General features: G+C 72.4%; 53 protein-coding genes (2 of these 53 only partly in view). 27 read left to right on the top strand and 26 right to left on the bottom strand.

Annotated elements, in window-relative coordinates; translation table 11 throughout:
• The 6 genes in view from JOF41_RS13415 to JOF41_RS13390 are tightly spaced (at most 8 nt apart) and all read right to left on the bottom strand, a layout consistent with a single transcriptional unit that may run on beyond the window.
• On the bottom strand, positions 1 to 518 hold the beginning of the coding sequence (locus JOF41_RS13415) for an ATP-binding protein (protein ID WP_209619144.1). 1327 nt of this gene lie to the left of the window's left edge; 518 of the gene's 1845 nt are visible here — the first part of the coding sequence; the start codon lies at positions 516 to 518; its stop codon lies off the left edge, out of view.
• A complete protein-coding gene (locus tag JOF41_RS13410) occupies positions 515 to 1726 on the bottom strand; it encodes a Pvc16 family protein (protein WP_209619141.1) in 1212 nt (403 codons plus the stop codon). The genes JOF41_RS13415 and JOF41_RS13410 overlap by 4 nt, the downstream gene beginning before the upstream one ends.
• The gene (locus JOF41_RS13405) at positions 1723 to 2379 is read right to left on the bottom strand and encodes a hypothetical protein (protein ID WP_209619138.1); all 657 of its coding nucleotides are present in this window, start codon (positions 2377 to 2379) and stop codon (positions 1723 to 1725) included. Before JOF41_RS13405 ends, JOF41_RS13410 begins: the two co-directional genes overlap by 4 nt.
• Positions 2372 to 3076, bottom strand: a complete 705-nt coding sequence (locus tag JOF41_RS13400; protein ID WP_209619135.1) for a T4 family baseplate hub assembly chaperone — start codon at positions 3074 to 3076, stop codon at positions 2372 to 2374. The genes JOF41_RS13405 and JOF41_RS13400 overlap by 8 nt, the downstream gene beginning before the upstream one ends.
• Positions 3077 to 3078: 2 nt before the next feature.
• Positions 3079 to 3603: a phage tail protein gene (locus JOF41_RS13395; RefSeq protein ID WP_189223456.1), complete on the bottom strand. Its 525-nt coding sequence runs from the start codon at positions 3601 to 3603 to the stop codon at positions 3079 to 3081.
• An 8-nt stretch (positions 3604 to 3611) separates the two neighbouring features.
• Positions 3612 to 5462, bottom strand: a complete 1851-nt coding sequence (locus JOF41_RS13390) for a phage tail sheath C-terminal domain-containing protein (RefSeq protein ID WP_189223457.1) — start codon at positions 5460 to 5462, stop codon at positions 3612 to 3614.
• 453 nt (positions 5463 to 5915) lie between these two features.
• On the opposite strand from JOF41_RS13390, the gene JOF41_RS13385 reads away from it, so the two are divergent.
• The 3 genes from JOF41_RS13385 to JOF41_RS13375 all read left to right on the top strand — a co-directional run bounded on the left by JOF41_RS13385 (position 5916) and on the right by JOF41_RS13375 (position 9108).
• Positions 5916 to 6536, top strand: coding sequence for a TetR/AcrR family transcriptional regulator (locus JOF41_RS13385; protein WP_189223458.1), 621 nt, complete (start codon positions 5916 to 5918; stop codon positions 6534 to 6536).
• A gap of 90 nt (positions 6537 to 6626) precedes the next feature.
• Positions 6627 to 7481: an SDR family NAD(P)-dependent oxidoreductase gene (locus JOF41_RS13380; protein ID WP_209619133.1), complete on the top strand. Its 855-nt coding sequence runs from the start codon at positions 6627 to 6629 to the stop codon at positions 7479 to 7481.
• Positions 7435 to 9108 (top strand): TlrC/CarA/OleB/SrmB family ABC-F type ribosomal protection protein, encoded by a 1674-nt coding sequence (locus tag JOF41_RS13375; protein ID WP_307867405.1) that lies wholly within the window; start codon positions 7435 to 7437, stop codon positions 9106 to 9108. The genes JOF41_RS13380 and JOF41_RS13375 overlap by 47 nt, the downstream gene beginning before the upstream one ends.
• Positions 9109 to 9219: 111 nt before the next feature.
• On the opposite strand, the gene JOF41_RS37765 is transcribed toward JOF41_RS13375, so the two are convergent.
• Entirely contained in the window at positions 9220 to 9345 is a 126-nt protein-coding gene (locus JOF41_RS37765; protein WP_268248701.1) for a hypothetical protein, read from the bottom strand.
• 325 nt (positions 9346 to 9670) lie between these two features.
• Between JOF41_RS37765 and JOF41_RS13370 the strand changes: the two genes are divergently transcribed.
• The gene (locus tag JOF41_RS13370) at positions 9671 to 10966 is read left to right on the top strand and encodes a sensor histidine kinase (RefSeq protein WP_209619131.1); all 1296 of its coding nucleotides are present in this window, start codon (positions 9671 to 9673) and stop codon (positions 10964 to 10966) included.
• Positions 10954 to 11613, top strand: coding sequence for a response regulator (locus tag JOF41_RS13365; RefSeq protein WP_307867404.1), 660 nt, complete (start codon positions 10954 to 10956; stop codon positions 11611 to 11613). The genes JOF41_RS13370 and JOF41_RS13365 overlap by 13 nt, the downstream gene beginning before the upstream one ends.
• Before the next feature lie 9 nt (positions 11614 to 11622).
• On the opposite strand, the gene JOF41_RS13360 is transcribed toward JOF41_RS13365, so the two are convergent.
• The 4 genes from JOF41_RS13360 to JOF41_RS13345 are packed head-to-tail and all read right to left on the bottom strand — an operon-like array spanning position 11623 to position 13730.
• Positions 11623 to 12249, bottom strand: a complete 627-nt coding sequence (locus JOF41_RS13360) for an SMI1/KNR4 family protein (protein ID WP_209619129.1) — start codon at positions 12247 to 12249, stop codon at positions 11623 to 11625.
• Between the two features lie 52 nt (positions 12250 to 12301).
• Complete coding sequence (locus tag JOF41_RS13355; RefSeq protein WP_189223462.1) at positions 12302 to 12808, bottom strand: NucA/NucB deoxyribonuclease domain-containing protein; 507 nt, start codon at positions 12806 to 12808, stop codon at positions 12302 to 12304.
• The gene (locus JOF41_RS13350; RefSeq protein ID WP_209619126.1) at positions 12808 to 13422 is read right to left on the bottom strand and encodes a WXG100 family type VII secretion target; all 615 of its coding nucleotides are present in this window, start codon (positions 13420 to 13422) and stop codon (positions 12808 to 12810) included. Before JOF41_RS13350 ends, JOF41_RS13355 begins: the two co-directional genes overlap by 1 nt.
• A gap of 8 nt (positions 13423 to 13430) precedes the next feature.
• Positions 13431 to 13730: a type VII secretion target gene (locus JOF41_RS13345; RefSeq protein WP_189223464.1), complete on the bottom strand. Its 300-nt coding sequence runs from the start codon at positions 13728 to 13730 to the stop codon at positions 13431 to 13433.
• A gap of 134 nt (positions 13731 to 13864) precedes the next feature.
• Between JOF41_RS13345 and JOF41_RS13340 the strand changes: the two genes are divergently transcribed.
• On the top strand, positions 13865 to 14302 hold the full coding sequence (locus JOF41_RS13340) for a YbaB/EbfC family nucleoid-associated protein (RefSeq protein WP_189223465.1): 438 nt from the start codon (positions 13865 to 13867) through the stop codon (positions 14300 to 14302).
• Positions 14303 to 14334: 32 nt separating this feature from the next.
• Here JOF41_RS13340 and JOF41_RS13335 read toward each other — a convergent pair whose 3' ends face one another.
• Positions 14335 to 15813: a hypothetical protein gene (locus tag JOF41_RS13335; RefSeq protein WP_244989583.1), complete on the bottom strand. Its 1479-nt coding sequence runs from the start codon at positions 15811 to 15813 to the stop codon at positions 14335 to 14337.
• A 139-nt stretch (positions 15814 to 15952) separates the two neighbouring features.
• Here JOF41_RS13335 and JOF41_RS13330 point away from each other — a divergent pair, with 139 nt between their 5' ends.
• On the top strand, positions 15953 to 19108 hold the full coding sequence (locus JOF41_RS13330; protein WP_209619121.1) for a family 78 glycoside hydrolase catalytic domain: 3156 nt from the start codon (positions 15953 to 15955) through the stop codon (positions 19106 to 19108).
• A gap of 132 nt (positions 19109 to 19240) precedes the next feature.
• Here the strand turns inward: JOF41_RS13330 and JOF41_RS13325 are convergent, their stop codons facing one another.
• Entirely contained in the window at positions 19241 to 20170 is a 930-nt protein-coding gene (locus JOF41_RS13325) for a class I SAM-dependent methyltransferase (RefSeq protein WP_209619118.1), read from the bottom strand.
• Between the two features lie 340 nt (positions 20171 to 20510).
• On the opposite strand from JOF41_RS13325, the gene JOF41_RS13320 reads away from it, so the two are divergent.
• Genes JOF41_RS13320 through JOF41_RS13300 form a run of 5 tightly spaced genes read left to right on the top strand, consistent with a single transcriptional unit; the run spans position 20511 to position 24190 of the window.
• Positions 20511 to 21596 (top strand): S-(hydroxymethyl)mycothiol dehydrogenase, encoded by a 1086-nt coding sequence (locus JOF41_RS13320; protein ID WP_209624179.1) that lies wholly within the window; start codon positions 20511 to 20513, stop codon positions 21594 to 21596.
• On the top strand, positions 21596 to 22225 hold the full coding sequence (locus JOF41_RS13315) for an MBL fold metallo-hydrolase (RefSeq protein WP_209619115.1): 630 nt from the start codon (positions 21596 to 21598) through the stop codon (positions 22223 to 22225). Before JOF41_RS13320 ends, JOF41_RS13315 begins: the two co-directional genes overlap by 1 nt.
• A 9-nt stretch (positions 22226 to 22234) precedes the next feature.
• Positions 22235 to 23317, top strand: coding sequence for a hypothetical protein (locus JOF41_RS13310; RefSeq protein ID WP_209619112.1), 1083 nt, complete (start codon positions 22235 to 22237; stop codon positions 23315 to 23317).
• A gap of 37 nt (positions 23318 to 23354) precedes the next feature.
• Positions 23355 to 23705: a metalloregulator ArsR/SmtB family transcription factor gene (locus JOF41_RS13305; protein WP_306344671.1), complete on the top strand. Its 351-nt coding sequence runs from the start codon at positions 23355 to 23357 to the stop codon at positions 23703 to 23705.
• Positions 23702 to 24190: an SRPBCC family protein gene (locus tag JOF41_RS13300; protein WP_209619110.1), complete on the top strand. Its 489-nt coding sequence runs from the start codon at positions 23702 to 23704 to the stop codon at positions 24188 to 24190. The genes JOF41_RS13305 and JOF41_RS13300 overlap by 4 nt, the downstream gene beginning before the upstream one ends.
• A 16-nt stretch (positions 24191 to 24206) precedes the next feature.
• Here JOF41_RS13300 and JOF41_RS13295 read toward each other — a convergent pair whose 3' ends face one another.
• The 3 genes from JOF41_RS13295 to JOF41_RS13285 all read right to left on the bottom strand — a co-directional run bounded on the left by JOF41_RS13295 (position 24207) and on the right by JOF41_RS13285 (position 29935).
• Positions 24207 to 24806, bottom strand: a complete 600-nt coding sequence (locus JOF41_RS13295; RefSeq protein ID WP_244989582.1) for an SGNH/GDSL hydrolase family protein — start codon at positions 24804 to 24806, stop codon at positions 24207 to 24209.
• A gap of 87 nt (positions 24807 to 24893) precedes the next feature.
• Positions 24894 to 28103: a LamG-like jellyroll fold domain-containing protein gene (locus tag JOF41_RS13290; protein WP_209619102.1), complete on the bottom strand. Its 3210-nt coding sequence runs from the start codon at positions 28101 to 28103 to the stop codon at positions 24894 to 24896.
• Positions 28104 to 28279: 176 nt separating this feature from the next.
• Positions 28280 to 29935, bottom strand: coding sequence for a catalase (locus JOF41_RS13285; RefSeq protein ID WP_189223475.1), 1656 nt, complete (start codon positions 29933 to 29935; stop codon positions 28280 to 28282).
• Positions 29936 to 30121: 186 nt separating this feature from the next.
• On the opposite strand from JOF41_RS13285, the gene JOF41_RS13280 reads away from it, so the two are divergent.
• From JOF41_RS13280 to JOF41_RS13270, 3 genes are all read left to right on the top strand, one after another.
• Positions 30122 to 31021, top strand: coding sequence for an oxidoreductase (locus JOF41_RS13280; protein WP_307867403.1), 900 nt, complete (start codon positions 30122 to 30124; stop codon positions 31019 to 31021).
• Between the two features lie 328 nt (positions 31022 to 31349).
• Positions 31350 to 32180, top strand: coding sequence for a spermidine synthase (locus JOF41_RS13275; protein ID WP_209619100.1), 831 nt, complete (start codon positions 31350 to 31352; stop codon positions 32178 to 32180).
• Positions 32181 to 32221: 41 nt separating this feature from the next.
• Positions 32222 to 34534: a catalase gene (locus tag JOF41_RS13270; protein ID WP_276515690.1), complete on the top strand. Its 2313-nt coding sequence runs from the start codon at positions 32222 to 32224 to the stop codon at positions 34532 to 34534.
• A 136-nt stretch (positions 34535 to 34670) separates the two neighbouring features.
• Here JOF41_RS13270 and JOF41_RS13265 read toward each other — a convergent pair whose 3' ends face one another.
• Entirely contained in the window at positions 34671 to 34976 is a 306-nt protein-coding gene (locus JOF41_RS13265) for a hypothetical protein (RefSeq protein ID WP_209619098.1), read from the bottom strand.
• A 237-nt stretch (positions 34977 to 35213) separates the two neighbouring features.
• Here JOF41_RS13265 and JOF41_RS13260 point away from each other — a divergent pair, with 237 nt between their 5' ends.
• The 4 genes from JOF41_RS13260 to JOF41_RS13245 all read left to right on the top strand — a co-directional run bounded on the left by JOF41_RS13260 (position 35214) and on the right by JOF41_RS13245 (position 39953).
• Positions 35214 to 36086, top strand: a complete 873-nt coding sequence (locus tag JOF41_RS13260) for a helix-turn-helix domain-containing protein (RefSeq protein ID WP_189223478.1) — start codon at positions 35214 to 35216, stop codon at positions 36084 to 36086.
• Entirely contained in the window at positions 36083 to 36283 is a 201-nt protein-coding gene (locus JOF41_RS13255; protein ID WP_189223479.1) for a DUF397 domain-containing protein, read from the top strand. The genes JOF41_RS13260 and JOF41_RS13255 overlap by 4 nt, the downstream gene beginning before the upstream one ends.
• Before the next feature lie 218 nt (positions 36284 to 36501).
• On the top strand, positions 36502 to 39120 hold the full coding sequence (locus JOF41_RS13250) for a hypothetical protein (RefSeq protein ID WP_209619095.1): 2619 nt from the start codon (positions 36502 to 36504) through the stop codon (positions 39118 to 39120).
• A 62-nt stretch (positions 39121 to 39182) separates the two neighbouring features.
• On the top strand, positions 39183 to 39953 hold the full coding sequence (locus JOF41_RS13245) for a TetR/AcrR family transcriptional regulator (RefSeq protein WP_189223481.1): 771 nt from the start codon (positions 39183 to 39185) through the stop codon (positions 39951 to 39953).
• 22 nt (positions 39954 to 39975) lie between these two features.
• On the opposite strand, the gene JOF41_RS13240 is transcribed toward JOF41_RS13245, so the two are convergent.
• Entirely contained in the window at positions 39976 to 40818 is an 843-nt protein-coding gene (locus JOF41_RS13240) for a carbohydrate kinase family protein (RefSeq protein WP_209619092.1), read from the bottom strand.
• A 25-nt stretch (positions 40819 to 40843) separates the two neighbouring features.
• Positions 40844 to 41995: an MFS transporter gene (locus tag JOF41_RS13235; protein ID WP_209619089.1), complete on the bottom strand. Its 1152-nt coding sequence runs from the start codon at positions 41993 to 41995 to the stop codon at positions 40844 to 40846.
• A gap of 147 nt (positions 41996 to 42142) precedes the next feature.
• Between JOF41_RS13235 and JOF41_RS13230 the strand changes: the two genes are divergently transcribed.
• The 3 genes from JOF41_RS13230 to JOF41_RS13220 all read left to right on the top strand — a co-directional run bounded on the left by JOF41_RS13230 (position 42143) and on the right by JOF41_RS13220 (position 46001).
• The gene (locus tag JOF41_RS13230; protein ID WP_209619086.1) at positions 42143 to 43237 is read left to right on the top strand and encodes a M20 family metallopeptidase; all 1095 of its coding nucleotides are present in this window, start codon (positions 42143 to 42145) and stop codon (positions 43235 to 43237) included.
• Between the two features lie 306 nt (positions 43238 to 43543).
• Positions 43544 to 44986, top strand: coding sequence for a family 43 glycosylhydrolase (locus tag JOF41_RS13225; RefSeq protein ID WP_209619085.1), 1443 nt, complete (start codon positions 43544 to 43546; stop codon positions 44984 to 44986).
• Between the two features lie 37 nt (positions 44987 to 45023).
• A complete protein-coding gene (locus JOF41_RS13220) occupies positions 45024 to 46001 on the top strand; it encodes an arabinan endo-1,5-alpha-L-arabinosidase (RefSeq protein ID WP_307867402.1) in 978 nt (325 codons plus the stop codon).
• A gap of 6 nt (positions 46002 to 46007) precedes the next feature.
• On the opposite strand, the gene JOF41_RS13215 is transcribed toward JOF41_RS13220, so the two are convergent.
• Positions 46008 to 46646 (bottom strand): hypothetical protein, encoded by a 639-nt coding sequence (locus JOF41_RS13215; RefSeq protein ID WP_209619082.1) that lies wholly within the window; start codon positions 46644 to 46646, stop codon positions 46008 to 46010.
• Positions 46647 to 46734: 88 nt separating this feature from the next.
• Here JOF41_RS13215 and JOF41_RS13210 point away from each other — a divergent pair, with 88 nt between their 5' ends.
• The 3 genes from JOF41_RS13210 (at position 46735) to JOF41_RS13200 (ending at position 48454) form a co-directional block, all read left to right on the top strand.
• On the top strand, positions 46735 to 47622 hold the full coding sequence (locus JOF41_RS13210; RefSeq protein ID WP_209619079.1) for a fumarylacetoacetate hydrolase family protein: 888 nt from the start codon (positions 46735 to 46737) through the stop codon (positions 47620 to 47622).
• A gap of 31 nt (positions 47623 to 47653) precedes the next feature.
• Positions 47654 to 47872, top strand: coding sequence for a hypothetical protein (locus tag JOF41_RS13205; RefSeq protein ID WP_209624663.1), 219 nt, complete (start codon positions 47654 to 47656; stop codon positions 47870 to 47872).
• A 69-nt stretch (positions 47873 to 47941) separates the two neighbouring features.
• Positions 47942 to 48454 (top strand): DUF1877 family protein, encoded by a 513-nt coding sequence (locus JOF41_RS13200; RefSeq protein WP_189223489.1) that lies wholly within the window; start codon positions 47942 to 47944, stop codon positions 48452 to 48454.
• A gap of 145 nt (positions 48455 to 48599) precedes the next feature.
• On the opposite strand, the gene JOF41_RS13195 is transcribed toward JOF41_RS13200, so the two are convergent.
• Together JOF41_RS13195 and JOF41_RS13190 are read right to left on the bottom strand one after the other, a co-directional pair.
• A complete protein-coding gene (locus tag JOF41_RS13195; RefSeq protein WP_189223490.1) occupies positions 48600 to 49004 on the bottom strand; it encodes a PRC-barrel domain containing protein in 405 nt (134 codons plus the stop codon).
• Positions 49005 to 49073: 69 nt separating this feature from the next.
• Positions 49074 to 50060: an SDR family oxidoreductase gene (locus JOF41_RS13190; protein WP_189223491.1), complete on the bottom strand. Its 987-nt coding sequence runs from the start codon at positions 50058 to 50060 to the stop codon at positions 49074 to 49076.
• An 89-nt stretch (positions 50061 to 50149) separates the two neighbouring features.
• Between JOF41_RS13190 and JOF41_RS13185 the strand changes: the two genes are divergently transcribed.
• Together JOF41_RS13185 and JOF41_RS13180 are read left to right on the top strand one after the other, a co-directional pair.
• Positions 50150 to 50311, top strand: coding sequence for a hypothetical protein (locus JOF41_RS13185; RefSeq protein ID WP_189223492.1), 162 nt, complete (start codon positions 50150 to 50152; stop codon positions 50309 to 50311).
• 998 nt (positions 50312 to 51309) lie between these two features.
• Positions 51310 to 52905, top strand: a complete 1596-nt coding sequence (locus JOF41_RS13180; RefSeq protein ID WP_189223493.1) for an MFS transporter — start codon at positions 51310 to 51312, stop codon at positions 52903 to 52905.
• Positions 52906 to 52931: 26 nt separating this feature from the next.
• Here JOF41_RS13180 and JOF41_RS13175 read toward each other — a convergent pair whose 3' ends face one another.
• The 4 genes from JOF41_RS13175 to JOF41_RS13160 form a co-directional block, all read right to left on the bottom strand.
• Positions 52932 to 54188, bottom strand: coding sequence for an RNA polymerase sigma factor (locus JOF41_RS13175; RefSeq protein WP_209619077.1), 1257 nt, complete (start codon positions 54186 to 54188; stop codon positions 52932 to 52934).
• Position 54189: 1 nt separating this feature from the next.
• Positions 54190 to 54549, bottom strand: coding sequence for a YciI family protein (locus JOF41_RS13170; RefSeq protein WP_209619074.1), 360 nt, complete (start codon positions 54547 to 54549; stop codon positions 54190 to 54192).
• A gap of 14 nt (positions 54550 to 54563) precedes the next feature.
• Positions 54564 to 54944, bottom strand: coding sequence for a YciI family protein (locus JOF41_RS13165; protein WP_209619071.1), 381 nt, complete (start codon positions 54942 to 54944; stop codon positions 54564 to 54566).
• Positions 54945 to 55217: 273 nt separating this feature from the next.
• A protein-coding gene (locus JOF41_RS13160; protein WP_209619068.1) for a site-specific integrase crosses the window boundary here: on the bottom strand, positions 55218 to 55991 show its 3' portion. 198 nt of this gene lie beyond the right edge of the window; the window shows 774 of its 972 coding nt (coding positions 199–972); its start codon lies beyond the right edge, outside the window; it ends in the stop codon at positions 55218 to 55220.

Genomic DNA, 55991 nt, shown 5'->3' with positions numbered 1-55991 from the left:
ACCAGGTGCACCAGGGGGCCGTCGGCCCACCGCGATGCCATCGACTCGGCCACGTCGCGGTGCGACTCCGGCAGGTCGCGCGGCACGTCGACCCGCGACAGCGTGCCGTGCAGGCGGCTGTCCACGTAGGGCACGCCGACCAGGAAGTGCAGCACCCGCTCGTCCACGCGCAGCCGGGCGGCGGTCAGCACCGGGTCGGGATCGACCTCGACCAGCCGCCACCGGCGCAGCGGCGCGACCGGTGCCGCCGCGCTCCAGTGCGCGTCGTCGAACGAGGAGAAGGCGTGCGCGAAGGTCGGCACGGGCGCTTGCAGGCGCAGCTCGGCCGCGACGGCCAGCAGCAGCACCTTGCGCTCGAACGGGCTCAGCCCGAAGCACGAGCACACGGTGTCCAGGGCGCTCAGCCCGTCGCCGGGGGGCTCCTCGCGGCCCGCGAGGACGGCGTCGACGGCGGCGAGGAGCACCCGCCGGTGCCGGTCGCCGTCCTCCGCGAACCCCGCGCCCCCCACCGCGCTCATCCCGAGATGTCGACGGTCGGCCCGGCGAAGGTGCCGTCGGCGTGGGTCAGCGGGCTCTCCGCGCCGTCGACCTGCACCCGCACCAGGTAGGTGCCCGCGCCGACGTCGCGGATCGGCACCACCTGGGTGGCGCCCGGCGGCAGCGGGAAGGGGGCGGTGAACTGGTGGCCGCGCGCCTTGCCCTGGGGCGCCCGCTCGTCCAGCAGCAGGGTGACCCGCTGCTCGGGTCGGACCGGGATGTCCAGCTCCACCCGCAGCGCCCCGTCGCCCTCCGGCGCGGCCTGCAGCACCCTGGGCCGCCGGACGTAGGGCGCGGCGTTGGACTCCAGCCACGGCCGCGTCGCGTCGCCGATCGCCACGTCGTAGCGCAGCTGCACCGGGTGCACGCCAGCGGGCAGGTCGTCGGGCTGGGCCAGCACGACCGCGTTCTCCCGCGCCCGCACCACTTCCGCCCCGACCCCGCCGACCAGCGCGCTCAATCCCGGACGGCCGAGGTTCGCGCCGCGCAGCGCCAGGTGCCGCTCGGCGGTGATCGGCCCGTCGTCGGGCGGGGTGCCCTCGGGCGCGTCGGGGGCCAGCGACAGCACCTCGTCGATGACCGGGCGGGTGAACGAGGTGACCGCGACCTGCCTGCGCAGCACCGGTTTGCCCGAGGTGGGCAGGGACTGCCCGTCCAGCAGCACCGCGGTCGCCTGATAGGGCACCGACAGGGCGTAGGGGGTCTGGAGCATCGTCGACCACAGCTTGGACAGGTCGTCGAGGTCCATCTGGGTCGGGGTGAACCGCACCAGCTGGGGCGAGGCGGCCAGGTCCGAGCCCAGCAGCGGCGGCCTGCTCACCGCGTCCTGGATGTCGGAGCGGGTCAGCACCGGCTGCTCGTGCAGCGCGGCCACCACCGCGCCCAGCAGCCGCTGCGGCACGAAGTCGGACTCGTCGCCGTAGAAGCTGATCAGGTAGTGCAGGTCGATCGCGGCCTGGGGCCGTTTGAGCACGGTGCCGTCGCCCGCGCGGGTGACGGTGTCCCGGTTGCGCAGCGCGGCGTTGGGGACCACCTGGTACAGGAAGACCGTCACCAGCGCGTCGGAGGTCGGGTCGGCGGGCGGCTTGGTGGTGGCCACGGTCGCGCCGACCTCCACCGCGGCCACGGCGCGGGCCAGGAAGGTCTGCAGCGCCCTGGTGGCGGTGGCCACGGCGAGGAAGTTGCTCATCGGCGGTCGTCCTCACGGGCGAGGTAGCGCTCCAGGCTCAGCACCGGTTCGGGACGCCGGGCGCGCGGGCGGGGGGCTCTGCCGCGCTCCGGCTCCGCCGCGGTGACCTCGACCCGGCCGATGGACACCTGCACCACCGGCGGCGGTGGCGGCGCGATCACGGGTGGCGGTGCGGGGGCGGGGGTCCGCCTGGGCTCGGTCACCGGCGTCGGGGCGGTGGCGGTGGTGTGCACCGGCCGGGGCACCACGACCGGTGCGGTGGGCAGCACGGTCACCTCCACGGTCGTGGAACGCTGCTCCACCAACGGCTCCCGGACCACTTCGTGCCGCGTTCGCTCGGTGCTGACGACGGTTTCGGTCACCACCGCGGGCACCGGTTCCGGCGCGGGCGGGCTCACCCCGGCGGGCCTCGGGGACGCGGGCGGCGGTGCGGCGGGGGTGTCACCGGCCGGTCCGCGCGGCCCCTGCGGACCTCGCGCACCCGGCGGGGCGGGCGCGACCGGAGCGGGCGGGGTGGACCAGACCTCCGCTTCGGCTTCCACCTCGGTGTCGAGCTGCTCGTAGAGCTGCGGCAGTCGCGGCCGGACCACCGGGTCGGCCGGCGGGAAGCCCGGCACGCTGCGCGCGAGCAGGCGGTCGAAGTGGTCAGCCATGGTCGACCAGCTCCAGGTAGTGCCGCCGCCGGGTCGGGCTCAGCGCCAGCACCTCGGGTTCGGTCCAGCCGTAGGCGCGGGCCAGCGCGTGCACCTCCAGCAGCAGGGTCCGCGCCCACGTGTCCAGCTCGGCCCACAGGTGGGAGACGATGTCGACGGTGGCGGTGTTGCGCTGCCCGCACTCCACGCACGGCATCGCCACCCGCACGTCGGCGGCGGGATCGGCCTCGGCCACGGCGGTGGCGAGCAGGTCGACCACCTCGGCGGGCGGGGTGTCCGGGACCGGCCGCCCGTCGCGCCGCACCGCCAGGGCGCACCGGGCCAGCAGCACCGCCTTCGCGGCGGGCGGGTCGGCCGCCGCCGCGAGCAGGTCGGCGGAGGTGGGCAGGCGCAACCGCACCCGCCACCCGCCCGCCTCGACCTCCAGCTCCTGCCCGGTGGCGGGCGGGGTGCGCAGCACGTTGGCCACGTCGAAGTCGAACTCCTGCTCGGTGCCGCACGCCGGGCAGGCCAGCCGCCCGGTGAGCCGCTCGCCGAACAGCGCGCGGCGCAGCTCGAACAGCAGCCGGTCGCGCGCCCCGACCGCGAGCTCCGCCGAGCGCTCGCCCGCCAGCGCCTGCAGCAGCAGTGCCCGGCGGACCGGTCCGGCCGCCAGCCCCGCCTCCCAGGTCGCGAGGAGCTCCGCTGGTCCGCGCATGGTCAGGCCGGGAACTGGATGGACGGCTCTTCCGGCTCGGCGACCTCGTAGTCCCGGTCCCAGCCCTCGTGCTCCAGCTTCAGGCTCTGGATGGCCACGGCGTTGGCGTTGGCGTCCAGCTCGCCGACGATCTGGTACTCGGCGACCCAGGCCCGGTAGACCTTGTAGGCCACGGCGACCTGGCCCGCCTCGTTGAGCACCTGGATCACGATGTCCTTGCGGAAGTCCCGCAGCGACGACTCCGCGCCGCGGCCCTGCCCGACCATCCAGACCTTGTTGGCCCAGCGGTCGAATTCCACGTCGTGGGTTATTCCGCGTTCCAGCGTGATCGCCTCGAACTCGGTGCGCCCGGCGGATTTTCGCGGTGAGCTGGCATCACCGCCGCTGCGGTGCTTCACCACTTCGGTGGTGCGCTTGAGCGGGCTGATCTTCGACACGCCCGCCACCGGGCGGCCGTCCCACAGCACCAGGAACTTGAAATTCTTGTACGGGTCGAACCGCTGCGGATTGACGATGAACTCGGCCATGCGAAACCTCACACCTCGATCTGCCCGGCCATCTGCTCGATCTGGATGATCACGAACTCGGCGGGCTTCAGCGGAGCGAAGCCGACAAGAATGTTCACGATCCCGTTGTTGATGTCGTTCTGCGTGGTGGTCTCCTTGTCGCACTTGACGAAGTAGGCCTCCCGCGAGGAAACGCCCTGGAACGCGCCGCGCTCGAACAGCGAGTTGAGGAACGCGCCGACGTTGAGCCGGATCTGCGCCCACAGCGGCTCGTCGTTGGGCTCGAACACCACCCACTTGGTGCCGCGGTACAGGCTCTCCTCGATCATCAGCGCCAGCCTGCGCACCGGCACGTACTTCCACTGCGACGCCAGCGCGTCCGCGCCGTCGAGCGTGCGCGCCCCCCAGACCACCGGCCCGATCACCGGGAAGGACCGCAGGCAGTTCACGCCGAGCGGGTTGACCAGGCCGTTCTCCGGGTCGTTGAGCGGCACGGTGAGCGCGCGGGTGCCCGCCAGGCGGGCCTCGGTGCCCGCGGGCGCCTTCCACACCCCGCGCCCGCTGTCGGTGCGCGCCATGATCCCGGCGACCGCGCCGCACGGCGGGAAGGCCCGCAGCCGCCCGGTCAGCGGGTCGACCTGCTCCAGGTGCGGGAAGTACAGCGCCGCGTGGTCGCTGCGCACCGGGTCCAGCCTGGGCAGTTCGGCGCGGGCGCGGTTGAGCGTGTCCCACGAGGACGGGCTGTCGACCAGCAGGAACGCCCGCTTGTCCACGCACAGCCGCTCGGCCGCGGCGAGCACCGGGATCTGCTGGTCGATCGTGGGGTAGCCGCAGACCTCGGGCAGGCACAGCAGGTTGACGTCCTCGACGTCGCGCAGCGCGTGCAGGCCGGTCTTCGCGCTCTCCGCGCCGATGATGTCGGTGGGTCCGGGCAGGCCGCCGTCCTCGCCGGCCTGGCCGCCCTCGCCGCCGACCGCGTAGGCGGTGACGTTGGGGGAGGCGTTGAGGTTGAGCGCGGTGGCGACCGCGCCGCTGAACTCCAGCACCGTGGCCGGGTCGTCGGAGCCGGACACCACCTGCAGCCGGTTGCCCATGGGGGTCACCCGCGCGGCGCCGAAGGTGCGGGTCCCCGGCTGGTCGGGGATCGCGCGCAGCGCCTGCTCCAGCGCCAGGCCCAGCGCCACCAGGTTCCCCGGCTCGCCCTGGACGCGGGTCCGGAAGGTCTCGGTGCCGCCGCGGAGCTTGACCTCCAGGTCCTCGTCGGGGATGGCGGGCAGCTCCGCGCCGAACGCGCCGGACACCGTGCCGACCGGGTCGGGCCGCAGCCGGGGGTCGGTGCCCGCGGGCGGTTCGGCGGTGATCAGGTCCGAGCTCGCGTTGACCACGTCCACGACGTAGCGCGGGTGCTCGGGGTCGGGGGAGACGTCGTTGAAGGTCTCGCCGCCGACGCGCAGGTTGTAGGTCTCGTTCGGGGTGCGCGTGGCGTAGTCGACCGACACCCGCAGGCCGTTGCCCCAGGCGCCGGGTTCCTTGGCGCGGATCACCAGCGCGGTGCCCGCGGGCTGGTCGACGTCGGAGGAGCTGTTGGGCAGTTCCACCGAGGCGGCCCGCGCCCCGGACGCGACGCGCACGACCACCGCGATCGACCCGCCGTTGAGGAAGAACTGCTGCACCGCGTAGCTGACCGGGCTCTTCGCCGCCAGCCCGCCGAACTGCCGCTCGAAATCGGCGAATCCGGTGATGGTGACCGCTTGGTCCACCGGGCCTCTGGAGGTGTATCCGACGAATGCGGTCACCGAAGTGGACACCGCGGTGATCGTGCGAACTCGACTGGGCAATTCTTCGATGTAGACACCGGGATAGGTCGGTGTGACAGGCATGTGCTCTCCACGGTCCTCGACACGCTAGTGGTGAGAGGAAATGGGCGAGCGACACCCAGCTTTAGCTCCCCCGTTCCCCAGCGCTCACGGCGCCATAGGATGGGACCGATACTTGCCCCCTCCGCCGTCCGCGTCAAGGGATTCGGCGATCTTCCGGAGGAAGTAGCCCGGATGGCTGATGATCGAGAACGCCCCCTTTCGGCACCCGATCGGTCCGGAACAATAGGACCGATTGTCCCGGCGAGGCCCCGGAAGTCGTTGAATTCCCTGGTCGACAACTGAACCGACGTGGTGTCGAACCGGCTCCGGTGTCCGCAGAGGACGAACGGGGGTGCGGGCTCTCCCGTCCGTCCGGCCGCCCCTGTGGCCGCCCCTCCGGTCGCACGAGTGGGCAGCGCCTGTCCGCAGAAACGAGACGAGACGTTCCGACTCGTTCGCTGGTACCGTGGGGCGATGACCGCTCCGCGCAAGACCCCGGACCGCAGTCGTCGCAGCGCGCGCTCCCGCCGCGCCATCTTCGACGCCGCCCTCGCGCTGATCGGCGAGGTGGGCTACGCCGCCACCACGATCGAGGGCATCGCCGCCAAGGCGGGGGTCGGCAAGCAGACGATCTACCGCTGGTGGCCGTCCAAGGCGGCGGTGCTGCTCGACGCCTTCCTCGACCTCGGGGACCAGGCGGCGATGGCGGCGGGCGCCGACGACCGCGCGTCCGCCATCCCGGATTCCGGTGACCTGGAGGCCGATCTCAAGCTCGTCCTGCGGGCGACCGTGGACGAGCTCGGCGACCCCAAGTACGACCTGCCCTTCCGCGCGCTGGCCGCCGAGGGGGCGGTGAACGAGGATCTCGGCGTCGAGGTGGTGGAGCGGCTCCTGCGCCCGCAGCGCCAGCTCTACGTCGAGCGGCTGCGCGCGGCGCGGGAAGCCGGGCAGCTGCGCGAGGACTCCGACCTGGAGATCGCGGTGGACCTGCTGGTCTCGCCGTTGGCACAGCGCTGGTTGCAGCGCACCGGCCCGGTCACCCACGAGTACGCCGAAGCGCTCGTGGAGCACGTCTTGCGAGGGCTGACGCGATAACGAGACGTCGCGTCTTGTTTTAGTGGGTGAGGTCGTCTACGGTGTGCTCAACAAGACGAGACGGTTCGTCTTGTTCTGGAGGGAGACACCATGACCACCGCTCGCGTCTGGTTCATCACCGGGGCCAGTCGAGGACTGGGCCGCGCCTTCGCCGAGGCCGCGCTGGCCGCCGGGGACCGCGTGGTCGCGGTGGCCCGCACCGCCCCGGCGCTGGAAGCGCTGGCCGCCGAGCACGGCGACCGCGTGCTCGCCCTGCCCGTGGACATCACCGACCGCGCCGCCGTGCGCGACGCCGTCGACCGGGCGGTGCGGCACTTCGGCAGGCTCGACGTCGTCGTCAACAACGCCGGGTACCTGGCCATGGGCATGGTCGAGGAGTTCGACGAGGACGGTGCCCGCGCCCAGTTCGACACCAACTTCTTCGGCGCGCTGTGGGTCAGTCAGGCCGTGCTGCCCACGCTGCGGGCCCAGGGCCGCGGCCACATCGTGCAGATCTCCAGCATCGGCGCGCTGGCGGGCTTCGCCTCCACCGGGCTCTACAGCGCCAGCAAGTTCGCGCTGGAGGGGATGAGCGAGGCGCTGGCCGCCGAGGTGGCCGACTTCGGCGTGAAGGTGACCATCGTCCAACCCGGCGGCTACTGGACCGACCTCTACACCAAGGGGCTGGCCACCACCGAGCCCATCGACGCCTACGCGCCGTTGCGCGCCCGGTTGGCGGAGCAGTTCGCCGAAGGTTCCGTGGACAGCCTGCCGCACCTGGCCGCCGAAGCCGTGCTCAAGCTCGTCGACAGCGACCGGCCGCCGCTGCGGCTGCTGCTGGGCAGCGCCGCCTACGACATCGCCTTCGACGTCACCCGGCAGCGGATGGCCACGTGGGCGGAATGGGAGGAGACCAGTCGTGCCGCCGAACACCCCGTCCCGGCACCCGAGGGCTACGGCTCCTGAGAGGAGGAATCCCGTTCACACCGCACAACTGGCCCTGCACGGGGTCACCAAGCGCTACGGCGAGCACGTCGTGCTCGACCGCGTCTCCATCGCCGTCAAGCCGGGGGAGAAGGTCGGCGTCATCGGCGACAACGGCTCCGGCAAGTCCACCCTGCTCAGGCTGATGGCCGGGGTGGAGCGGCCGGACAACGGCGAGGTGGCCGTGGCCGCGCCGAACGGCGTGGGCCACTTGGCGCAGGCGTTGGAGCTGCCGCCGGGGGCCGCCGTCCAGGACGTGGTCGACCTGGCGCTGGCGGATCTGCGCGACATCGAGGCGCGGATGCGCCGGGCCGAGGGCGACCTGGCGGCCGGGCACGACGTGCTGGACGCCTACGCCGCGCTGGTCGAGCGCTACGAGGCGCGCGAGGGCTACCGCGCCGACGCCGGGGTCGACGCGGCGCTGCACGGGCTGGGGCTGCCCGGCCTGGACCGCGAGCGGCCGCTGGGCACCCTGTCCGGCGGCGAGCGCTCCCGCCTGGCGCTGGCCGCGACCCTGGCGGCCCAGCCGGAGCTGCTGCTGCTCGACGAACCGACCAACGACCTGGACGACGAGGCCGTCGGCTGGTTGGAGGCGCGCCTGCGGGCGCACCGCGGCACCGTGGTCGCGGTGACCCACGACCGGGTGTTCCTGGAACGCCTCACCACCACCGTGCTGGAGGTCGACTCCGGCGCGGTGTCCCGCTACGGCGACGGCTACGCGGGCTACCTCACCGCCAAGGCCGCCGAACGCGCGCGGCGGCTGCGGGAGCACGAGCAGTGGCGGGCCGAGCTGGACCGCAACCGGAAGTTGGCGCACAGCAACGCGGACAGGCTCGGCGGCATCCCGCGCAAGCTCCCGCTGGCGGTCTTCGGGGCGGGTGGGTTCCGGGCGCGCGGGCGCGCGCACGGCGCGATGAGCCGCATCCGCAACGCCAAGGAACGGGTCGAGCGGCTGACCGCGAACCCGGTGGCGCCGCCCACCGACCCGCTCGTCTTCACCGCCCGGCTCGCCACCGCGGAACTGCCGCCCGCCGTGGCCGAGCTGGAGGACGTGCGCGTCGACGGCCGGGTCAGCGTGCCGTCGCTGCGCGTGCGACCGGGCGAACGGCTGCTCGTGACCGGCCCCAACGGCGCGGGCAAGAGCACGCTCGTCCGGGTGCTCGCCGGGGAGCTGCGCCCGGACGCGGGCGTGGTGCGCGTCCACGGGCGGGTCGGGCACCTGCGCCAGGAGGAGACCCCGGAACCGCCGGACCGGACCGTGCTGGAGACCTTCGCGCGCGGCGGCGACCCGGAGGAGCACGCCGAGACCCTGCTCGCGCTGGGCCTGTTCCGCCCGCGGGACCTGACCCTGCGCGTGGGGGAGCTGTCCTACGGGCAGCGGCGGCGGGTCGAACTGGCCCGCCTGGTGAGCGGACCGGTGGACCTGCTGCTGCTCGACGAACCCACCAACCACCTCGCGCCCGCGCTGGTGGAGGAGTTGGAGCAGGCCCTCGCCGGGTACCGGGGCGCGCTGGTGGTCGTCACCCACGACCGGCGGATGCGGTCCCGCTTCACCGGCTCGCGCCTGGCGCTGCGGGACGGCGCGGTCGAGTCGTCCGAGGCGGCGTGACGACCGGCCGCAACCGTCCCGACAGGAGGATCCACGCGCTGGGGACGACCACCGGCAGGGTCATCAGCAGAGTGGTTGTGGCCGCGTCCACCCCCGGCAGCAGCAGGCCGGTCAACAGCGACAGCACCATGTTGTTCCCGGCGCGGGCAGCAGGCGCTGCCGCAGGTAGCCGGTCCAGCCGAACTCCTCGCCCCAGTACACGGGGGTGAGCACCGGCACGGCCAGCAGGACCGCCACCAGCGCCCAGTCGCCCGCAGCGGCCCGCCCGCCGCCGCCAGCGCGACGGCCGCGACGGCGGGCGCGAACGCGAACGGCAGCTGCACCAACGGGTTGACGATGGACAGGCCGAGCAGAGGGGCGCCGATCATGCCCGCCCAAGCGGGTCCGAACGCCAGCAGGAGGAAGATGAGAAGACCGCGGTCGCGCATGGCAGCACAAGACCACCGGCGCTGTCCTCCGGTCACTACACCTGAACTCCGGACGGGGGTAGGGCTGGACATACCCGAGGGAGTGGGCGGAGAGGGCGGGACGTCGCCGGGTGCCGCCGGTTAGCGTCGGAGCCATGATCAGGGGGAAGCCCAAGACGGCGCTGGAAGCGCTGACCCGACGCCGGTTCCTGCTCGGCTCCTGGCCGTGGCGCGCGCTGGCGCACCTGCTCGGCACGCCGGTGGTCGCGGGTGCGGCGGCGCTCGCGCTGTTCCCGCCCGCTCTGCCGTGGGCCGTCGCGCTGGCCAAGGCGACCGGTCCCGCCCCCGTGCCGTGGGAGACGGTGCTGCTGCTCGTGCTGGTCGGGGGAGTGCTGCTCGGCGCGGCGCTGCCGGTGGTGGCGGCACCTGTCGCGGGGGTGGAGCGGTGGCGGCTGCGGCTGGTGGACACCCGCCCGCTCGGCGGCGGCTCCCGACGGCTCGGCCTGCCGCGGCGGTACACCGACGCCGCGGCGTGGCGGGAAGCCGGGTACACCGTGCTGCTGGCGAGCGCCGGGGCACTGATGTCCACCGCTCTGTGCGGGCTGCTGTTCATCCTCGGCGTGATCACCGTCTCGCCGCTGCTGGTGCTGAGCGGGGAGCCCATCGTGATCGGGGTCGACACGCTGACCGCGCCGGAGCAGGCCGTGGGCTACGCGGTGGGCGCGGCGCTCGTGCTGGTCGCGGCCCCGTACCCGGTGGCGCTGCTGGCCGCCGCGCACGCGGCGGTGGGCCGGGCGCTGCTGGGCGGTGAGCCGCTGCGCGCCGAGCTGGTCGAGGTGTCCCGTTCCCGCGCCCGGCTCGTGGACCTGTTCGAGGCCGAGCGCCGCCGCATCGAGCGCGACCTGCACGACGGCGCGCAGGAGCGGTTGGTGGGGCTCACCCTGCGGCTCGGCCTGGCCAGGGTGGACCTGCCGCCGGACTCGCCCGCCCACGACGACGTGGTGGCCGCGCACGACCAGGCCAAGCAGCTGATGACCGAGTTGCGCGAGCTGGTCCGCGGCATCCACCCCCGCGTGCTCACCGACCGCGGCCTGGCCGCCGCGCTGGGGGAGCTGGCCGACCGCTCGGCCATCCCGGTGGCCGTCGAGGCCGACCTGCCCGAGCGGTTGCCCGCGCCGGTGGAGGCCACCGCGTACTTCGTGGTCTCGGAAGCGCTGGCCAACGCCGCCAAGCACAGCGGAGCCACCGGCGTCTCGGTCACCGCCCGCGTGCGCGGCGGCGCGTTGGTGGTGGAGGTCGCCGACGACGGCGTGGGCGGCGCCGACCCGGCGGCGGGCACCGGGCTGACCGGGCTGGCCGACCGGGTGGCCGTGCTCGACGGCAGGCTGCTGCTGTCCAGTCCGGCCGGCGGTCCGACGGCGGTGCGGGCGGAGTTGCCGTGCGCGCGGTGACGAGGGTGGTGCTCGCCGAGGACGGGGTGCTGCTGCGGGCGGGCCTGGCGGGCCTGCTGGAGCGGTTCGGCTTCGAGGTCGTCGCCGCGGTGGGCGACGCGGGCGCGCTGGTGGAGGCGGTGGCCGCGCACCGCCCGGACTTGGTGCTCACCGACATCCGGATGCCGCCGGGCTTCAGGGACGAGGGGCTGCGCGCGGCTGTGGAGCTGCGCCGCGCCGACCCCGACCTGGCGGTGGTGGCGCTGAGCCAGTACGTGGAGCGCAGCTACGCCGCCGAGCTGCTCGACTCCGGCGACGGGCAGCGGGTCGGTTACCTGCTCAAGGACCGGGTGGTCGACGTCGAGGAGTTCGCGGGCGTGCTGCGGCAGGTCGTCGCGGGTGGCACGGTGGTCGACCCGCAGGTGGTGCGCCAGCTGCTCAGCAGGCGGCGCGATCCGCTGGCCCGCCTCTCGGCCAGGGAGCGCGAGGTGCTCGCGCTGGTCGCCGAGGGGCGCTCCAACGCCGCCATCGCCGCCCACCTGGTGGTCACCGAGACGGCGGTGGGCAAGCACGTCGGCAACATCCTGGCCAAGCTCGACCTGCCGCCGGACCAGGACAGCAACCGCCGGGTCCTGGCCGTGCTGGCCTACCTGCGGGCGGAGGGGTGAGCGGGGTGCTCACTCGTCCACGTCGAGGCTGACCACCGCGCCGTCGGGCAGGTCGTGCAGCTGCTGCGCGACCGGCCCGCGGATGCGCATGGCCTGCGCGGCGTCGCGGGCCACCAGGTTGTCCAGCGCCACCTCGCCGCCCAGCGCCAGGAACTTCAGCGGCACCAGGCGCTCGTGGGGCTGGAGCGGGCCGCGTTCGCGCTCCCACTCCACGACCAGCCCGGCCGTGGCGTTGACCAGCGGGTCGGACAGCAGCCACGCCGCCCAGTCGTCCAGGCTCCGGCCGATGTCCTCGGCGTCGGCGGTCTCCGGGTCGAACAGCACCACCCGGCCGTCCAGCACGGCGAACTGGGTGCCCAGCACGTCCTGGCCGAAGCAGAAGAAGTCGTCGGCCAGCCCGCCGAAGGTGTCCTTCCACAGCTCGCCGGTGTTCCACGACAGCAGCTCGGGCCCCAGCCCCTCGTCGCCCGCCCGGTAGACCTGCACGGCCGAGCCGAACGCGGTGAACCCGTTGAGGTGGCTGAGCAGCCGCGCCAGCTCGGCCAGCGGACCGTCCGGAACGCCGAAGTCCACCTGCGTCGGCCTGCCGAGCGGGCCGTGCGCTCTGGTGAGCAGGTCCTGGACCGGAGTCCGCATCAGTTCTCCTCGTCGTGGCCGCCTGCCGGAGCGGCCGAGTCTAGCGAGCGGCTCACTTGGCTATCAGCTGGATGACGGCGCCGTTGGGCAGCCCCTTGATGGCCTGCCCGATGACCGCTCCGGACCCCCGGTTGTCGCCCGAGGCGATGTGCTTGATGCTCGCGCCGCTGCCGCCCTCCTTGAAGACGGCGGGCGGGTACTCGTCGCGGTCCTTCTTCGGCTGGGTGGGCACGCCGCGCAGCGAGTCCTTCCGGTTCTGCTTCGCGCCGGTGCGGTCGATGGTCAGGATCGACGGCTTGCCCAGCGTCTTCTGCGCGTCCTTGATGTGGGCGGCGGACTCGGGGTACTTCTTGCTGTCGATGACGATGGTCTTGCTGAACTTCGGCACCTTGGCGGGCTTCGGCGGCGGTTTGACCACCTTGCCGCCCGCGCTGACCCGCTTGGACCGCCGCAGCACGCCGGTGACGTTGTTCGCGGTGCCGGAGGTGGCCTTGGTGGCCGACCGCAGCTGGCGTCCGGACGTGGCCGCGGACTTCAGCACCGTTCCGCGCCTGCCCATCAGAGGAATTCCATGATCAGGAAGACCAGGTCGGCGATGATGCCGGGCAGCGCGAGTCCCGCGGTCGAGGCGACCAGCCCCAGCCAGATCGGTAATCGGGACAGGATCGTGGAGACGCACTCGACGATCAGCTCGCGCACCATGTCGCGCACCGAGCCGATGACGTCGCCCGCGCTGCGCACCGCGGCGGACACGGCGGCGGCGGTGGCCGCCACCGCGGCCAGCCCGCCCTCCTGCTCGCGCGCTTGGCGGCGGTAGGCGTCACCGGCCTCGCCGGTCCAGCCCGCGGTGTCCGCCCGGACCACCTCGGCCAGCCGCTCCTGCGCCTGGCCGACCTTCTCGGCGATGCCCTTCCAGGTGTCGGCGTAGGCGGCGATCGCGGCCGGGTCGCCCGCCAGCTCGTCCACCGCCTTGCGCAGCGGCTCGACGTGCTCGATCAGCCACGACACCCCGGCGCCCAGCAGCGCCTGCGCCGGGTTGACGATCGTGCCGAGCACCTCCAGCGCCCCGTCCTTGACGCTGATGCCCGGATCAGCCCACTGGGCCTGTTCGAGGGACCGGGTGGCCTGGTTGATCTCGTCGGCCAGCCGGAACCCGGCTTCGGTGTCGGTCACGGCCCTCCTCAGGGCGCGAACGCCTCGGCGTTGCCCCGCTCGACGGTGTCGTACTCGGCGACCGTGTCGACCACCAGCTCGGTGGTGGTCGACACGGACTCCACGGCTTCCTTGACCAGCTGCACCGCCTGCTCGACCATCGGCGCCAGATCGCCGGGGATGGCGGTGAACAGCACGCCGAAGGCATCCGGCGGCGTCCCCGCGCCCTGCGCCTGCGACAGCGCGTCGGCGAGCAGGTCGGACACGCCGCGCAAGTGCTGCGCGTGGCCGCGGAGCTCTTCGGCCACGACGTCGAATTTCCCCGTCACGTGGACACTCCTGGCAGATGTCTAGGCACGCAGCGTCACGGTAGAGCAGAATGCGGGATTCTGAACACGACTTCGGCGGAAGCGACGGGCAGTTGCTCCGCTCGTCCCAACCCTCTCCTTCGAAGGGGGCAGCCTTGAGCAGGGTCGAGGAAGACGCGCTCGAACGGCGCATCGAGGAGTGGTCGGCCAGGGCCGCCGAGAAGGTCGAGCGCTACCAGGCGCTCCAGCGGCGGCTGTCGGGTCTGGCCATCACCGAGCGCGGCCTCAACGGCGGCGTGGAGGTCACCGTCGGGCAGAGCGGGCTGGTCACCGCCATGCACGCCTCCGACGCGCTGCAGGTGCGGCCGTCGCAACTGGTCGAGGAGCTGATGTCGTGCATGCGCAGGGCGCAGGCGCGGCTGGCCGACCAGGTCGAGGCGGTCATGCGCGAGGAGGTCGGCGACGACCCGGAGAGCGTGGCCGCCGTGTCGGAGAGCTTCCACCGCGCCTTCCCCCGGCCGGAGGACTCCGAAGTGGACGATGACGAGCAGGACGAGGAGGACGGCGAAGAGGGCTACGACCCGATGCGCTGATCGACCGCGCCCCCTCCGCCGTCACGTCCGGTTCAGCGCGCCCGCATGACGATCAGGTCGCCGTGACCGCCGTAGCCGAGGACGGGTTCGGCGTACTGCGTGCCGTCGAAGGTGATCATCCACCACTCGCGGCCCACCGGGAACAGCGTCGGGTGCGGGATGTTGGTGCCGTAGGGGGCGTCGAGCGTGCCCAGCTTGCGCATGGCCAGGTCGTAGACCGGGTACTGGCGGGCGTCGCCGTCGCTGGCCAGGACGTACCAGTCGGGGCCGACGCGCTGGATGATCGTGCCCTCGGTCTGGTCCACGGAGGTGTCCGCGCCGACCAGCCGCAGCGACTCCGCGTAGTCCGCGCCGCGCGGTCCGGCGGCCAGCGCCGGGTGGAAGACGAACGCGGGCTGCTGGGCCTCGCTCTCCACGAACGCCAGGCGCCACCGACCGTCCACGCGGGTCAGCGCCGGGTCCCAGGAGCTGACCGAGGTCGGCAGCGGCAGTCGCTCGGTGGGCAGGACGTGCACGCCGGAGAGGACGTTCGCGGTGGTCGTGGTGTGCCGGATGTGCACGCCCCGGAAGGCGAAATCGCCCCAAGAGCTCATCAGCACGATGAACCGGCCGGTTCGGTCGTCGTAGACGATCTGTCCGGCGTGGTCGCCGAGCACCAGGCCGTCGCGCTGGAAGAACAGCGTCGCCACCTGCTCCACGCGGGTCGGGTCGGCCAGGTCGACCGTCCACACCGCCCAGTGCGCCTGCTGGAAGAAGCCCAGCCCGGCGTTGGTCAGGGTGAGGAAGACCTTGCCGTCCCGGATGAACGGCCTACCGTCGGCGTGCTGCACCAGGTGCGGGTCGCGCACGCCCACCTGGCCGAAGTAGCCCGCGCGGACCCGGCCCAGGAGCACCGGCGCGTCGCCGCGCCCGCCGTAGGTGTAGGACAGCGCGCCCAGGACGGCCGGGTTCCGCAGGTCGACCAGGGCCTGCACGTTGTCCCGCTCGGTCGCCACGGGTTGCCACCCGGTGCCGGTGCCGGTGTGGTCGACCAGCACGGTCACCGCGTTCTCGTTGAACACCACGGCGAAGCCGAACGGACCCGCGTTCGCCGCCCGCACCTGCGCCGAGGCCGCCACGGTGCGCCCGCTGTCCGCGCCGACCTCGATGGTGACCATCCCGGTCTCCGCGTTGTACGTGCCGAGCACGGATGTCCGTCCGCCGGTCAGCCCCGCGACCGCGGTGTCCCCCTGCCGCACCTCGACCACCACCGCGCCGAACGGGGCTCGGGGTCGCACACCGGTGCTGACCAGCGTGTCCGCTGCGGACGGCGGCGCGGTGGCGCTGTCGTACTGCACGAACCGGGGTGCGATCAGGTCGAACGGGCGGAACCGGTGGGTGGTGGAGAAGTGCAGGTCGAAAGGACTGCGGACGGGTTGGGCCACGGCGGGCGGGGCGCTGATCAGCCCGGCGAGCGCGCCGGCGGCGGTGCCGCGCAGCAGCGTGCGTCGCCCGATGGGGTGTGCGGCCAAGAGTCCTCCTTGATCCGGTGTCATCCCGTGTTACCTCGGACGAGCGGGCTTCCACCAGCCCCGGAGGTCGGGTTGTCCGGTGGACAGATCGGTCGATACTCGTTGACACCGGATCGTCACTCTCAGCAGTGTGGGGATCATGCGCAGGAGGGTGTTCCTCACCGGTCCGGTAGTCGGCTTGGGATTGGCGACCACGTCGTCGCCGCCGGGTGCGGCGTCGCCGGGCGGGGGCGGGCTGCGCGTCGCGCGCACTTCGGTGGAGCACGCGGAGACCCTGCTGGGCACCGATGTCGCGCGGCCCCGGCTGTCCTGGGTGCTCACCGCGGACGGCCACGGGGCGAGGCAGACCGCCTACGAGGTCGAGGTGGGCACGGCGCCCGGCCGCGCGGACGTGTGGTCCTCGGGCCGGGTCGACTCGGACCGGTCGGTCGGCGTCGAGTACGCGGGCCCCGCGTTGCGCCCCCGGACCCGCTACCACTGGCGGGTCCGCGTCCGGGACGCCTCCGGTGCCCCCTCGCCGTGGAGCGCGTCGAGCTGGTGGGAGACCGCCCTGCTGGGCGGGCCGTGGACGGCGAGCTGGATCGGCGCGGGCGACTCGCTGCCCGGCTTCGGTGCCGCGCGGTGGATCTGGACCGACACCGCGCCGGTGGCCACCCGCTGGTTCCGCGGCGCGGTGGAACTGCCCGCAGACGTGGCCAGGGCGCGGCTGGTGGCCACAGCGGACGACGACTTCACCCTCTACGTGGCCGGGCAGCAGGTGCTGCACGTGCCGGAGGAGACCGACGCGTGGAAGACCGGCAGGCGCGCCGACGTGACCGGGCTGGTGCGCGGCGGCGGTCGGGTCGTGGTGGCCGCGCGGGCCACCAACCGCGGCGCCGACAGCCCCGACAACCCGGCAGGCCTGCTGGTGCGGCTGCTGGTGGAGCACGCCGACGGCAGCACGCGCGAGCTGGTCACCGGGCCGGGCTGGAAGGTCGCCACCACCGAGCAGGCCGGGTGGCAGACGCCGGAGTTCGACGACAGCGGTTGGGTCGCGGCGACCCCATCGCACCCCTACGGCCAAGGCCCCTGGGGCAGCTCCGTTGCCCTCGGTGAGGCACCGGCTCCCTTGCTGCGCAAGGAGTTCACCCTCACCAAACCCGTCGTCCGCGCGCGGCTGCACATCAGCGGCCTGGCCTACTACGAGGCGGAGATCAACGGCAGGCGGGTCGGCGACAGCGTGCTCGACCCCGGCTTCACCGACTACGACGACACCGTGCTCTACGCCGTGCACGACGTGACGGGTCACCTGCGGAAGGGCGCGAACGCGATCGGCGCGACGCTGGGTCGCGGGTTCTACGGCATGAGGTCGCCGAACGTGTGGCGCTGGGAGCGCCCACCGTGGCACGCGGAGCCGAAGCTGCTGGCACAGCTGGAGGTCGACCACCCCGACGGCACGCGAACCGTGGTGGCCAGCGACGGCACCTGGCGCGTCGCGGACGGCCCGACGTTGGTCAACTCCCTCTACACCGGGGAGACCTACGACGCGCGCCGCGCCACACCGGGGTGGTCCTCACCGGGGCTCGACGACTCGGCATGGCGCCCGGCGGCGGAGCAGGACGCCCCGCGCGGCGTGCTGCGCGCCCAGCAGCACGAGCCGATCCGCGTGGTGGAGACGGTGACGCCGGTCGCCGTCACCGAACCTCGCCCCGGCGTGTTCGTCGCCGACATGGGGCGCACGATGGCGGGCTGGACGCGGCTGGAGGTCACCGCTCCCGAGGGCACGGTGGTCGGCCTGCTGCACGGAGAGAAGCTCAACCCGGACGGCACCGTCCACATGCGCAACGAGCACGTCTCCGGCTCGCGCGTGCAGTACGACGAGTACATCTGCGCTGGAGGTCAGGAGACCTGGGAACCCCGCTTCTCCTACAAGGGGTTCCGCTACGTCCAGGTGACCGGTTTGTCCTCCGCGCCGGGCCTGGCGGGCCGCGTGGTGCACTCCGACGTGCGCGAGGCGAGCCGGTTCTCCTGCTCCGTGGCGATGTTCGAGCAGCTGGACCGCGCCATGCGCCGCACCGTCGTGAACAACCTGCACGGCATCCCCACCGACACCCCCACCTACGAGAAGAACGGCTGGACCGGCGACGCGCAGGTCGGCGTGCCGTCGATGACGCACGAGTTCGACCTCGCGCGGTTCTTCACCAAGTGGCTGGGGGACCTGGCCGACAGCGTGGACGCCGCCGGGCAGGTGCCGGTGATCGTGCCCAGCGGCGGCTGGGGCTACCGGGAGCTGGCGCCCGCCCCGGAGTGGACCACCGTCTACCCCTACCTGGTCCGGGAGATGCACCGCGTCTACGGCGACACCCGCGTGGTGCGGCAGCACTGGTCCTCGCTGGTCCGGTACCTGGACTGGGAGCTGGGCAGGCTGCGCGACGGCCTGGCGGTCACCGCGCTGGGCGACTACCTGGCGCCGGGAACCGGCGGCAACCCGCCGGAGGACACCCGGCTCACCGCGACCGCCTACCTCTACCGCGCTCTGCTGCACACCGCCGAGCTGGGGGAGCTGATCGGGCAGCCCGAGGTGGCGGCGCGCTACCGCGAGGCCGCCGGGGGGCTGCGCGACGCGCTCAACGCCACCTTCCTGGACCCGGCGGGGTACTACCGCACCGCCAAGGACCCCGGTTACCGGCAGACCTCCAACGCCGTGCCGCTGGCCTTCGGCATGGTGCCCGCGGGTTCGGTCGCCGCGGTGGCCGACCGGCTCGCCGCCGAGGTGCGCGCGGCGGGCGACCACCTCGACACCGGGTGCCTGGGCACCAGCGTGCTGCTGCCGGTGCTGACCGAGCACGGCCACGCCGACGTGGCGCACGCGCTGGCCACCCAGCGGACGTACCCGAGCTGGGGGTACTGGCTGGACAGCGGGGCCGACACGATGTGGGAGATGTGGGACGCGGAGACCCGCTCGCGCAACCACTACTTCAAGGGCACCGTCGTGCAGTGGCTGTACGAGAACGTGGCCGGGCTGCGACCGGGGGAGGACGGGTTCCGCACCTTCGTGGTGCGGCCGGACGCGCGTGTCGGCGTGTCCTGGGTGCGCTACCGGCTGTCCACGGTGCGGGGTGAGATCGAGGTGGGCTGGTCCGCCGTGGACGGCGGACTGCGGATGACCGTGGACGTGCCGGTGGGCTCGACGGCCGAGGTGCACGTGCCCGGAACCGCGGCGACCGCCGACCCGCCGGTGGCCCCGGTCCGGACCGACCGGGGATGGCTCGTCTTCCGAGTGGACCACGGCCGCTGGAACTTCCACTCTCCCTGACACCCCGCCTGCAAGTACTACCCGTGGTGCGCACGAGGGCCGTTAGCTACTACCCGCCGACCCGAAGCGCGCGGGCCGGGTAGTAGTTAACGGCCCCTGGGAGGGGGTCGGGTAGTACTTGCAGGCGTTGGGTCAGGAGGCGGTGATCAGGTAGGCGGGGGCCCACCAGTAGTCGAAGATCCGTTCGGGTTCCCGCACGGTGAACCCGGCCGCCTCCAGCTCGGCCACCCAGCGGCTGACCGGCTGCTCGGTGTGCAGGGGCGTGCCCTGGTCGAGCGCGTTGAGGAACACCGGCACCAGGAAGCCCTGCGCGACCAGGTCGCGGTCCTCGTCGTACTCCCGGACACCCCGCTCGTAGCGGTCCACCAGGTGCCGGAACCACGCGGGCTCCACCCCGGAGCCGATCTCCGGCACGTCGAACTCGACCATCGCGATCCGCTCGGTGCGCTCGCGCAGCCGGGCGAGCACCCGCACGCGGTCCTCGCGCGGGACGACCAGCATCGAGAAGGTCTCCTGCACCAGGTCCCACGGTCCGACGTCCTCGCGCGCCAGGAAATCCTGCACGGTGCTCACGTGCGCGCGGTGCGCGACACCGCGGTCGCGCAGCGCGGCGGTGGTGACGGCCAGCCGCTCCGCGGCGGGCTCCACCAGGTCCACCTCGGCCACCTCGGGCGTCAGCGCGGGCAGCAACCCGTGCCCCTCACCGGTGCCGATGTCCAGCAGCCGCAGCCCGTGGTGGCCCGCGTAGCACGACCGCAGCGCCCGGTGCTCGGCCCGGTAGAGCCCGACGTTGCCGCCGCCGGTGGCGAACGCGGTGAACGCCTCCGTCGAGCGGTAGACGTCGGCGTCGTCGTCGCGTTGCAGGTAGCGGGCGGTCTGGGCGTAGAGCTCCCGGTCGGGGGCCCGCTCGGCCGCCGCCCCGGCGAACTCCCGCGCCCCGGCCCGGTCGCCGCCCGCGTCGGCCAGCACCGCGAGGTAGAACAGCTCCAGCGCGGTGTCCGCCCGCAGCTCGGTCAGGGGCGTGCCCGCCCGGTGCGCCTGCCAGATCGCCTCCACGTCCACGTGTCCGAAGCTACCGAAGCCGGTCCACAGCGGACCCGCGACGGCTTCCCCGAACGCCCCCCGGCGTGCACAGTGGGCCCCTGGGGTCCGCCGACCCGCGAGAGGACGTCCCGTGACACCGCTGAGGCGAGGCGCTTTCGACCAGCTCGGGTTCGAGCACCTGGCGCTGGTGCTGCTGTTCGGGTCGGCCCGCGACCCGCTGGCTTCCCCCGATCGACCGAAGCGGGCTTCCGGCGGTGCCACGGATGTGGTGGCATGTCCCCGCGCTGATCACCGGTGCGCGGCGCACGACCGGCCCCGCCCGGTGCCCTCCACCGCGCCGGAAGGAAGGTCGTCGGACATGTCGCAGCAGGTGCGCGGGGTCATCGCCCGCGGCAAGGGCGAGCCGGTCTCGGTCGAGACGGTCGTGGTGCCCGATCCCGGACCGGGGGAGGCGGTGGTGGCCGTGCAAGCCTGCGGCGTGTGCCACACCGACCTGCACTACCGGGAGGGCGGCATCAACGACGAGTTCCCGTTCCTGCTCGGTCACGAGGCGGCCGGGGTGGTGGAGTCGGTCGGCGAGGGCGTGACCGGCGTGGCCCCCGGCGACTTCGTGGTGCTCAACTGGCGCGCGGTGTGCGGGCAGTGCCGCGCCTGCGTGCGCGGCAGGCCCTGGTACTGCTTCAACACCCACAACGCGACCCAGAGGATGACCCTGACCGACGGCACCGAGCTGTCCCCGGCGCTGGGCATCGGTGCGTTCGCGGAGAAGACGCTGGTCCACGCCGGGCAGTGCACCAAGGTCGACCCGGCGGCCACCCCGGCGGTGGCCGGGCTGCTGGGCTGCGGCGTGATGGCGGGCCTCGGCGCGGCGATCAACACCGGCGGGGTGCAGCGGGGCGACTCGGTGGCGGTGATCGGCTGCGGCGGCGTGGGCGGCGCGGCGGTCATGGGCGCCCGGCTGGCCGGGGCGTCGCGGATCATCGCGGTGGACATCGACCAGCGCAAGCTGGAGACCGCGCTGCGGCTGGGGGCCACCGACACGGTCGACTCCAGCGGCACCGACCCGGTGGCGGCCATCCGCGAGCTCACCGGCGGTTTCGGCGCGGACGTGGTGATCGACGCCGTGGGCAGGCCGGAGACCTACCAGCAGGCCTTCTACGCCCGCGACCTGGCCGGGACCGTGGTGCTGGTCGGCGTGCCCACCCCGGAGATGCGGCTGGAGCTGCCGCTGATCGACCTGTTCTCCCGCGGCGGGGCGCTCAAGTCGTCCTGGTACGGCGACTGCCTGCCCACCCGCGACTTCCCGGTGCTGATCGACCTGTACCTGCAGGGCAGGCTGGACCTGGCCGCGTTCGTCAGCGAGACCATCCCGCTGGACGACGTGGAGGCGGCGTTCGGCCGGATGCACCGCGGCGAGGTGCTGCGCTCGGTGGTGGTCTTCTGATGGCGGCGCGCGTCGACCGCGTGGTCACCTCCGGCACCTTCTCCCTCGACGGCGGCACCTGGGAGGTGGACAACAACGTCTGGCTGGTCGGCGACGACGAGGAGGTGCTGGTGGTCGACGCCGCCCACGACGCCCGCGCCATCGCCGAGGCGGTGGGCGGGCGGCGGGTGGTCGCCATCGCCTGCACCCACGCCCACGACGACCACGTCGACGCCGCCCCCGCGCTGGCGGAGCTGACCGGCGCGCCGGTGCTGCTGCACCCCGACGACCGGCCGCTGTGGCGGCTCACCCACCCCGAGCGCGCCCCGGACGGCGACCTCGCCGACGGGCAGGAGTTGATCGTCGGCGGAGTCGCCCTGACGGTGCTGCACACGCCGGGGCACGCGCCGGGGGCGGTCTGCCTGCACGCGCCCGAGCTGGGCACGGTGTTCACCGGCGACACCCTGTTCCAGGGCGGCCCCGGCGCGACCGGGCGGTCCTTCTCGGACTTCCCGACCATCGTCGAGTCCATCCGCACGCGGCTGCTCACCCTGCCGCCGGAGACGGTGGTGCGCACCGGGCACGGGGACAGCACCACCATCGGCGACGAGGCCCCGCACCTGGAGGAGTGGATCGCGCGAGGTCACTGAGGGGACGAGGTGGCGACGGAGGACGACAGAACGCACAACGAGGTCAACGCGCAGGTCACGGGGCACGTCGTGCAGGCGGGAAGCATCTCCGGTGATGTCCACCTGCACGCCGTTTCCCCGCCGGGACGGCTCACCGCGCACGTGTCGGTGTACGCGGAGGACGATTCCAACGACGATCCGCGCTACCGGGGCGACCCGACCGGGGACGGCTTGCTCATCAGACCCGAGCACCCCTACCTCGACCGGGTGTGGTCCGGCCGCGATCTCATCGCGCCGAGCGGGGAGGGGCCGCCCAGGGGAGCGAGCGGCCCGCAGTTGGACGTCAAGATCGTCAACAACACCGCGCGCACGGTGTTCTTCCACGCGGTCCACTTGGAAGTCGCACGATCCCGCCCCGACCCGCGCCCGGTGCCGCACGTGCGCCCCATCCTGTTCTCATCGATCCCGCTCTTATGCGGCAGCCCGATTGCAAACCGGGGCGGCCCGATGGCGGACTGCGTCCTCGCCTTCCACTTGGAGCATCCCGGCCACCCCGGCAGGGTGACCGGTACGCACCACGTGGAATTGGGGCCGGACGGGCGGATGGAGGACATGGGACCGGTTCTGGCGGCGCTCGGTGAGGCCGGGGTGAGGCTGGAACCTGGCGGGCTTGAACCCGCCCACCCGGACGCCCACCGCGCGTCCTACTGGTCGCTCGGCCCCTTCGTCGACACCGCTGACGTCGTCTACGACGGTAAGGTGGCGCTGGTCGGCAGCATCGAGTACCGCTGGACCGACCTGGGTGGTGCGCGGGTCGGTGGCGGGCACGGCGTGCGCTCTCTGATCTTCTTCATGAATGAGAAGCGCTTGCCTGCGAGTTACGAGTTGGTGCGCCCTTCAGCCAGCTACCACGCTCCGCTGCTGCGGGCCGACCAGAGCGACTACCGGGTCTCGGTGCCCATCTCCCACGCGCTGGCCACGGGTGAGGTGGACCGGATTCTCGTTCGGCTCGACGCGCCCCGCTCGTCCCTGCACGACCTCACCCTGAGCCTGCACCACGACACGGGTGTCCTCGACTGCGGTCGGATCTCCTTGGAGTACTTCCGCCCCTGAACCCCCAAAAGCGTAACCAATGGGTTACGCTTCATGGGTGGACGAGGTGGTCGCGGCGATCGCGGACCCGGTGCGGCGGCGCATCCTGGAGATGCTGCGCGACGGCGACCTGCCCGCCGGGCGGATCGCCGAGGAGTTCGCCATCAGCAGGCCCGCCATCAGCAGGCACCTGCGCGTGCTGCGCGAGAGCGGGCTGGTGCGCGACGAGCTGGTGGGCAGGCAGCGCCGCTACTCGCTGGACCCGGCGCCGCTGGCCGAGCTGACCGACTGGCTGGCCCGCCTGACCCGACCCTCGGGCTGGGAGCACCGCCTCGACGCGCTGGAGACCGAGGTCCACCGCACCCGCCGGGACCGCCGTGCGGGCCGAGCGAAGGGGAACACCGCATGACCCCCAGCGGCAGGCTGTTCCGCACCGACCAGGGCAGTGACCTGGTGCTCACCCGGACCTTCCGGGCCTCGGCGGACGACGTGTGGGCAGGCGTCACCGAGCCCGAGCGCACCGCCCGCTGGTTCGGCCCGTGGGAAGGGGAGGCGAGCCCCGGCCGGACCATCCGGGTGCGGATGGCGTTCGAAGAGCAGACGCCGTGGATGCGGCTGCGCATCGAGGCATGCGAACCGCCGCGCAGGTTGGCCGTGTCGACCGTGGACGAGCACGGGGCCTGGCACCTGGAGCTGCTGCTGTCCGATGTGGACGGTGGCATCGAGCTGCGGCTCGTGCAGCACCTCGACACCGAGGAGGGCATCGGCGAGATCGGTCCCGGCTGGGAGTACTACCTGGACATGCTCGTGGCCGCGCGCGACGGCTCGCCCCGGCCGGACTTCGACGACTACTACCCGGCGATGAAGGAGCACTTCGAAGGTCTTCGCGCATGACCGGCCCGGCTGAGCCTCAGGCCGCGGCGTCCACCGCGGCCTCCAGGTAGGGGGCCAGCGCGTCGGCCACCAGGGCGTAGCCCGCGGGGGAGGGGTGGAACCGGTCGGCGGAGAACAGCGCCAGGTCCGCGGCGAAGCGGGCGGACAGCTCGTGCCCCACCGGGGCCACCACGCCACCCGCCCGGCGCACCGCGTCGGCCTGGGTGCGGGCGTAGTGCCCGCTGGCCGTGGAGACCAGCGTCCGGTAGACCGGGGGCACGTGCGAGACCACGCTGAGGTCCGGGGCCGTGGCGACGATGACGTGCGCCCCGGCGCGCTTCAGCTCGGCCACCGCGTCGTGCAGCAGGCCCGCGCCGACGGCGGGCGGGACGAACGCGGTCAGGTCGTTGGCGCCGATCACCACCAGGGCCAGGTCGACACCGGAGGCGACGGCGGCGCGGACCTGGCGCGCCAAGTCGGCCGAGCGGGCGCCGGACACGGCGTGCACACCCAGGTCGACGTCGTGCCCGGCCGCGCGCAGGCGTGCCGCCAACCGGTGACCGAGGGTTTCTTCGACGCGGGTGCAGCCCACCCCGGCTGCCAGGGAGTCACCGAGGACGCGGAAGCGAAGAGTCATCGCCGGGTACAACGCCGCCCGTCCGCCCGCCGTTCCCGCGAAAGGGGCCGGGTGTCCCAGGACACCCGGCCCCTTCTCAGAGTGGTGTCAGCGCCGCACCTGCGCGTGCAGGGCCGCCACCTCGGACTCGCTCAGCGCCCGGTCGAACACCCGCACCTCGTCCACCGCGCCGGACCAGAAGTCGGTGTCCTGGCCCGCGTACTTGGCCCGGCCGATGGCCAGCGGGCCGGTGCTGACCTGCTCGGGACCGCCCTGCGCGGTGGCCACCTGCTTGCCGTCCACGAACAGCCGGGTCGTGCCCGTGGCGTCGTCGCGCACGCCCACCAGGTGGTACCAGCGGTTCAGCTCGGGCGTGACCTCGTACCGCGCCCGGTTGCCACCGGGCAGGCTGAACGCGAACGCGCCGTGCCCGTACTGCAGGTAGAACGGGTTCTCCGCGCGCCTGCCGTCCTGGCTCACCGCGGAGGCGTAGTTGCCGGGCAGTTCGTCCAGGGTCACCCACGCCGAGACGGTGTAGCTGCCGGTGGTGTCCACGACCGGGGCCTGCGTCTGCGCGAAGTCGCCGTCGCCGTCGAACTTCAGCGCCGACCCGCTCACGCCCGGCGTCCACCCCGCGTCGCCCTTCAGCGCCACCGTGCTCTTGCCGCCGCTGAGGTCGCGGCTGTCGGTGCCCCGGCCCTCGTTCAGCGGCCAGTGCCCGTTGCCGGGGAACTCGGCGTCCTCGGCCGCGTTCGCGCCCGCGGCGATCACCTTCCGGTTGATCTCCCGCACCGGCTTGGGGTCGACCTTGATCTCCCGCCGGTCGTAGGTCCACATCCCGTTGAGCTCGGTCTCCAGGTCGGTGACCTGGGTGTAGACCGACCCGGACAGCTCCGCGCCCGCCGCCGCGAGGTAGAAGGTCTCGGTGTTGCTGACGTACTTGGCCGTCAACGCGGCCTTGTCCGGCACCCCGCTGTAGATCTGCGCGGGCGTGCCCGGCCACATGTGGCCCGGCGTGCGCAGCGTGAACCCGCCGTGCTCGCCGTCCATGGCCGCGCGGGTCGAGTCCGGCCACGGCGGGTCGTTGTTGACGTAGTCGTGGTGGTCGATGATGTCGCCCTTGCCCGAGTCGCCCTTGGACGCGCAGCAGTTCACGCCGCTGTGCGCGTTGACGACGCGGCTCGGGTCGGCGGCCTTGACCGACTCGGTGATCTGCCCGGTGGCGGTGCGGTCCCACTCGCCCCAGCCCTCGTTGAACACGATCCACCCGATGACCGAGGGCGAGTCGTGCAGCTGCTCCATCGTCCGGCGCCCCTCGGTCAGGAACGCCTGCTGACCCGACTCGTCGGTGATGTTGGTCGAGACGAAGTCCTGCCACACCAGCAGGCCGAGCTTGTCGGCGTGGTAGTACCAGCGGGCGGGCTCGACCTTGATGTGCTTGCGCACCGCGTTGAAACCGAGGTCCTTCTGCGCCTTGAGGTCCCAGGCCAGCGCCTCGTCGCTGGGCGCGGTGTGCAGGCCGTCGGGCCAGAAGCCCTGGTCCAGCATCGCCAGCGAGAAGATGGGCTTGCCGTTGAGCACCAGCTTGGGGAAGCCGCCGACGTTCTGGATGCCGATCGACCTCATGCCGAAGTAGCTCTTGACGCGGTCGCGGCCGAGGGTGACCTCCAGGTCGTAGAGGTACGGGTCGTCCGGCGTCCACAGGTGCGGCTTGCGCACCTTGAGGGTCAGCGGGGTGTTGGCGCGCCCGGTGACGGTGCCGACCACCCTGCCCTCGCGGTCCCTCGCGGTGGCGGTGACGGAGTCGCCCGGCGTCGCGGTCGAGGACTTGACGGTGACCGTCAGGCTCTCCTTGGCCAGGTCCGGGGTGGTCACCACGTCGTCGATGGCCACGTCGGGCACCGGCTCCAGCCAGACGGTCTGCCAGATGCCCGAGGACTGGGTGTAGAAGATGCCGCTGGGGTTGCGGGTCTGCTTGCCGACCGGCTGGTTGTCGCCGGTGGTGTCGGTGACCGCGACGATGAGCTCGTGCTGCCCGCCGCCGCGCAGCGCGTCGGTGATGTCGGCGGTGAACGCGGTGTAGCCGCCGGAGTGCTCGGCCACCTGCTTGCCGTCCACCCAGACCCTGGCGTGGTGGTCGACCGCGCCGAAGTTCAGCTTCAGCCGCTGGCCGCGGCCGACCCGCCAGTCCGCGGGCACCGTGAAGGTGCGGCGGTAGAACATGTGGTCCTCGTGCCGCTCCAGCCCGGACAGCTGCGACTCCACCGGGAACGGCACGATGATCCGCTCGGGCAGGCGCTTGCCGAACACCGGCTGCTGGCCTGCGGTCGCGCCCGCGAACTCCCAGGGGCCGTTGAGGTTGAGCCACTGCTTGCGCTCCTGCTGCGGCCTGGGGTACTCCGGCAGCGGGCGGTTGGTGTCCAGCTTGTCGCCCCACGGCGTGGTGAGCCGGTGGGTGGACTGGTTGGTGGCACTGCGGATGGTCTGCGGCACGGTGTCGTCGCCGACGCGCAGCCCGCCGTTGCCGTCGTAGGCCACCCGCACCCGCTGGCCGCGCTGGATGGGCTTGGTCAGCCCCACCACGACGCGGGACCGGTCCTCGCGGGTGACGCGCGCGGACCCCAGCGGCATGGCGGTGGTGTCGGCCTCCACGACCAGGTGCCCCACCAGGTCGCCCAGCGCGGCCACCGGCTCCTCGAAGTCCATCACCAGCGAGCGGCCGTCCTGGCCCACGGTCAGCTCGACCGGGTAGATCTGGAACCCCTCGGGCGGGGTGAAGGCCGACTCGGGCACGATCTGCTTCGGCGTCGTGGCGCCGGACCAGCGCAGGAACATGTTGGCGCCGCCGATGTCCTGGAACATCTCCAGGCGGAACTCGTGCGCCTTGCCCGCCGTCAGCGCCACGGGGGCGCTGTTCTGCTCCACGTCCCAGTCACCGACCCAGTGGTCGATGACCGGCGCGCCGTCGATGAACAGCCGGAAGCCGTTGTCGCCGATGGCGTGGAAGGTGTACTGGCCGGTTTCCGGCGGGGTGATCCGGCCGGTCCAGCGGGCGGTGGTGTGCTCGCTCTGGCCGGTCAGCGAGGCGAAGGTGCCCGCGAGGCCGGGCAGGTCGATGTTCGGGTCCAGCGTGACGCCGCCGAGGTGGGCGAAGTCGCGCGCGCCCGGCGCGGACATGCGGAAGTACTCGCCCTTGAGGCCGTGCACGGCCGGGGCGTTGTCGGGATCGGGCTGGGCCTGGCCCGGCGGTGCGGCCAGGACCGGGGCGGTGATCAGGGCCAAGAAAGCGGTGAGCAGCCGTCTGGCGGTGCGGGGCATGTGGTTCTCCTCAGTCCCGTGCTGTGAGTGCCATCACAGCGCCGCCCATCTATCCACATGTTTCACCAAAAGACAACAAAAAGTTTCACAGGTCCGACCAATTCGACGGTCGTGTTACGCCGCGCGCACGACACGAGCCCCCACCCGGACGGGGGTGGGGGCTCGTCCCTGTGGGCTCAGGCGAGTTGCACGTGCTCGTTGGGCACGCAGTGGGTCATCTGCAGGCCGCTGACGTCGCGCGGGCCGTTGGCGCCGAGGTTGCTCAGCCGCTTCTGGTCGTTCTCGCTGAGGTCCTGGCTGGCCAGCGGCTTGAGGTGGGACACGTCCTCGGGCCCGATGCCCAGGCCCTCGCCGACGCGCAGGCCCAGGTCGTCGTCCACCATCAGGAAGTGCCACACCATGCGCTCCTGGACCGCCCGGTCGCACTGGGAGATCGCGGAGATGAAGTTGCGCACCAGGTCGTCGCGCTCCCACTGCTCCATCAGCGCGTACCGCTGACCCGCCTGGGTGTAGTCCTCGGTGCGCGGGATGCGCTTGCGGGTCAGCCTGCCCCGGATCTCGGGCCCCTGCTCGTCGTGCGTGGGGTACTGCGCCTCGCGCAGCCCGCCCATGATCGAGGGCTCGTAGTTGACGTGCGGGTTCTCCCCGCCGGGGCGGTTGTAGTAGGCCATCTGGCCGCCCTGCTGGTTGGTGCGCACGTCCGCGTTGCGCGCCTGGTTGACGGGCAGTTGGAGGTAGTTCGGCCCGACCCGGTAGCGCTGCGTGTCGCTGTAGGAGAACGTGCGGCCGACCAGCATCTTGTCGTCGGAGAAGTCCAGCCCGTCGACCAGCACGCCGGTGCCGAAGGCGATCTGCTCGTTCTCGGTGAAGAAGTCGCTGACGTTGCGGGTGAGCACCATGCGGCCGACCGGCTTGGCCGGGAACTCGTTCTCCGGCCACACCTTGGTGTCGTCCAGCGGGTCGAAGTCCAGCTCCGGGTGCTCGTCGTCGGACATCATCTGCACCAGCAGCTCCCACTCGGGGTGCTCGCCGCGCTCGATGGCCTCGTAGAGGTCCTTGGTGGCGTGGCCCAGGTCCTGCGCCTGGACCTTGGCCGCGTCCTCCTCGGTCATGCTGCGCACCCCGCACTTGGGCATCCAGTGGTACTTGACCAGGTGCGTCTCGCCCTCGGCGTTGACCCACTTGTAGGTGTTGACGCCGAAGCCCTGCATGTGCCGGTAGTCCGACGGGATGCCGCGCGGGCTGAACAGGTTGACCAGCATGTGCATCGCCTCCGGCGTCTGCGACATGAAGTCGAAGATCCGCCAGGGCTCCTGCCGGTGGGTCACCGGGTCCGGCTTGAGGGCGTGGATCACGTCCGGGAACTTGATGGCGTCGCGGATGAAGAACACCGCGAGGTTGTTGCCCACCAGGTCCCAGTTGCCGTCCTCGGTGTAGAACTTCACCGCGAACCCGCGCGGGTCGCGCGCGCACTCGGAGGAGTCCACCCCGCCGATGACGGTGGACAGCCGGATCGCCACGTCGGTCCGCTTGCCCTTGCCCTGGAACAGCTTGGCCCTGGTGTACCGGTCGATGGGCTCGTCACCCCAGGCGCCGTAGCTCTCGAAGTGGCCGAACGCGACCGCGCCGCGCGCGTGGACCACCCGGTTGGGGATGCGCTCCCGGTCGAAGTGGCTGATCTTCTCCAGGAAGTGGTAGTTCTCCAGCGTGGCGGGTCCTCGCGCGCCCACCGTCCGCTGGTTCTGGTTGTCGTAGACGGGGTGTCCCTGCCTGTTGGTCAGCACGGGGCGGTCGTCGCCTGACTCCGGCCCCTTGCTCGCCACATCCGTCATGGCGGTGTGGTCCCTTCTGGCTGCTGAGGTCGCTCGTCCGTCTCGGGTACCCCATTACTCCGATCGACCCACACGGGTAGTCCAAAAGGGGGGTGCGTCGGACGTGCTGCCCGGTGGGGCGCGTCGAGCGGGCGCGGCGACATGTTGTTGTTGACAACAATGTTGCTGTCGACTACTTTCGCTGGGGTGAGCCCCTTCGCCACTTCAGACGTTCCCCCGCAAGCGGGACGCACCTTCGTCGTCACCGGAGCCAACAGCGGCATCGGGCGCTCGGCGGCCCGCGTGCTCGCCGCCCGAGGCGCTCGTGTCGTGCTCGCCGTCCGCAACCCCGACAAGGGGCGCGAGGCCGCCGCCGGGATGCCCGGCCACGTCGAGGTCCGCACGCTCGACCTCGCCGACCTCGCCTCGGTCCGCGCCTTCGCGGCCGGGTTCACCGACCCCGTCGACGTGCTGATCAACAACGCGGGGGTGATGATCCCGCCCCTGTCCCGCACGGCCGACGGCTTCGAGCTGCAGTTCGGGACCAACCACCTGGGGCACTTCGCGCTCACGAACCTGCTCCTGCCGCGCGTCCGGGACCGGGTCGTCACCGTCTCCTCCACCGGCCACCGGGTGGGCTCGATCGACTTCGACGACCTCAACTGGGAGCGCAAGCCGTACCGGGCGATGCCCGCCTACGCCCAGTCCAAGCTCGCCAACCTGCTGTTCACCTCCGAACTCCAGCGGCGGCTCACCGGGGTGGGCTCGCCGGTGATCGCCACCGCCGCGCACCCCGGCATGGCCGCCACCAACCTGCTGCGCTCCAGCGGTCGCCGCGGCCTGCTGCACCGCGCGCAGGAGGCGGTCGCCTGCCTGTTCGCGCAGAGCGACGACGACGGCGCGCTGCCCACGCTGTACGCGGCCGTGGCGGACCTGCCGGGCGACAGCTACGCAGGCCCAGGCGGGTTCATGCAAGGCCGCGGCGCGCCCGAGCTGGTCGACCGCGCGAGCAACGCCAGGGACGCGGAGGTGGCACGTCGCCTGTGGCGGGTCTCCGAGGAGTTGACGGGCGTCGCGTTCCCGACCGCGCTGAGCCGCTCGGCCTGAGTTCGGTCGAACCGCCCGCGCGGTCGTGCGCCCGTCAGTGCCGTGTCGCGGTGCACCTGTCGGGCGAAGCGGAGAACCGATCGCGGTGACGACTCATCGACAACCGGTCGTGGTGAACCTCAACGCGGGCGGGGCGGTTCACCCTGGCGGCCTCGGCGGTGCTGACGGGCCTGGCCGCGCTGGCCGTCCTGGGCGGGGTGTTCCTACCGGGGTGATCACCTTCACCGACAGCGGGTCGACCTTGACTTGGGGAACCGTGAGGGTCGCCCTCCGACGGGGTCGCGCGACTGGCGCCTCCGGCCGGGTGGGCTGGGCCTAAGGTGGCGGCGTGGAATCCCGCGAGGCCGTGGAGCGCCAGGTGAGGTTCGGCACGGCGCGGCTGGCGCCCGCCCCGTACCGCCCGACCGCCTGGCTGCTCACGGTCGACGGCGTCCTGCAGTCCTGCGTGGACCTGACCGATCCGACGTACCTGCACATGCCCTACGCCACGTGGGCGGCCAAGGTGCTGGACCTGCACTGGCCCGAGGGGGAGCCGGTGTCGGCCCTCCAGGTCGGCGGAGGCGGCTTCACGATCGCCAGGTACCTGGCCGCGACCCGCCCCGGCTCGCCCCAGACGGTCTACGAGCTGGACGGCCCGCTGGTCGACCTGGTGCGCTCCCACCTGGACCTGGACGCGATCGCGAACCTCCGGGTGCGCGTCGAGGACGGCGAGCCGGGAGTCCGGCGGACCCCCGACGCCACCGCCGACGTCGTGGTCATGGACGTCTTCCAGGCGGGCACCGTGGCCATCCACCTGGCCGCCGTGGAGTTCCTGCGCGAGATCGCCAGGGTCCTCCGCCCAGGCGGCCTCTACCTGGGCAACATGTGGTCCTCGGCGGAGATGACCCTGCCGCTGCGCGCCGCGGCGTCGCTGGCCGAGGTGTTCCCGCACGTGGTGCTCCTCGCCGAACCGGGCCTGCTGCTGGGCAAGCGGGCGGGCAACGCGGTGCTGGCCGCCTCCGACCGCGAGCTGCCGCACCGGGCGCTGGCCGAGTGGGCGCAGGCCGGGGGCAACCGGGTGTTCTGCCTCTCGGCCGCCCAGCTCACCGCCCTGCGCGGCACCGCGCCCCCGCTCACCGCCGACCACCCGGCGGACGCGGTCACCCCGGTTCCTCGCTGATCGCACCGGCCTCGGCCGCGGTGGGCGTGTAGCTGTCGATCATGGCGGGTATCCACGCGCGAGCACTCGACGAGGAGGACGCGTTGGACTCGAAGAACCCGGCCAAGGTGGTCAAGGACGCGCTGGACAAGGCGGTGGAGAAGATCGCCGAGATGACCACGCCGCCGATCCCCGGCGCGCCGGGGTCGCAGCCGCCCTCGCCGGAGCCGCCGTCGCAGCCTCGGGAACCGCTGCCGCCCAAGCCCGACCAGAGCGCGCCCGCCACCGGTACGGCGACCGGCGCTCCCACGGGCGCGCCGCCGACGGCGAGGGCGCAGCAGGGGGAGTACCTGACCACGTCGACCGGACTGCGCCTGCACGACACCGACCACTCGCTCAAGGCGGGCGAACGCGGACCGACCCTGCTGCAGGACCACCACCTGCGCGAGAAGATCATGCACTTCGACCACGAGCGCATCCCCGAGCGCGTGGTCCACGCCCGAGGTGCGGCCGCGCACGGCGTGTTCATCGGTTACGGCACCGCGTCCAAGGTCTGCAAGGCGGAGTTCCTCGAAGAGGGCGTGGAGACGCCGGTGTTCGTGCGGTTCTCCACCGTCGTGGGCTCGCGCGGCTCGGCCGACGCGGTGCGCGACACCCGCGGCTTCGCCACGAAGTTCTACACCAAGCAGGGCAACTTCGACCTGGTGGGCAACAACATCCCGGTGTTCTTCATCCAGGACGGCATCAAGTTCCCCGACATCGTCCACGCCGCCAAGCCGCACCCGGACCGGGAGATCCCGCAGGCGCAGAGCGCGCACGACACGTTCTGGGACTTCGTCTCGCTGCACACCGAGGCCACCCACCACGTGATGTGGCAGATGTCCGACCGCGCCATCCCGCGTTCCTACCGGATGATGGAGGGCTTCGGCGTCCACACCTTCCGGCTGGTCAACGCCGAGGGCGAGACCTCGCTGGCCAAGTTCCACTGGAAGCCCAAGCTGGGCGTGCACTCGCTGGTGTGGGAGGAGGCGCAGCTGGTCAACGGCGTCGACCCGGACTACCACCGGCGCGACCTGTACGACGCCATCGAGGCCGGCGCGTTCCCGCAGTGGGAGCTGGGCATCCAGGTGTTCCCGGACAGCCCGGACCAGACCTTCGAGGGCATCGACCTGCTCGACTCGACCAAGATCGTGCCCGAGGAGCTGGCCCCGGTCCAGCCCATCGGCACCCTGGTGCTCAACCGCAACCCCTCCAACTTCTTCGCCGAGGTCGAGCAGGTCGCCTTCCACGTCGGGCACCTGGTGCCCGGCATCGACATCACCGACGACCCGCTGCTGCACGCGCGGCTGTTCTCCTACCTGGACACGCAGCTGTCCCGCCTGGGCGGCCCCAACTTCAACCAGATCCCGATCAACCGCCCGCACGTGCCGGTCAACGACATGCTGCGCGACGGCTTCCACCAGCACGCCGTGCACACCGGTGTCGCGCCGTACAAGCCGAACTCGCTCGACGGCGGCTGCCCGTTCATGGCGGGCAACGCCACCGGCGCCTACATCGAGGTGCCGCAGCCGGTGGCCGCGGCGACGAAGGTGCGGCGCTCGCCTGCGTCCTTCGACGACCACTTCAGCCAGGCGCGGCTGTTCTGGAAGAGCATGAGCCCGGTGGAGAAGGAGCACCTGGTCCGGGCGTTCACCTTCGAACTGGGCAAGTGCTACGAGCAGGCCATCAAGGAGCGCCAGCTGCGCGTGCTGGCCAACGTGGACGCGGAGCTGTGCGCGCAGGTGGCGGCGGGCTTGGGCCTGCCCGTGCCGGAGGCGGACAAGCCCGCGCCCGAGGTCGAGCCCAGCTCGGCGCTGTCCCAGCTCGGCGGGGTGTGGCCGACGGACGGCCGGATCATCGGCGTGGTGGTCGACCCCGAGCACCTCGACGGCGTCCGCGAGGTCACCGCGGCCATCCACGCGGCCGGGATGGTGCCGCTGGTGGTCGCGCCGCACGGCGGCCCGGTCGGCGATGGCCTGCAGGCGCAGCGCACGCTGCTGACCGCGCGGTCGGTGGAGTTCGACGCGCTGCTGCTGGCGGGCAGCCCGCCGCCCGGCGCGGACGCGATCCCGGCCAGGGACGCCAAGACCGGCGACCCGGCCACCGCGACCGCCCCGGTGGACCCGCGCGTGGTGCTGATGGTCCAGGAGTGCTTCCGCCACGCCAAGGCGATCGGCGCGTGGGGCACGGGCGCGAACGCGCTCGCCCTGGCGGGTTGCGCCGCGTCCGACCCCGGCGTGGTCGTGGGCGAGGACGCGGACGAGGTGTTCGCCGCGATCTCGGGGCTGCTGGGCGCGCACCGGGTGTGGGAGAGGTTCCCCGCCACGATCGCCTGATCCGCTCCGGCGGGTGGGCGCCACACCGCGCCCACCCGCCTCCGGCCCTCCGCGAGTCGCGCGCTCACGCACCCCGAACCGAGCGTTCGGACACCGCGAGTCGCGCGTTCAGGTCAACCGGACGCGGCCTGCCCGCTCACGACCGGGGCGGCGTGAGCCACAGCAGGTGCAGCTTCACGTCTTCACCGCCCGCCATGCGCGCGAACATGGCCAGAGCGCTGTCCGGGCTCTGGGTGCTGGTGCGGAAATCCCCTTCGGTGGACACGACCTCCGCGCGGTCGCGGAAAGCCATGCCCCACGCGGCGATCCAGCCGTCGTGCCGAGTGCCGTACTCGTGCGCGATGGCGAACAGCCGGGGAGCGTCGTCCTCGGCCAACCCCTTGAGGAAGTCGGCGAACCCGGCCTCGTCCCACAGCGGTTCCAGTTCGGCCAGCTTGTCCATGCGATGTGCCTTTCAGTGGTGAGAAGCCCTGCCGGTGCTCGCAAAGCGCGCGGTTGTCATCGGGTACCGATGAACCCCTGGGTTTGGGACGGCTGGGCACTGCGGGACGAGCGCTCACATGGAACTTTACGAATGGAATGTTCCATGTGGAAGTCGCTCGATGGAAGTAACTCGACGGAGGAGGCGAGTCGCGACCCTGCACACTGAGCGGCGGCCAAGAGACGATGGAGGTGCTCGATGGTTCGCCCGCGGCCCACGATCCGACGCCGCCGAGTCGCTCGCGAGGTGCGACGCCTTCGGGAGGAAGCGGGGCGGACCCGCGATGACATCGCCCGGTTGCTGGAGTGCGGGCTGCCCAAGATCAGCAAGCTGGAGACCTATCGCGCCAACTTCAACCCGTCGGAGTTGATCCGCGTCCTCGACTACCTCGGTACCCCCGACCCCTTGCGCACCCAGCTCATCGAGTGGAATCGAGAGGCCCGTCATCGCGGTCTGCTCCAAGAGCACCCGGAAGCCGCGCCTGAGACCCGCCGGCCCTACATGGCCTTCGAGCAGGACGCCTCCCGGCTTCAGGTGTACGAGTCCGAACTCGTGCACGGCTTGGCCCAGACAGAGGACTACGCCCGTGCCGTGGTGGAGGCGATGGCTCCCCAGATGTCCGACGTCGAAGTACGACGTCGAGTCGAACTCAGGATGGCAAGACAAGCCCTCGTGACCTGTGACGATCCGGTCGACTACTGGTTGATCCTCAACGAGGCGGTCGTCCGCCGCGCGGTGGGCGGTGCGAAGACCATGATCGGCCAGGTGGAGCGACTGCTGGAACTGGCTCGACGGAAGAACGTGACGCTCCAGGTGCTGCCGTTTTCCGCCGGTGCGCACGCTGCCATGTCCTCGCCGTTCACCATCCTGTCGTTCGACAACGACGACGAGCCTCCGATGGTGTACGTGGAGGACGTGTCCCACTCGTACCTGCTGGAGAAAGCAGGACAGCTGGACACCTATAACGTGGCGTTCAACCGTCTGCGCGCCTCGGCGTTGAGCCCCGATCTGTCCTTCGAGCTGTTGCGCACGGCGGCCAACGAGTGGACAAGAGCAGGAGGCATCGCATGATCGACAGCGCTTGTTTCGCCAGCGCTCGCTGGAAGAACGCGAGCAACCACGACGGCAGCTGCGTCGACCTGGCCCTGATTCCCGCCGCGCTGGCCGTGCGGGACTCGAAGAACCCGCAGGGGCCGCTGCTGGCTTTCCCGGCTGAGCGCGGGGCAGCCTTCCTGGCGGCGGTGAAGAGCGGCCGGTTCGACCGCTGAACCCGGCGATGTGCCGTCCCTGTCAACTCGGGCTGAGGCCGCGTCGTCGCCTCTCTCTGCCCCTAAGACGCTTGTGGCGCGTCGTCCGGCACCACTAGAACTGGTCGGACGTCGGTCGATCAAAGGGGATTGCCATGCGCTCGCTGAGCACCCTGTTACCCGCGTTATTGGTGGCGGCTCTGGTCACGCCGATCGCGGCTACGGCTCAGGCTCAACCGGTGCCGGACTCGCCGTCGCCGGGGTGGGTGGTCAGCGGCGCGCGGTTGACGTGGACGGCGCCCGCTCCGGTTCCGCCGGGTGGTGCGGCGGTGGAGTTCTGGAACGGTGACCGGCTGCTGGGTCTGCCGCGCCCGTCCGCGGACCTGCGGACCTACACCCTGGAGTCGGCGGAGGTCGGCGACGCCGCCGACTTGCAGGTGCGGGTGTCGGGCAGGCGCCTGGACGTCGAGGAGCCCGCTTCCCCGTCGGCCGGGGTGATCGCGCCGCTGCCCGCGCCGCTGCCCGCCGGGGAGGTCGATCCCGGCACACCCGGCCCGTTCGCCACCAGCACGGGGGAGTACGAGCTGGACCCGATCAGCGTGCCCGGTTACGCGGTGCCGCTGGAGATGCGGGCCGTGGTGGTCGCGCCGACCGGTGCGCCGGGGCGGCGTCCGCTGGCGCTGCTGCTGCACGGCAGGCACGCCACCTGCTACGACGGGACCACGATCCTGCTGGAGTGGCCCTGCCCGGCACCGTCCAAGCCGATACCCAGCCACCGCGGCTACCTCCAGGCGCAGCGGCTGCTGGCCTCGCAGGGCTACGTGACCGTCTCCATCTCGGCCAACGGCGTCAACGCGCAGGACGCGCTGGACCAGGACTCGGGTGCGGGCGCGCGGTCGGCGCTGGTGCGCGCGCACCTGGCCAGGTGGGCGGACTGGGCGGGCCAGGGACGGCCCTCGGCACCCGAGGTCGTCCGGACCGCGCCGGTGGTCGATCCGGGCAGGGTGTTGCTGGTCGGGCACTCCCGTGGCGGCGAGGGGGTCAACCGGGCAGTGGTCGACAGCCTCGTCCCGCCGCCACCCGGCAGCGGCCACGACGAGCCCGCGCGCTGGACGATCAAGGGCCAGGTGCTGATCGGTCCGACGGTCTTCGGGCACAACCCCGCACCGGACGTGCCGTCGGTGACGGTCCTGCCCGGCTGCGACGGGGACGTGGCCGACCTGCAGGGCCAGATGTACGTGGACGCCACCCGTGGGGTGAGCCGGGGGGCCGCGCTGCACAGCGCGCTGTACTTCGTCGGCGCGAACCACAACTACTTCAACGCCGAGTGGACCCCCGGTCAGGCGGAGGCCCCGGCCTCCGACGACTTCCGCTCCCCGCCGGAGGACCCGGTGTGCTCGCCGGGCACCGCCACCCGCCTCACGGCCGAGCAGCAGCAGAGCGCGGGCGCGACCTACATCGCCGCGGCGGCGCGCCTGTTCGTCGCGGGTGACCGACGGGTGCTGCCGCTGCTGGACGGCTCGGGCGCGCGTGCCCCGTCGGCCGACCCGGCGCGCGTGCTCGCCCACGCCGTCGGCGCCGACCGCACCCCGTTCGTCGTGCCCGACGAGACGACCACCGCCGGTGCTGGCGCACGGGTGTGCGCGCAGGTCTCGGCCGACCCGGCCGCGGCGTGCGTCGATCCGGCCGCCAGCCGCCCGTCGCCGCACTTCGTCCGGTTCAACCGCATCGCGTCCGAGTCCGGTCGACTCGCCGTGGCGCTGCGCTGGAGCGCCGACGGGCAGGCCGCGACCGCGCGCCCCGGCGCGCCGGTGTCCCTGGCCGGGTCGCGGGAGCTGGCGCTGCGGCTGGCCGTGCCGCCGAACACCACGGCCACCCGCTTCGACGTGGCCGTCACCGACGCGACCGGACGCCGCGCACGACTGGGCGAGGTGACGCTGGACGGGCTGCCCGCCACCGACCGGGTGTCCGGCCGCTGGGCCCAGGAAGTCCGGGTGCCGCTGCCCGCGCACGGGATCGACCTGCGCCGCGTCGCCGAGCTGGAGCTGGTCCCGCACGGCGGCGGCGGGGAGGCGTGGCTGATCGACGCCCACGGCTGGGCCCCCGGCCTGCCGGACCCGCGACCGGTGGCGCTGCCGCGCGTCGACGTGGGCGCGCTGACCGTCGAGGAGGGCGACTCCGGCACGCGGACCGTCCGGTTCCCGGTCTCGGTCACCGGGGACGGCGCGGGCTCGGTGCGGGTGTTCGTCCAGGACCAGGGCGCGACCACCTACACCGAGCAGCTGGTGGCGGTCGAGCCGGGACAGCGCGAGCTGGAGGTCCCCGTTCAGGTCACCGGCAACACCCGGTGGAGCTTCGACGCGCGGCGCACGGTCGTGGTCAAGGCCGTGCGGGGCGCGGTCGTCGGCCGCTACGCGGGCAGGTTGACCGTGCCCAACGACGACCCGCGGCCGGTCCTCACCGCCACCCCGGTCACCGACGAGGTCTCCGAGGGCGGCACCCTGCTGTGGCGGTTGACGCTGTCCGCCGCGGCCGACTCGAACGTCTCGATCGGCGGCCTTCCGGTGGCCCCCGGCGGGGCCGAGCTGTCCACCACCGACGTCGACGAGACGTGGTTCCGCGAGCGCGTCTTCCAGGAGGAGCCGCTGCCCTCGCGGCCGCTGTCGACCACCGGGTTGCAGGACAGCACCGTCTTCCTGCCCGGTGACGTCAGCGAAGACCTCTTCGTGCCGACGGTGATCGACGGGGAGGCCGAACCGGTCGAGCGGGTCCGCTTCGACCTGCCGAACTCCGCGCCGGACGCCCCGGGCATCTCACTCGTCGGCGCGGTCGCCGACGGCGCGCCGGACGGGCGGTGACCGCAGGCCCTGCGCAACGCGCATTGCGTAGGGCCTACGGAGTGGGTTCCTATGATGGTGTCATGGTGGAGAGCAGCGGCAGTGGCGATCCGGCGCGCACGATCGCCATGCTGTGGGGCACCCGGCAGCTCCCGCGACGCGGACCCAAGCACACCCTGACCACCGCGCGGGTGGTCGCCGCCGCCGTCGAGCTGGCCGACGCCGACCAGGACCTGGCCGCGCTGTCCATGCGCCGGGTCGCGGAAGCGCTGGGCGTGGGCACGATGTCGCTCTACACCTACGTCGCGTCCCGCGAGGAGCTGGTCGAGGCCATGCTCGACAAGGTCTACGGGGAAGCCGTCGAGCAGCTGGGCGCACCGGAGGACAGCGGTTGGGAAGAGGGTCTGCGCCGGGTCGCGCGGGTGAACTGGGACCTGTGCATGCGCCACCCGTGGGTGCTCCAGGTGTTCACCGGCCGTCCTCCGCTGGGACCGCACGCGACGGCGAAGTACGAGCGGGAGCTCAGCGTGGTCGAGGGCATCGGGCTCACCGACGTCGAGATGGACGCCGTGATCACCCTCGTGCACACCCACGTCGAGGGGGTGGCCCGCCGCCGGGTCGAGGCCGACCGGGTCGTCCGCCGCACGGGCATCACCGACGAGCAGTGGTGGCGCGAGGTCGAGCCGTTCGTCGCGGAGGTCATGGACCCAGCCCGGTTCCCGATCTCGGCGCGCGTGGGCCAAGCGGCCGGGCAGGCGCACCAGGCGGCGCACAACCCGGAGCACGCCTACACCTTCGGGCTGGACAGGCTGCTCAAGGGCGTGGGGGCGCTGATCGAGGAGCGCTCCGCCTGATCGACCGCGGTGCCGCCGAACTTCAGTCCAGTGGTGCCAGCTCGGGGGAGGCCAGGCAGCGCGCGGCCTGCGCCGCCCCGGCCGCCAGCGCGCCCGGCACGTCGGCACCGCCCAGGTGCGCCACGAGGTAACCGGAGAAGAAGGCGTCCCCGGCCCCGTTGGTGTCCACGATCCGCTCGACCGGTGCGGCGGCCACCCGGTGCACCGCGCCGTCCACCGCCGCCACCGCGCCTTCGGCCCCGAGCGTGGCCACCGCGGCCCTGCGGGAGGTGATGAACCGCATCAGGTCCGCATGGGTGGCCATGCCGTCATCGTTGAGGAACACGTGGTCGGCGGCGTCGACGAAGTCCTGGTGGAACGCGGAGGCACCGTCGTAGTCGTGCAGGTCGCACCACACCGGCACGTCGGCGGTGCGGGCCGCGGCCAGGAACGGGCGCGCGTGGTCGGCGAGGTCGACCACGGCCGCGTCGGCACCCGCGAGGGCTTCCAGCGCGCGGTCGTCGTGCCGGGGGGAGCGCAACCGCGGCAGCTCCAGGTAGATCGAGAGCCTGCCGCCGCGCGGGTCCATCAGGTTGAGGTGCCGCTCGGTGGCACCGTCGATGACCTCGGCGATCACCTCGACGCCCGCGGCCCGCAACTTGTCCAGCACCAATCGGCCCGCTTCGTCGTCGCCGACCACGGTGCGCAGCGCCACCCGCGCGCCCAGTGCCGCCAGGTTGAGCGCCTTGCCCGCGGAAGTGCCGCCGAGGGCGAACCAGTGATCGGAGGCGAACACGGCGTGCGGTCGGGGCTCGGGCAGCTTCTCCACAGCCACCAACTGGTTCCAGGACACCGGACCTGCGATGAACACCTTGGGCTCGCGCATGGCGCTCATTGTGGCCGTGTCGCGCTCAGGTCGTCGCGCCCGGCGGGTCGACCGACAGCTTGCGGGCCCCGAACCCGGTCCAGGCCAGCGCGGCGGCGGTCACCGCGAGCACCCCGGCCGCGCCGAGGCCGCCCGCGACCAGCCCGACCACGCCAGGCAGCACGACCTGCCCCGCGCGGTTGCCGGTCAGCCGCAGCGACATCGCCCGGCCGCGCATCCCCGGCGGCGCCGACTCGGCCAGCCAGGACATCGTCAGCGGCTGGCCCACGCCCAGGCCGAGCCCGGCGACGACCACGGCCACCGCCAGCGCCCACAGCGGCACCGGCAGCGCCGCCACACCCAGTCCCGCCGCGCCCAGCGCGGTGCTGACGATCAGCAGCCGCTTGCGCCCCACCAGCGGCGTCAGCCTGCCCAAAAACAGCCGCGAGGTCATCGACGCGGCGGCCCGCAGTCCCAGCAGCACCCCGACCGCACTCGCGGCCAGGTGCCGCTCCGCGCCCAGCGCCGGCAGGTAGACCAGCGAGATGTCCACCGAGGCCAGCACCACGCAGCTGGTCAGCAGCGCGCGTGGCAGGCCGGGCAGGCGCAGCAGCGCGGCCCACCCGCCGGATTCCGCTGTTCGTCCACCACGAGCCGGGGTGCGGCGGACGAACAGCGAGCCCAGCAGCAGCACGCCCGACAACACCGCGCCGCCCACGAAGATGGCGCGGGTGTCGGGGATGGCGCGGCTGCCGCCCAGCACCGGGATCAGCAGCGGGCCGACCAGTTGGCCCAGCGAGGCGGAGAAGGTGTAGTAGCCGAACGCCGCGTCGAACCGGCCGGGCGCGGAGCTGTTGGCCACCAGCGCCTGCTGCCCGACCATCGCGAACAGGTGGCCGGTGCCCAGCAGCGCGCTGGCCGCGAACAGCCCGGCCACACCGCCGTTGGACGGCAGGAATCCCAGGCACGCCACCGTCATCAGGGCGGCGCCCGCGACCAGGGTCCACCGTTCGCCGAACCGGTCCGCCCAGTGGCCGGCGGGCAGCGCCACCACCAGGGGCACGAACGCGAAGGCCGCCGACAGCGCGCCCAGCCACGTGGCGGGCACGTCCAGCTCCAGCGCGCGGTAGGAGACGGTGGGGCGCAGCAGGAAGATCACCACCTGGGTCAGCGCCGAGTGCGCGAACACCGCTACCACCGGTCCACACCCCCGTCGCGGGCGAGGCGCTGCCCACGCGCCGCGCGATGGACGTGGACGAACAGCGACGCAGATCCGGTCATGTAGTCATCCTCTCTATAGGTTATAACCTAATCCGCTCCACCCTCGACCGGGCACCATGGCGCAGTGGAGTTGGACACGTTCCTCCCGCTTGCCGAGGAGTTGCTCGCCATCCGGTCGACCGCCGACCGACCCGATGACCTGCACCGCGCTCTGGACTTCGTGCTGGACGTGGTCGGCACGGGGTTCGCGGTGGAGCGCTTCGAGTCCGACGGCAAACCCAGCGCGCTGGTCCACCTCGGCGGGTCGCGGCCGGAGTTCCGGGTGATCCTCAACGCCCACCTCGACGTGGTGCCCGGTGCGCCCGAGCAGTTCCGCCCGCGCCGGGAGGGCGACCGCCTGCACGCCCGAGGCGCGCAGGACATGAAGCTGTCCGCGCTGGTGCAGGCACTGGTCTTCCGGGACGTGGCGGCAGGGTTGCCCTTCCCGGTCGCGCTCCAGCTGGTCACCGACGAGGAGGTCGGCGGTCGCGACGGCACGCGCCACCAGTTGGAGCGGGGTGTGCGCGGGCGGTTCGTGGTCATCGGCGAGCACAGCGGGCTGCGCCTGGTGACCGAGTCCAAGGGGCTGCTCAACGCCCGCCTGCGCGCGACCGGGCGCAGCGCCCACAGCGCCTACCAGTGGTTGGGGGACAACGCGCTGCTCAAGGTGATGCGGGCGGTGGACGGGCTGCTCGCGGCCTACCCGGTGGCGACCGGCGAGGCGTGGCGCACCACGGTCAACGTCGCCGGGGTCGAGACCACCAACACCGCGTTGAACCAGGTCCCGGCCGACGCGACGGCCTGGCTGGACATCCGGTTCCCGCCCGAGGACGCCGACTTCGACGGCCGCTCGGCGCAGGAGGTCGCCGCCCACCTCGCGGCGCTGTGCCCGCCGGGCGTGGTGGTCGAGGTCGACCAGGTGGAACCGCCGCACCGGGCCGATCCGGGCAGCACCGACGTGGCGGCGCTGCGGCGGGCCGCGCGGTCCCAGGGTTACTCGGGCGACTTCCTGCGCAAGCACGGGGCCGCGGACTCCCGCTTCTACTACCAGCGCGGCGTGGACGCGGTCATCTTCGGCATCGGCGGAGACGGCCAGCACGGTCCGGACGAGTGGGCCGACCTGACCACCGTCGTGCCGTACTACCGCGCGCTGGCCGCTTACCTCCGCGCCGTCGCGTGAGCGTCCACCGCCCCAGGTCGACCTTGAAGTGAAGGCGAAATTCAGGGTATCGGGGCTGTTAGCGCTAACAGTGGGATGCGGCGGATCTTGCCAGCGGATTTCCCCTGGATTCCGGGCGAAGTACTCCATTCGACACCGTTCGACGTCTCCGTCGAATACGTTCGACAGGGAAGTCGAAATCGGTCGAGGAAGGTGAAGTGTTGACACGGTGCTGGAGGCACCGTTACGAATGAGGGCGTCCGTCCACGTCGAGCGGTCACTCGGCTCGTCTCGGAGTGTTAGCGATAACAGCGGGAGGAACAGCCGATGAGCGTGCGCCTCTTCCGGCGGGCGGCCGTGCCGATCGTGGTGGCGGTGCTGGCCGCGGCGGCCGTCGTCGCGGTTCCGACCGCGCAGGCCGCGCCCGCCGTGCGGTACACCAACCCGCTCGCGAACAATCGCGCCGATCCGCACATCTTCAAGCACACCGACGGCTACTACTACTTCACCGCGACCGCCCCGGAGTACGACCGGATCGTGCTGCGCCGCGCGACCACTCTGCAAGGTCTGGCGAGCGCGGCGGAGACGGTCATCTGGCGCAAGCACGCCAGCGGCGAGATGGGCGCGCACATCTGGGCGCCCGAGATCCACTTCATCAACAGCAAGTGGTACGTCTACTTCGCCGCGGGCCGTGCGGACGACGTGTGGCGCATCAGGATGTACGTGCTGGAGAGCTCCAGCGCCAACCCGCTGACCGGTTCCTGGACCGAACGCGGCCGCATCACCACGCCCTGGGACACCTTCTCCCTGGACGCTTCCACGTTCGTCGCCAACGGTGTCCGCTACCTCGTGTGGGCGCAGCAGGAACCGGGCATCAGCACCAACTCCAACGTCTACATCGCCCGCATGGGCGCGACGCCGTGGACGATCACCGGGGCGGTGACGCGGCTGGTGGTGCCGACGCTGGCGTGGGAGACGCGCGGCTACAAGGTCGCCGAGGGGCCTGCGGTGATCCAGCGCAACGGGCGACTGTTCCTGACCTACTCGGCCAGCGCCACCGACGCCAACTACTGCCTGGGCCTGCTCACCGCCCCGGCGTCGGCCGACCCCCTGGACCCGGCGGCGTGGACCAAGTCGCCGAACCCCGTGTTCGCCAGCAACACCGCCACCGGCCAGTACGGTCCGGGGCACAACTCGTTCACCGTGTCCGAGGACGGCCAGAGCGACATCCTCGTCTACCACGACCGCAACTACCGCGACATCTCCGGCGACCCGCTCGACGACCCCAACCGCCGCACCCGCGTGCAGAAGCTGTACTGGAACGCCGACGGCACGCCGAACTTCGGCATCCCCGTGCCCGACGGCGTCACACCGGTCCGGCTCAAGGCCCACGGCACCGAGTCCTTCGTGCGCCACTACGACTTCCAGGCACGGGTGGAGGCCGACGTCCGGCTGCTGGCCGACTCGCAGTTCCGGATCGTGCCCGGCCTGAGCGCGGCGGCGGCGGTGTCGCTGGAGTCCACCAACTACCCCGGCTACTACCTGCGGCACCGGGACCACCAGCTGTGGGTGGAGCGCGACGACGGCACCGCGACCTTCCGCGCCGACGCCACCTTCACCCGCCACGCCGGACTGGCAGACAGCGCCGGGATCTCGTTGGAGTCGCAGAACCTCCCCGGCTACTACGTGCGCAACGACAACCCCCGCCTGGTGCTGCGGACCGCCTCCGACGCGCCCGGACGAGCCGCCGCCACGTTCACCCTGGAATGACCCGCCGCCTTCGACAACGCAGCGAGGAGGTACCGCGGTGACCACACCCCGGTCTGCCGGAGTCCTGCCGGCGGTGGCGGCGCTGGTCGCCACCGCGACCGGGCCGGGAGCCCCGGCGGAGGCGCGCGCGGCGGCCTACCCCGGCCCCGGCTACGTCACCGGGGACATCTGGGTGCACGACCCGACCGTGGTCAAGCGCCCCAACGGCGGGTACCTCGTCGCGCACACCGGCGACGGCATCGCGCTGAAGACCTCGGCCGACCGCACGGCCTTCCGCGACGCCGGATCGGCCTTTCCCGGTGGCGCGCCGTGGACGACCGCCTACACCGGCGGCAGCCGCAACCTGTGGGCGCCGGACCTGGCCTACCACGACGGCCGGTACTGGCTGTACTACTCGGCCTCCACCTTCGGTTCCAACCGCTCGGCGATCTTCCTGGCCACCAGTCCGAGCGGCGACTCCGGCACCTGGACCGACCACGGACTGGTGATCGAGTCCCGGACCTCGGACGACTTCAACGCCATCGACCCGAACCTGGTGGTCGACGACCAGGGGCGCTGGTGGCTGAGCTTCGGCTCGTTCTGGTCGGGCGTCAAGCTGGTGGCGCTCGACCCGTCCACCGGCAAGCGGTCCGACAGCGCCATCCGCTCCATCGCCGGGCGCGGCGGCGGTGCTGTCGAGGCCCCGGTGATCGTCAAGCGCGGCTCGTACTACTACCTCTACGTCTCGTTCGACCTGTGCTGCCGAGGGGCCGCCAGCACCTACCGCGTCATGGTCGGCCGCTCCACCGCCGTCACCGGCCCTTACCTCGACCGCGACGGCACCGCCCTGACCTCCGGCGGTGGGACGGAAGTCCTCGCAGGCCACGGCGACGTCCACGGCCCCGGACACCAAGCGGTGTTCACCGACACCGACAGCGACGTCCTGGCCTACCACTACTACGCCGACAACGGCGCGTCGCTGCTGGGCGTCAACCTGCTCGCGTACGACTCGGCGGGCTGGCCCTACGTCCACTGAGGACAGTCAGGGTACGGGGACCTCTACGGCGATCTCGGTGCCCAGTCGGGCGCCGGACAGCAGTTCCAGGGCGTCCCCGCTCCAGAACCGGCCGGGGTCGTACCAGTTCACCCGGCGTCCGGCGGGCAGCAGTCCCATCGCCTCGTAGGTGACCGCCACGACCTCGGCGCAGTAGGCCGTCTCCAGCGCCGCCTCGGACCGGCCGCGCCGCGGCAGCGGCAGCCGTCCGCGCAACCACCGCGTGGCCAGCTGGGCGGTGGAGGGGAACGGCGTGCCGTCCAACCGGGCGATGGTGCGCAGCACCGCGTCCTCGGTCTCGCGGGTGGGTTCGTGCTCCAGCTGGCGCAGCCACGCGCGCTGGCCGTACTTGCGCGCCCACACCAGGACCGCTTCGCGCAGGTCGTGCAGCTGCACTCCGCGCTGGTGGGTGCCCGACCACAGGTCCGGCAGCGAGCGGCCCAGCTCGGCGTGCCACATCAGCGGCGGCAGGTCGTCCAGCACCACGGACATGCCGACGTGGTTGACCGGGCTGTTGGTGGTCATCCGGATGGCCCGGTCGGCCGCCGAGCTGCCGCGGAACAGCCACACGTCGCCGGTGCGCGTCAGCTCGACGGCCTCGTCGAGGCTGATCCTCGTCTCGCCCATGCGGGCAGCCTAGTGTCACCACCTCGGGGGAGTGGTCTCGCAAGGGCGTGTCAGAATGGCGATATTCCTGGGGCAGGTGGGGCGTCCGATGCGAATCGCCAACGTCGAGGGCAGGCTGGTGGTGTCGACGGCCGCGGGCTACGTGGACGTCGCCTCGGCCAGCGGTGGCCGTTTCAGCCACGACCCGCAAGCCGCGTTCGAGGTGTGGGACGAGCTGGTCGACTGGTCGCACGCCCTGCCCGAGCACGAGGTGCCGGGAGCTCACCGGGTCACCGAGGACGCGGTCCTCGGACCGCCCGTCCCGCGACCTCGGCAGGTGTTCGCGATCGGCCTCAACTACCGCGACCACGCGGAGGAGGTCGGGCTGGCCGTCCCGGAGACCCCGGCGGTGTTCACCAAGTTCCCCACCTCCCTCACCGGTCCCGCCGCGTCCGTCCGCCTGCCCGCGGGTTCGGTCGACTGGGGGGTCGCGCTGGTGGTCGCGATCGGCAGGCGCTGCGAGCGCGTCGGCGAGGCCGAGGCGTGGCACCACGTCGCCGGGGTGACCGTCGGCCAGGACCTGTCCGAGCGGGGGCTGCAGCTGGCCGGGTCCGCTCCCCAGTTCTCCCTGGGCAAGTCGTACCCCGGATTCGCGCCGACCGGTCCCGCGCTGGTCACCCCGGACGAACTGGCCGACCCCGACGACCTCGAACTCGGCTGCGGCCTGGCGGGCGGGGAGGTCCTCCAGCGCGGGCGGACCGGGGACATGGTCTTCGGCGTCCCGGAACTGATCGCGCGGCTGTCCGCGGTGTGCCCGCTGCTGCCCGGTGACCTGATCTTCACCGGCACGCCCGCCGGTGTCGGCGTGGCCCGCACGCCACCGGTGTTCCTCACCGCGGGCGACACCCTGGTCAGCTGGATCACCGGCGTCGGGCAGCTGCGCAACCCGATGGTCGACGGCTCCGCGGCCCGGCGCGGCTCGGCCGGGCAGCCTTGATCGGGTCCGCCGCGCGGAACATACTGGCCCCGTGCGGTGGTGGAAGTGGCTCGGACTGGCGGGCGTGGTCGGCGTGGCGGCGACCGGCGCGGTGATCGCCCGCGCGGAGCGGCAGCGCCGCGCCTACACGCCCGACGAGATCCGGGAACGCCTGCGCGCCCGCGCCGCCGACATCGGCGCGTCCACCGACCAGTCCCCTGCTCACCCCGCGCGTGCAAGTACCACCCGACCCGCCCCACGAGGCCGCTGACTACTACCCGGCCACCCGACCGCGCGGAAATGGGGTGCGGCGCGGGGGAGTGGAGACCATGCTGCGCGGGTGGCGGTGACGCAGCAGCTCGTGCGCATTCCGGTGAAGCGGTTGGCCAAGTGCCGTGCGTCGGTGGCGCAGCTGCACCGGGTGTGCTCGTTGCGGTCGGTTTCGCGGGCCGACCACCTCGACCTCGACTGGTGGCCCGCAGTGCTGGAACGGGTGTGGGAGCGCACCGACATCGCCCCTGCGGCGCTGCCCGTGCTGCGGCGGGCGTTCCACGGTGACGAGGAGGTCAACCCGGCCTACCGGAACCACCCCGACACGGTGTGGGAGCACCCGGTCACCGCGTTGGAGCCGGAGGTGGTCGCCGAGGTCGCCGACGCGCTGCGCGCGTTGTCCCCAAAGGCCGTTCGCGCGGCCGTGCCGGAAGACTCCGGCGGTGTCCAGGCTGTGCTGCGCGGTGTGGCGAGCGAGGTGGTCGGACTGCGGGACGAGGTCGTCCGTCAGTACATCGCCCTGCGCGACTTCTACGGCGAAGCGGCCGACCGCGAACGGGCGGCAGTGCTGTGGTGGGACTGAGCTGACGGCACCAGCGGACCCGCGTCCGCGTAGAACCGCTTGAGCGCCTATGCCCGCGCGATCCGCTGCGCCGGCGCCGTGGTGCAGCCGTCGGCCCGCCGGACGACCACCGTCGTCCGGCGGGCGGTGGTGACCACCGCGCCGGCTACCGCGCCGGGCTGTGCTGGTAGGTGTCGGCGTAGTACTGGCCGAGCTTGCTGCGGTACTCCTCGCTGTCGAAGGTGTCCGGGTCGTACTCCGGGGAGTCGACCACCTGCTGCCGGGTGCGGTCCACGTGCACCTCGCGCCGCTGGTGGTCGACCCGGTGCACGGTGCCGACCGGCAGCACCACGCGGCGGTCGTCGGTGTCGACCAGCAGGCAGTCGGCGGGCACGCGCGCGTTGATCTCGGACACGGCGCCGATGGGACCGTCCTGGGCGTGCACCCGGTAGCCGATCAGACCGATGTCGGGGCGCTCGTGGCCGGGGTCGTCGGGCAGGTCGTGCTCGGGCTGGGTGATCAGTTGCACCGCGTCGCGCCACAGCCACGGGGCGAACGGGAACGCTTGCATCCTTGCCTCCGGTTCTCGGTGGACGCCGTCACCCCATCGGGTTACCCACGTGATGTGCCATCGATGCCATCAGCTCGCTTGCCGGTGCCGCTTGGCCACCGCGGCGGTCAGCAGTTCACCGGGTCGGGGCAGCCTGCCGAACAGCCGGGTGAACGTGCTGTGCCGCAGCACCGGACCGGGGTGGCTGCCGTGCACCTGGCCCGGCTCGTCCAGCGGCGCGTCCAGGTTGTCCACGCCGTTGTCCGGGCGGTCGTTGCGCAGCACGTTCGCGCCCAGGCGGCGGATGGACATCACCGCGTCGGTCAGCGCGGGGGCCAGCCGCTGGCCGAGGAAGAACGCCACCGCCGCGCCACCGACCGGGATCTCCCGGCTCGGGTGCTCGGCGGCGTGCACGATGCTCTCGGCCACCACCTCGGGCGCGTAGACCGGCGGTGGCGGCTTGGGCAGCGCGCCGAGCTTGCTGCGCGAGTGCTCGAAGAACGGCGTGTCGATGGACGCGGGCAGGATGGTCGACACCGCGATCGGGGCGCCCTCCTGCGCCAGTTCCATGCGCAGGCAGTCGTAGAAGCCGCGCAGCGCGAACTTGCTGGCGGTGTAGGGCGCGTGCAGCGGCACCGAGCGGATGCCCTCGACCGAGGCGACCCCGATGATCACGCCGCCCCCGGCGCGGCGCAGCGCGGGCAGCGCCGCCCGCACGCCGTGCACGTGACCGAGGAAGTTCACCCGCATGACCCGGTCGAACTCCTCGTCGGTGATGTCCTCGACCTTGCCCCACACGCCCACCGCGGCGTTGTTGACCCAGGTGTCGATGCGCCCGAACCGCTCCTCCGCGGCGGCGGCCAGCGCCCGCACCGCGACCGGGTCGGCCACGTCGGTCGGCACGGCCAGCGCGCGCTCCGGCCCGATCTCCCGCACCAGCGTGTCCAGCGCCTGCACGCCCCGCGCCGCGCACACCACGCGAGCGCCCTGTTCGGCGAAGGCCAGCGCGGTGGCCCGGCCGATGCCGGTGGACGCACCCGCTATGACGACGACCTGCTCGGACACCGGTTTCGGCATCGCACACCCCTTGGGTTCGAGTTCCGCGGAACCGGTGGGTACCCGTGGCGCGCGGGTGTAGGCGCGCGGTTCACGGGTAGCCCCGGCCGGTGACCGAGAACGACGCGCCGCCACCGGACGACCCGACCGCCGAACCGGACCCCGAGGAGTTCGCCGAGGAGGCGGGCGTGGACCCGACTCCGCAGCAGGTGGACGAGTACCTGGAACTGGCCGAGGAGCAGCCGCCCTGGTCCAACCCCAGCGACACCTGACCCGGTAGCCCGCGCGCTGTCGCGCGGGCCGTCTCGCCGGGCGTGACCGGAGCCGCACAGCGCGCCCTCGGGGCGCTCGCCGCCTGTCTGCTGCTCGCCGCGGCCGCACCCGTTGTCCCCGCCACCGCGCTCCCGCTGCGGTGGCGGTCCTTCCCGGACGTCCCCGAGGCCGACTGCGCCACCCTCACCGTCCCGGTGGACCGGGCGCGGCCAAGGGGACCGAGGGTGGACCTGGCCGTCGCCCGGCGCGAGGCGACCGACCCCGCGCGCCGCATCGGCGTGCTGGTGGTCGTCGGCTTCGACCCGCGCGGAGTGGGCGACAGCAGCCCGATCTACTGCGACACCGAGGCCGTCGGGCTGCCGCACCCCCCGGCCGACCGGACGCGCGGGAGGAGTTCGACCTGCTCGCCGCCTACAACCGCGGTCTGGCCGAGGACTGCCGCGCGCACCGGACCGGTGTTCGGCCGGGTCGACGCGCAGAGCGCCGTGCGCGACATGGACGACCTCCCGAGGCGCTCGGCGAGGAGAAGATCAGCTACTACGGCATGTCCCACGGCACGCTCTACCGCCAGGAGTACGCCGACCGGCTCGGCGAGCTTCTCTGCACCAAGCAAGAGGACACGCCGGGCTGATCGGTTCGGGTGCTTGAGGAGTTGGCCGTCTCGCCGTCACACCTCGCGGTGTGGCGGTGCCGCCAGACGATCGCACAACGTCCTTGATGCCGATGAGCGGCAGGTGTGGCCGGAGGGCGCTCCGCCTCTGCGTCGGTAGCCACGCAACCGCTGAATACCCGGCGGCGCGGTTCCGGAAGACGCGGCTCCGTGGCGTCAGCATGATCGTCACACCATGCACGTCTCGCGGTCGAGCGCACCTCCGTGGCCCAACCGCCTGTCACCGTGCTCCCCGCCGGATGTCAAGAACCGGTCGACCGCTCCGACCTGTCCGTGACAACCGGCCCGGCCGGTGGGCGGACCACCGGTGAACTTGGAAGGACCGCCATGAACGACATGGCCCCGACGAGGGCGGGGCGGCGGGAATGGATCGCGCTCGCCGTGCTCGCTCTGCCGACGCTGCTGGTCTCCATCGACGTGTACGTCCTGCTCCTCGCGCTTCCCGACCTGACAGCGGACCTGGGCGCGAGCAGCATCGAGCAACTGTGGATCACCGACATGTACGGGTTCCTGCTCGCCGGGTTCGTGATCACGATGGGCACCCTCGGCGACCGGATCGGCCGGAGGAAGTTGCTGCTGATCGGGGCTGCGGTGTTCGGCGTCGCCTCCGTCGCCGCCGCGTACTCGACCAGCCCGGCGATGCTGATCGTGGCCCGTGCCGTGCTGGGTGTGGCCGGTGCGATCCTGGCGCCGTCGACGATCTCGCTGATCCGCACGCTGTTCCGGGACCCCAAGCAGATGGGGCTGGCGATCGGGCTCTGGGGGATGTGCTTCTCGGTCGGCGCGGTGATCGGCCCGGTGGTGGGTGGTGCGATGCTGTCGGGGTTCTGGTGGGGTTCGGTTTTCCTGCTCGGCGTGCCGGCGATGGTGCTGCTGCTCGCGGTGGGTCCGGTCCTGCTGCCCGAGTACCGCGACCCGAACCACGGGCCGCTGGATTTGACCAGCGTGGCGCTGTCCCTGGCCGCCGTGGTGCCTGCCATCTACGGCCTCAAGGAGTCGGCCAAGAACGGCTGGCAGGCGCTGCCGGTCGCCGGCATCGCGATCGGGTTCGCCTTCGCCGTCCTCTTCGTCCGCAGGCAGCAGCGGCTGGAGCACCCACTGCTCGACCTACGGCTGTTCGCTGATCGGTCCTTCAGCACGGCGCTGGGTGCCATGATGTCCGGCACGCTGCTGATGGGCGCGATCATGCTGTTCATCACCCAGGACCTGCAGTTGGTCGAGGGTCTCTCGCCGTTCGAGGCCGGCTTGTGGATGATGCCCGCGGTCGCGGTGAACGCGCTGTCGTTGACCGTGTCGCCGATCCTTGCCCGCCGGTTCCGACCGGCGTATCTGATCGGTGCCGGATTGGTGATCTCGGTGTCCGGTCTGATCGTGCTCACCCAAACCGACACGACCTCCGGTCCCACCACCCTCGCCACCGGATTCGCGCTGATCTTCCTGGGCTCAGGCCCGCTCGTGACGCTGAGCGTCCACCTGATCATGGCCTGCGCGCCGCCGGAGAAGGCCGGCTCCGCCGCCGCGCTGAACGAGACGAGCGGCCAGTTCGGCTTCTCGTTCGGGCTCGCCGCGCTCGGCAGCATCGGTGCCGCCGTCTACGACAGCCGGTTCACCCCACCGAGTGACGTTCCCGCGCACGCCGCCGATGCCGCGCGGGAGAGCCTCGCCGACGCGGTGGTCGCCGCCCGCGACCTGTCCGAGGACCAGGCCGGGGCGCTGCTCGCGCCGGCGCGGGAGGCGTTCGTCAGCGGGCTGCATCTGGTCGGCGCGATCAGCGCCGCGGTCCTCGCGGTCGTCGCCGTGCTGATCGTTCGCCTGCTGCGCGGCATTCCCCCGACCGGCGCGTCACCGGCCGGCGAGTCGCCCACACCGGGCACCCCACGCGGCGCGGACAGCGAGGACGGGAGAGGCGTCCCGGCCAACTGATCGGGATCTGCACGACGGCACACCCATCAGGAGGTCGGGTCCGTCTCTGTGAGCCGGTCGGCCCTGGTGCGGAGGTAGCGCTGCTCGGGCAGGCTGGTGGTGAGACGGGACGCGAGCAGGTAGTCCTCCCGCGCGGCCGCCGTGTCTCCGGCGAGTTCCAGCAGATGAGCCCGTGTGGCCGTGAGCCGGTGGTGACGAGCCATCCGATCGTCGGCCGCCAGCGCCGACAACATGGCCAGGCCGGCGTCCGGACCGTCGGTCATGGCCACCGCGATCGCGTGGTTGAGCGTGGCCATGGGACTCGGCGCGATCCGGCACAGCACCTGGTAGAGGAACCTGATCTGCGGCCAGTCGGTGTCCGCGGCACGGGGCGCCTGCACGTGGAGGGACGCGATCGCCGCTTGCAACTGGTACGGGCCGAGCGGCGATCGCAGCATCGCATCGGTGACCAGCCGAGCGCCTTCCTGGACCATGTCGCTGTCCCAGCGGGTCCTGTCCTGCTCGGCCAGCGGGATCAGACCGCCCTCGGCGTCGGTGCGGGCCGCGCGGCGGGCATCGGTCAGCAACATCAGCGCGAGCAGGCCTGCGACCTCGCCGTCGTCGGGCAGCGAACGGTGGATGGCGCGGGTGAGCCTGACGGCCTCGGTGGCCAGGTCCGTTCGTTGCAGGTCAGGGCCGGAGCTCGCGGTGTAGCCCTCGTTGAAGATCAAGTACAGCACGTGCAGGACGGCGCCCAGCCGCTCCACGTACGCCGGCCCCTCGGGCGTGCTCAACGCCGTGCCGGCGGCCCGGATCCGTTGCTTGGCACGGCTGATCCGCGGACCCATGGTGGCCTCGGGCACCAGGAAGGCGCCGGCGACCTCGGCCGTGGTCAGACCACCGACGGCGCGCAGCGTGAGGGCGACCTGCGAGGCCGGGGTCAGCGCGGGGTGGCAGCACATGAACAGCAGCGTCAGGGTGTCGTCGTGGTCGCGCGGAACCCGCTCGTCGGGGCCGGGGGCGACGAGCGCGTCCGGGAGTTCCCGGCTCGCGCTGGATGTTTCCCGGTCGCGGCGGGCCCGTTCGCTGCGGATCTGGTCGATGACCCTGCGGGACGCGACCGTGACCAACCAGGCGCGTGCGTTGTCCGGCACGCCGTCGACCGGCCACTGGATCGTCGCCGCCAGCATGGCTTCCTGGAGCGCGTCCTCGCAGGAGTCGAAGTCGTGGTACCTGCGCAGGAGTGCGCCGAGGACCTGCGGTGCCAGCCCCCGCAACAGGCGACCGAGGTCCTCGGCGCTCATCTCACATCTCCATCCCGGCGGCCAGCATCACCGGCCGCACCTCGACCGCGTCGTAGTGCGCGGCCAGGATCGTCGCCGCCAATCCCACAGCGCGATCGCGGTCCTCGCAATCGACCAGGTAACAGGCGGCAAGTCGAACAGGCGAGTCGAGGTGGGGCCCGTCGGCCACGGTGGTCCGGCCTTCGCGGGCACGTACCAGCACACCGGTCGACGAGTCCGCGAGCACCCCGCCGCCGATCAGTTCACCCGACTCCCGCGCCGCCGCCACGAAGTCCGCGTGATCCACCACGGCATCCCGCTCGGCCTCCGACCGCGCCACCGTGACCGCGGACGCGGCATATGCGTTCAACAGGAACTTCATCCCTGCGGCACCGCTCACACGTCCGACGCCGCTTCTGCCCCCGCCGCGAAAACCACCGGGCGGACCTCGACGCCGAGTCCCTCCACCTTGGCGTCCGGGATCATCCCGGCCAGTTCGAGAGCGCGGTCCCGGCTCGCGCATTCGACGAGGTAGTAACCACCGAGAAACTCCTTGGCCTCCAGGTACGGTCCGTCGCTCACCGTGGGGACACCTCCGCGGACCCGAACTACGGCGCTGTCGTCGGGGCCGGCCAGCGCGGTCGTGCCGAGCAGCTCACCGGATTCGCGGATCGTCTCGATGAACCCACCGTGGCCCCGCATCACCTCGTTGCGCTCATCCTCGGTGAGGGCCTCCCAGATCTGCGGGTTCACGTGCATGATCAACAGGAACTTCATGTCTTCTCCTCGACAGCCGGCGCGCCCTGGTGACGTCGCTCGTCCAGTGGTCGTCGCCGAGCAGCCGATCTTGACATCGCCTGGGGGCCATGACGCGGGATCAGCCGCCTCTCCGACCGCACGCGGACAAACCGAGTGGACTTGCCCCGCTTCGACCGCCGAGTCTCGTCGACGTCCGCGCACGCCGCGTGAACGTACGCTGCTGCTTCTGAGGACGCTTCGCCGGCTTGCCTGCAGCTCGCTCCCAGCGAGATTCAGCCGCTCTTCGCCGATCTACCGCTGGAACAAATGCGGCATCGGCGCGGTCCACTTCCGATCGTGCCCGTCGTAGCGGGGGACCAGCGGGATCGGGTCGTGCGCGGTCTGGCGCAGCACGATCGTGGCGATCACATGGAACAGCTCCGCCGGCATGGGGATGACGCGCTCCCGGTCGGTCTTCGAGGGGGCGATCACCAGCAGGGCGATCACCTCGCCGTTGGGCCGCTCGTACTGGCGGATGCCGGTGTGCGCCAACTCCACGAGTTCCTCGGCCCGGACGCCTGTGGGACGCAGGACCTCGACACAGGCCCATTCCCAGCGGGAACTGCGGATCGTCGCGATAGCGCTGATCGGCGCGAGCGCCCATCCGCTGGTAGGAGCGACCGCCGTGGCGAACACCCCGTCCAGCGGCGCGGAGCGCGGCCACCAGCAGCTCCCGCAAGCCCGTGTAGCGCTCCTCGACGTGCGCGACGAGCGTCGACAGCAGCGGCTGGCGCTGGCGAACCCGGTCGGCCATCCGCTCCTTGATCCCGCGTCGCCGCCTGCCGAAGCCCCGTACGCACGCACCGGAAGCAGCAGGCCGGTGCCTCCGCCAACCCGAGGGCTGCCGCCCTTGCGTACGCGCACGGTCTCACGCCACTGGTCGTAGACCTCCGACGCGATGTCGAAGTCCCGCTGGCCGGGCGCGATCTTCTCGATCCCGCTCCGGAACGACCCCGCGATGGCCCTGGCCAGCCCCTCGCGGGTGACGTAGTCGATGTCGCCCTGGCGACGCACGATGTAGTCGAT

Source organism: Saccharothrix coeruleofusca (assembly GCF_017876325.1).
Lineage (GTDB): Bacteria > Actinomycetota > Actinomycetes > Mycobacteriales > Pseudonocardiaceae > Actinosynnema > Actinosynnema coeruleofuscum.
Note: the sequence above shows the minus strand (reverse complement) of the source record. Positions and strands in the feature narration are given on the sequence as shown.

What these genes read in the sequence shown, in the direction of transcription:
- JOF41_RS13410 (WP_209619141.1), bottom strand. Translation starts at nt 1,726, where the DNA reads ATGAGCAACTTCCTCGCCGTGGCCACCGCCACCAGGGCGCTGCAGACC.
- JOF41_RS13405 (WP_209619138.1), bottom strand. Translation starts at nt 2,379, where the DNA reads ATGGCTGACCACTTCGACCGCCTGCTCGCGCGCAGCGTGCCGGGCTTC.
- JOF41_RS13400 (WP_209619135.1), bottom strand. Translation starts at nt 3,076, where the DNA reads ATGCGCGGACCAGCGGAGCTCCTCGCGACCTGGGAGGCGGGGCTGGCG.
- JOF41_RS13395 (WP_189223456.1), bottom strand. Translation starts at nt 3,603, where the DNA reads ATGGCCGAGTTCATCGTCAATCCGCAGCGGTTCGACCCGTACAAGAAT.
- JOF41_RS13390 (WP_189223457.1), bottom strand. Translation starts at nt 5,462, where the DNA reads ATGCCTGTCACACCGACCTATCCCGGTGTCTACATCGAAGAATTGCCC.
- JOF41_RS13385 (WP_189223458.1), top strand. Translation starts at nt 5,916, where the DNA reads ATGACCGCTCCGCGCAAGACCCCGGACCGCAGTCGTCGCAGCGCGCGC.
- JOF41_RS13380 (WP_209619133.1), top strand. Translation starts at nt 6,627, where the DNA reads ATGACCACCGCTCGCGTCTGGTTCATCACCGGGGCCAGTCGAGGACTG.
- JOF41_RS13370 (WP_209619131.1), top strand. Translation starts at nt 9,671, where the DNA reads ATGATCAGGGGGAAGCCCAAGACGGCGCTGGAAGCGCTGACCCGACGC.
- JOF41_RS13360 (WP_209619129.1), bottom strand. Translation starts at nt 12,249, where the DNA reads ATGCGGACTCCGGTCCAGGACCTGCTCACCAGAGCGCACGGCCCGCTC.
- JOF41_RS13355 (WP_189223462.1), bottom strand. Translation starts at nt 12,808, where the DNA reads ATGGGCAGGCGCGGAACGGTGCTGAAGTCCGCGGCCACGTCCGGACGC.
- JOF41_RS13330 (WP_209619121.1), top strand. Translation starts at nt 15,953, where the DNA reads ATGCGCAGGAGGGTGTTCCTCACCGGTCCGGTAGTCGGCTTGGGATTG.
- JOF41_RS13320 (WP_209624179.1), top strand. Translation starts at nt 20,511, where the DNA reads ATGTCGCAGCAGGTGCGCGGGGTCATCGCCCGCGGCAAGGGCGAGCCG.
- JOF41_RS13315 (WP_209619115.1), top strand. Translation starts at nt 21,596, where the DNA reads ATGGCGGCGCGCGTCGACCGCGTGGTCACCTCCGGCACCTTCTCCCTC.
- JOF41_RS13300 (WP_209619110.1), top strand. Translation starts at nt 23,702, where the DNA reads ATGACCCCCAGCGGCAGGCTGTTCCGCACCGACCAGGGCAGTGACCTG.
- JOF41_RS13295 (WP_244989582.1), bottom strand. Translation starts at nt 24,806, where the DNA reads ATGACTCTTCGCTTCCGCGTCCTCGGTGACTCCCTGGCAGCCGGGGTG.
- JOF41_RS13290 (WP_209619102.1), bottom strand. Translation starts at nt 28,103, where the DNA reads ATGCCCCGCACCGCCAGACGGCTGCTCACCGCTTTCTTGGCCCTGATC.
- JOF41_RS13285 (WP_189223475.1), bottom strand. Translation starts at nt 29,935, where the DNA reads ATGACGGATGTGGCGAGCAAGGGGCCGGAGTCAGGCGACGACCGCCCC.
- JOF41_RS13270 (WP_276515690.1), top strand. Translation starts at nt 32,222, where the DNA reads ATGGCGGGTATCCACGCGCGAGCACTCGACGAGGAGGACGCGTTGGAC.
- JOF41_RS13265 (WP_209619098.1), bottom strand. Translation starts at nt 34,976, where the DNA reads ATGGACAAGCTGGCCGAACTGGAACCGCTGTGGGACGAGGCCGGGTTC.
- JOF41_RS13260 (WP_189223478.1), top strand. Translation starts at nt 35,214, where the DNA reads ATGGTTCGCCCGCGGCCCACGATCCGACGCCGCCGAGTCGCTCGCGAG.
- JOF41_RS13255 (WP_189223479.1), top strand. Translation starts at nt 36,083, where the DNA reads ATGATCGACAGCGCTTGTTTCGCCAGCGCTCGCTGGAAGAACGCGAGC.
- JOF41_RS13245 (WP_189223481.1), top strand. Translation starts at nt 39,183, where the DNA reads ATGGTGGAGAGCAGCGGCAGTGGCGATCCGGCGCGCACGATCGCCATG.
- JOF41_RS13240 (WP_209619092.1), bottom strand. Translation starts at nt 40,818, where the DNA reads ATGCGCGAGCCCAAGGTGTTCATCGCAGGTCCGGTGTCCTGGAACCAG.
- JOF41_RS13225 (WP_209619085.1), top strand. Translation starts at nt 43,544, where the DNA reads ATGAGCGTGCGCCTCTTCCGGCGGGCGGCCGTGCCGATCGTGGTGGCG.
- JOF41_RS13215 (WP_209619082.1), bottom strand. Translation starts at nt 46,646, where the DNA reads ATGGGCGAGACGAGGATCAGCCTCGACGAGGCCGTCGAGCTGACGCGC.
- JOF41_RS13210 (WP_209619079.1), top strand. Translation starts at nt 46,735, where the DNA reads ATGCGAATCGCCAACGTCGAGGGCAGGCTGGTGGTGTCGACGGCCGCG.
- JOF41_RS13195 (WP_189223490.1), bottom strand. Translation starts at nt 49,004, where the DNA reads ATGCAAGCGTTCCCGTTCGCCCCGTGGCTGTGGCGCGACGCGGTGCAA.
- JOF41_RS13190 (WP_189223491.1), bottom strand. Translation starts at nt 50,060, where the DNA reads ATGCCGAAACCGGTGTCCGAGCAGGTCGTCGTCATAGCGGGTGCGTCC.
- JOF41_RS13180 (WP_189223493.1), top strand. Translation starts at nt 51,310, where the DNA reads ATGAACGACATGGCCCCGACGAGGGCGGGGCGGCGGGAATGGATCGCG.
- JOF41_RS13175 (WP_209619077.1), bottom strand. Translation starts at nt 54,188, where the DNA reads ATGAGCGCCGAGGACCTCGGTCGCCTGTTGCGGGGGCTGGCACCGCAG.
- JOF41_RS13170 (WP_209619074.1), bottom strand. Translation starts at nt 54,549, where the DNA reads ATGAAGTTCCTGTTGAACGCATATGCCGCGTCCGCGGTCACGGTGGCG.
- JOF41_RS13165 (WP_209619071.1), bottom strand. Translation starts at nt 54,944, where the DNA reads ATGAAGTTCCTGTTGATCATGCACGTGAACCCGCAGATCTGGGAGGCC.